General features: G+C 41.1%; 53 protein-coding genes, 2 tRNA genes and 1 other RNA gene. 18 read left to right on the top strand and 38 right to left on the bottom strand.

All coding sequences use genetic code 11. The features are described 5' to 3' along the window. Positions 1–6 precede the first annotated feature (6 nt). From BM375_RS16355 to BM375_RS16340, 4 genes are all read right to left on the bottom strand, one after another. Positions 7–1,395, bottom strand: a complete 1,389-nt coding sequence (locus BM375_RS16355; protein WP_093367622.1) for a sigma-54-dependent transcriptional regulator — start codon at positions 1,393–1,395, stop codon at positions 7–9. Between the two features lie 89 nt (positions 1,396–1,484). Further along, positions 1,485–1,876: RNase P RNA component class A (gene rnpB / locus BM375_RS16350), an RNA gene on the bottom strand. A gap of 46 nt (positions 1,877–1,922) precedes the next feature. After that, complete coding sequence (locus BM375_RS16345; protein ID WP_093367621.1) at positions 1,923–2,156, bottom strand: hypothetical protein; 234 nt, start codon at positions 2,154–2,156, stop codon at positions 1,923–1,925. Between the two features lie 223 nt (positions 2,157–2,379). Continuing rightward, positions 2,380–2,769, bottom strand: a complete 390-nt coding sequence (locus tag BM375_RS16340; protein WP_212611708.1) for a type 1 glutamine amidotransferase family protein — start codon at positions 2,767–2,769, stop codon at positions 2,380–2,382. Between the two features lie 184 nt (positions 2,770–2,953). Here BM375_RS16340 and BM375_RS16330 point away from each other — a divergent pair, with 184 nt between their 5' ends. After that, positions 2,954–3,232 (top strand): alpha/beta hydrolase, encoded by a 279-nt coding sequence (locus tag BM375_RS16330; RefSeq protein ID WP_212611707.1) that lies wholly within the window; start codon positions 2,954–2,956, stop codon positions 3,230–3,232. Between the two features lie 81 nt (positions 3,233–3,313). Here the strand turns inward: BM375_RS16330 and BM375_RS16325 are convergent, their stop codons facing one another. From BM375_RS16325 to argS, 3 genes are all read right to left on the bottom strand, one after another. Then, on the bottom strand, positions 3,314–4,510 hold the full coding sequence (locus tag BM375_RS16325; RefSeq protein WP_093367619.1) for a BaiN/RdsA family NAD(P)/FAD-dependent oxidoreductase: 1,197 nt from the start codon (positions 4,508–4,510) through the stop codon (positions 3,314–3,316). Positions 4,511–4,516: 6 nt separating this feature from the next. Beyond that, on the bottom strand, positions 4,517–5,596 hold the full coding sequence (locus BM375_RS16320; protein ID WP_093367618.1) for a Gfo/Idh/MocA family oxidoreductase: 1,080 nt from the start codon (positions 5,594–5,596) through the stop codon (positions 4,517–4,519). 94 nt (positions 5,597–5,690) lie between these two features. After that, entirely contained in the window at positions 5,691–7,475 is a 1,785-nt protein-coding gene (gene argS, locus BM375_RS16315) for an arginine--tRNA ligase (RefSeq protein ID WP_093367617.1), read from the bottom strand. 108 nt (positions 7,476–7,583) lie between these two features. Here argS and BM375_RS16310 point away from each other — a divergent pair, with 108 nt between their 5' ends. After that, the gene (locus BM375_RS16310) at positions 7,584–8,975 is read left to right on the top strand and encodes a type III PLP-dependent enzyme domain-containing protein (protein WP_093367615.1); all 1,392 of its coding nucleotides are present in this window, start codon (positions 7,584–7,586) and stop codon (positions 8,973–8,975) included. A gap of 41 nt (positions 8,976–9,016) precedes the next feature. On the opposite strand, the gene BM375_RS16305 is transcribed toward BM375_RS16310, so the two are convergent. Both BM375_RS16305 and BM375_RS16300 read right to left on the bottom strand, forming a co-directional pair. Beyond that, positions 9,017–10,519 (bottom strand): alpha-L-fucosidase, encoded by a 1,503-nt coding sequence (locus tag BM375_RS16305; protein WP_093367614.1) that lies wholly within the window; start codon positions 10,517–10,519, stop codon positions 9,017–9,019. A gap of 12 nt (positions 10,520–10,531) precedes the next feature. Next, positions 10,532–12,628, bottom strand: a complete 2,097-nt coding sequence (locus BM375_RS16300) for a glycoside hydrolase family 2 protein (protein WP_212611706.1) — start codon at positions 12,626–12,628, stop codon at positions 10,532–10,534. A 135-nt stretch (positions 12,629–12,763) separates the two neighbouring features. Here BM375_RS16300 and BM375_RS16295 point away from each other — a divergent pair, with 135 nt between their 5' ends. Continuing rightward, positions 12,764–13,258, top strand: coding sequence for a GNAT family N-acetyltransferase (locus BM375_RS16295; protein WP_093367611.1), 495 nt, complete (start codon positions 12,764–12,766; stop codon positions 13,256–13,258). Positions 13,259–13,328: 70 nt separating this feature from the next. Here BM375_RS16295 and BM375_RS16290 read toward each other — a convergent pair whose 3' ends face one another. Then, entirely contained in the window at positions 13,329–15,359 is a 2,031-nt protein-coding gene (locus tag BM375_RS16290) for a mechanosensitive ion channel family protein (RefSeq protein ID WP_170852696.1), read from the bottom strand. A 339-nt stretch (positions 15,360–15,698) separates the two neighbouring features. Continuing rightward, positions 15,699–15,783: transfer RNA gene (locus BM375_RS16285), tRNA-Ser, on the bottom strand. A 202-nt stretch (positions 15,784–15,985) separates the two neighbouring features. On the opposite strand from BM375_RS16285, the gene BM375_RS16280 reads away from it, so the two are divergent. Next, positions 15,986–16,059, top strand: a tRNA-Arg gene (locus BM375_RS16280). Between the two features lie 48 nt (positions 16,060–16,107). Here BM375_RS16280 and BM375_RS16275 read toward each other — a convergent pair. From BM375_RS16275 to BM375_RS16240, 8 genes are all read right to left on the bottom strand, one after another. Further along, on the bottom strand, positions 16,108–16,875 hold the full coding sequence (locus BM375_RS16275) for an MBL fold metallo-hydrolase (protein ID WP_093367609.1): 768 nt from the start codon (positions 16,873–16,875) through the stop codon (positions 16,108–16,110). Further along, positions 16,872–17,144, bottom strand: coding sequence for a hypothetical protein (locus BM375_RS16270; protein ID WP_093367607.1), 273 nt, complete (start codon positions 17,142–17,144; stop codon positions 16,872–16,874). Before BM375_RS16270 ends, BM375_RS16275 begins: the two co-directional genes overlap by 4 nt. A 59-nt stretch (positions 17,145–17,203) precedes the next feature. Beyond that, positions 17,204–18,199 carry a glycosyltransferase gene (locus tag BM375_RS16265; RefSeq protein WP_093367606.1) on the bottom strand — a complete coding sequence of 332 codons (996 nt, stop codon included), beginning with the start codon at positions 18,197–18,199 and terminating at the stop codon, positions 17,204–17,206. A gap of 1 nt (position 18,200) precedes the next feature. Next, positions 18,201–19,151, bottom strand: a complete 951-nt coding sequence (locus BM375_RS16260) for a glycosyltransferase family 2 protein (RefSeq protein ID WP_093367604.1) — start codon at positions 19,149–19,151, stop codon at positions 18,201–18,203. A 14-nt stretch (positions 19,152–19,165) separates the two neighbouring features. Next, on the bottom strand, positions 19,166–19,792 hold the full coding sequence (locus BM375_RS16255; RefSeq protein WP_093367603.1) for a DUF4199 domain-containing protein: 627 nt from the start codon (positions 19,790–19,792) through the stop codon (positions 19,166–19,168). 4 nt (positions 19,793–19,796) lie between these two features. Beyond that, positions 19,797–20,465 carry a hypothetical protein gene (locus BM375_RS16250; protein ID WP_093367602.1) on the bottom strand — a complete coding sequence of 223 codons (669 nt, stop codon included), beginning with the start codon at positions 20,463–20,465 and terminating at the stop codon, positions 19,797–19,799. Between the two features lie 6 nt (positions 20,466–20,471). Beyond that, complete coding sequence (locus tag BM375_RS16245; RefSeq protein WP_093367600.1) at positions 20,472–21,737, bottom strand: dihydroorotase; 1,266 nt, start codon at positions 21,735–21,737, stop codon at positions 20,472–20,474. A 197-nt stretch (positions 21,738–21,934) separates the two neighbouring features. Continuing rightward, positions 21,935–22,516, bottom strand: coding sequence for a UbiX family flavin prenyltransferase (locus BM375_RS16240; RefSeq protein ID WP_093367599.1), 582 nt, complete (start codon positions 22,514–22,516; stop codon positions 21,935–21,937). 316 nt (positions 22,517–22,832) lie between these two features. On the opposite strand from BM375_RS16240, the gene BM375_RS16235 reads away from it, so the two are divergent. After that, positions 22,833–23,486 carry an ankyrin repeat domain-containing protein gene (locus BM375_RS16235; protein ID WP_093367597.1) on the top strand — a complete coding sequence of 218 codons (654 nt, stop codon included), beginning with the start codon at positions 22,833–22,835 and terminating at the stop codon, positions 23,484–23,486. Here BM375_RS16235 and BM375_RS16230 read toward each other — a convergent pair. After that, positions 23,483–24,763, bottom strand: a complete 1,281-nt coding sequence (locus tag BM375_RS16230; protein ID WP_093367596.1) for a DUF2851 family protein — start codon at positions 24,761–24,763, stop codon at positions 23,483–23,485. The genes BM375_RS16235 and BM375_RS16230 overlap by 4 nt on opposite strands. Positions 24,764–24,863: 100 nt before the next feature. Between BM375_RS16230 and BM375_RS16225 the strand changes: the two genes are divergently transcribed. Then, on the top strand, positions 24,864–25,244 hold the full coding sequence (locus BM375_RS16225) for a hypothetical protein (RefSeq protein ID WP_093367594.1): 381 nt from the start codon (positions 24,864–24,866) through the stop codon (positions 25,242–25,244). 22 nt (positions 25,245–25,266) lie between these two features. On the opposite strand, the gene BM375_RS16220 is transcribed toward BM375_RS16225, so the two are convergent. The 7 genes from BM375_RS16220 to BM375_RS16190 all read right to left on the bottom strand — a co-directional run bounded on the left by BM375_RS16220 (position 25,267) and on the right by BM375_RS16190 (position 34,469). Further along, positions 25,267–25,965 carry a 2-C-methyl-D-erythritol 4-phosphate cytidylyltransferase gene (locus BM375_RS16220; protein WP_093367593.1) on the bottom strand — a complete coding sequence of 233 codons (699 nt, stop codon included), beginning with the start codon at positions 25,963–25,965 and terminating at the stop codon, positions 25,267–25,269. A 21-nt stretch (positions 25,966–25,986) separates the two neighbouring features. After that, a complete protein-coding gene (gene putP, locus BM375_RS16215) occupies positions 25,987–27,492 on the bottom strand; it encodes a sodium/proline symporter PutP (protein ID WP_093367591.1) in 1,506 nt (501 codons plus the stop codon). Between the two features lie 64 nt (positions 27,493–27,556). Continuing rightward, positions 27,557–30,592, bottom strand: coding sequence for an SbcC/MukB-like Walker B domain-containing protein (locus BM375_RS16210; RefSeq protein WP_093367590.1), 3,036 nt, complete (start codon positions 30,590–30,592; stop codon positions 27,557–27,559). Positions 30,593–30,594: 2 nt separating this feature from the next. After that, positions 30,595–31,824, bottom strand: coding sequence for a metallophosphoesterase family protein (locus tag BM375_RS16205; RefSeq protein WP_093367589.1), 1,230 nt, complete (start codon positions 31,822–31,824; stop codon positions 30,595–30,597). 21 nt (positions 31,825–31,845) lie between these two features. Further along, entirely contained in the window at positions 31,846–32,124 is a 279-nt protein-coding gene (locus tag BM375_RS16200; protein WP_093367587.1) for an Rdx family protein, read from the bottom strand. A 208-nt stretch (positions 32,125–32,332) separates the two neighbouring features. Further along, positions 32,333–33,298 (bottom strand): alpha/beta fold hydrolase, encoded by a 966-nt coding sequence (locus BM375_RS16195; RefSeq protein WP_093367586.1) that lies wholly within the window; start codon positions 33,296–33,298, stop codon positions 32,333–32,335. A 772-nt stretch (positions 33,299–34,070) separates the two neighbouring features. Next, positions 34,071–34,469 (bottom strand): c-type cytochrome, encoded by a 399-nt coding sequence (locus BM375_RS16190; protein WP_093367638.1) that lies wholly within the window; start codon positions 34,467–34,469, stop codon positions 34,071–34,073. 563 nt (positions 34,470–35,032) lie between these two features. Here BM375_RS16190 and BM375_RS16180 point away from each other — a divergent pair. Both BM375_RS16180 and BM375_RS16175 read left to right on the top strand, forming a co-directional pair. Then, complete coding sequence (locus BM375_RS16180; RefSeq protein ID WP_093367583.1) at positions 35,033–35,776, top strand: dienelactone hydrolase family protein; 744 nt, start codon at positions 35,033–35,035, stop codon at positions 35,774–35,776. 62 nt (positions 35,777–35,838) lie between these two features. Beyond that, positions 35,839–37,008 (top strand): MFS transporter, encoded by a 1,170-nt coding sequence (locus BM375_RS16175; protein ID WP_093367582.1) that lies wholly within the window; start codon positions 35,839–35,841, stop codon positions 37,006–37,008. A gap of 63 nt (positions 37,009–37,071) precedes the next feature. On the opposite strand, the gene ggpS is transcribed toward BM375_RS16175, so the two are convergent. The 7 genes from ggpS to BM375_RS16145 all read right to left on the bottom strand — a co-directional run bounded on the left by ggpS (position 37,072) and on the right by BM375_RS16145 (position 45,503). After that, on the bottom strand, positions 37,072–39,312 hold the full coding sequence (gene ggpS, locus BM375_RS16170; protein WP_093367580.1) for a glucosylglycerol-phosphate synthase: 2,241 nt from the start codon (positions 39,310–39,312) through the stop codon (positions 37,072–37,074). Next, on the bottom strand, positions 39,312–40,301 hold the full coding sequence (locus BM375_RS16165; protein WP_093367579.1) for an NAD(P)H-dependent glycerol-3-phosphate dehydrogenase: 990 nt from the start codon (positions 40,299–40,301) through the stop codon (positions 39,312–39,314). The genes ggpS and BM375_RS16165 overlap by 1 nt, the downstream gene beginning before the upstream one ends. Positions 40,302–40,625: 324 nt before the next feature. After that, positions 40,626–40,808, bottom strand: a complete 183-nt coding sequence (locus BM375_RS17065; protein WP_139227629.1) for a hypothetical protein — start codon at positions 40,806–40,808, stop codon at positions 40,626–40,628. Between the two features lie 241 nt (positions 40,809–41,049). Beyond that, positions 41,050–42,327, bottom strand: coding sequence for a M16 family metallopeptidase (locus tag BM375_RS16160; protein WP_093367577.1), 1,278 nt, complete (start codon positions 42,325–42,327; stop codon positions 41,050–41,052). Then, positions 42,317–43,570, bottom strand: a complete 1,254-nt coding sequence (locus tag BM375_RS16155) for a M16 family metallopeptidase (RefSeq protein ID WP_093367576.1) — start codon at positions 43,568–43,570, stop codon at positions 42,317–42,319. The genes BM375_RS16160 and BM375_RS16155 overlap by 11 nt, the downstream gene beginning before the upstream one ends. A gap of 22 nt (positions 43,571–43,592) precedes the next feature. Beyond that, positions 43,593–44,489: an oxygen-dependent coproporphyrinogen oxidase gene (gene hemF / locus BM375_RS16150; RefSeq protein ID WP_093367574.1), complete on the bottom strand. Its 897-nt coding sequence runs from the start codon at positions 44,487–44,489 to the stop codon at positions 43,593–43,595. Between the two features lie 3 nt (positions 44,490–44,492). Beyond that, positions 44,493–45,503, bottom strand: a complete 1,011-nt coding sequence (locus BM375_RS16145; protein WP_093367573.1) for an NAD(P)H-dependent glycerol-3-phosphate dehydrogenase — start codon at positions 45,501–45,503, stop codon at positions 44,493–44,495. 746 nt (positions 45,504–46,249) lie between these two features. Here BM375_RS16145 and BM375_RS16140 point away from each other — a divergent pair. After that, the gene (locus tag BM375_RS16140; RefSeq protein WP_317614822.1) at positions 46,250–47,872 is read left to right on the top strand and encodes an ABC-F family ATP-binding cassette domain-containing protein; all 1,623 of its coding nucleotides are present in this window, start codon (positions 46,250–46,252) and stop codon (positions 47,870–47,872) included. Positions 47,873–47,893: 21 nt separating this feature from the next. On the opposite strand, the gene BM375_RS16135 is transcribed toward BM375_RS16140, so the two are convergent. Then, on the bottom strand, positions 47,894–48,763 hold the full coding sequence (locus BM375_RS16135) for a helix-turn-helix domain-containing protein (protein WP_093367572.1): 870 nt from the start codon (positions 48,761–48,763) through the stop codon (positions 47,894–47,896). Between the two features lie 261 nt (positions 48,764–49,024). On the opposite strand from BM375_RS16135, the gene BM375_RS16130 reads away from it, so the two are divergent. Genes BM375_RS16130 through BM375_RS16110 form a run of 5 tightly spaced genes read left to right on the top strand, consistent with a single transcriptional unit; the run spans position 49,025 to position 51,204 of the window. After that, complete coding sequence (locus BM375_RS16130; RefSeq protein WP_093367570.1) at positions 49,025–49,402, top strand: DoxX family protein; 378 nt, start codon at positions 49,025–49,027, stop codon at positions 49,400–49,402. 4 nt (positions 49,403–49,406) lie between these two features. Next, entirely contained in the window at positions 49,407–49,880 is a 474-nt protein-coding gene (locus BM375_RS16125) for a VOC family protein (RefSeq protein WP_093367569.1), read from the top strand. A gap of 29 nt (positions 49,881–49,909) precedes the next feature. After that, positions 49,910–50,347: an SRPBCC domain-containing protein gene (locus BM375_RS16120; RefSeq protein WP_093367568.1), complete on the top strand. Its 438-nt coding sequence runs from the start codon at positions 49,910–49,912 to the stop codon at positions 50,345–50,347. Positions 50,348–50,359: 12 nt separating this feature from the next. Next, positions 50,360–50,734 (top strand): iron chaperone, encoded by a 375-nt coding sequence (locus BM375_RS16115; protein ID WP_093367566.1) that lies wholly within the window; start codon positions 50,360–50,362, stop codon positions 50,732–50,734. A gap of 11 nt (positions 50,735–50,745) precedes the next feature. Beyond that, the gene (locus tag BM375_RS16110) at positions 50,746–51,204 is read left to right on the top strand and encodes an SRPBCC family protein (RefSeq protein ID WP_093367635.1); all 459 of its coding nucleotides are present in this window, start codon (positions 50,746–50,748) and stop codon (positions 51,202–51,204) included. Between the two features lie 35 nt (positions 51,205–51,239). On the opposite strand, the gene dinB is transcribed toward BM375_RS16110, so the two are convergent. After that, positions 51,240–52,322, bottom strand: coding sequence for a DNA polymerase IV (gene dinB / locus BM375_RS16105; protein WP_093367565.1), 1,083 nt, complete (start codon positions 52,320–52,322; stop codon positions 51,240–51,242). After that, positions 52,312–52,905 carry a DUF3267 domain-containing protein gene (locus BM375_RS16100; protein WP_093367563.1) on the bottom strand — a complete coding sequence of 198 codons (594 nt, stop codon included), beginning with the start codon at positions 52,903–52,905 and terminating at the stop codon, positions 52,312–52,314. The genes dinB and BM375_RS16100 overlap by 11 nt, the downstream gene beginning before the upstream one ends. Before the next feature lie 289 nt (positions 52,906–53,194). Here BM375_RS16100 and BM375_RS16095 point away from each other — a divergent pair, with 289 nt between their 5' ends. From BM375_RS16095 to BM375_RS16080, 4 genes are all read left to right on the top strand, one after another. Continuing rightward, positions 53,195–54,358, top strand: a complete 1,164-nt coding sequence (locus tag BM375_RS16095) for a porin (RefSeq protein WP_244525935.1) — start codon at positions 53,195–53,197, stop codon at positions 54,356–54,358. Positions 54,359–54,368: 10 nt separating this feature from the next. After that, positions 54,369–55,478, top strand: coding sequence for a lipid-A-disaccharide synthase (gene lpxB, locus BM375_RS16090; RefSeq protein ID WP_093367560.1), 1,110 nt, complete (start codon positions 54,369–54,371; stop codon positions 55,476–55,478). A gap of 175 nt (positions 55,479–55,653) precedes the next feature. Then, positions 55,654–56,307, top strand: coding sequence for a hypothetical protein (locus BM375_RS16085; RefSeq protein WP_244525934.1), 654 nt, complete (start codon positions 55,654–55,656; stop codon positions 56,305–56,307). A gap of 15 nt (positions 56,308–56,322) precedes the next feature. Further along, complete coding sequence (locus tag BM375_RS16080) at positions 56,323–57,342, top strand: WD40/YVTN/BNR-like repeat-containing protein (protein WP_093367559.1); 1,020 nt, start codon at positions 56,323–56,325, stop codon at positions 57,340–57,342. Positions 57,343–57,404: 62 nt separating this feature from the next. Here the strand turns inward: BM375_RS16080 and BM375_RS16075 are convergent. Continuing rightward, the coding region (locus BM375_RS16075; RefSeq protein ID WP_139227495.1) for a transposase at positions 57,405–57,671 on the bottom strand (267 nt) is incomplete at its 5' end.

Here is a 57,671-nt window from a genome sequence, read left to right as displayed (position 1 = left end):
ACTATTTTATTCTACTCTTTTCAACCCGAATTTCTCAATTTTATGGTATAAGTGGCTTCTCTGAATACCGATTTCATCGGCAGTTTTAGAAACGTTCCAACCGTTTTTATCTAGTTTGAAGTTGATGTATTCTTTTTCAGCATAATCTTTGTAATCCTGAAAAGATTCAAACTGTTCAAAATCAATTTTAGTGGCAGTATCGCTACTGTTCGCTGTAGTAGATACACCAGAATTAGCCGATGTTGGGTTAGCATATAAATAGACTTCCTTGTCCGTTATTTTCTTATCGCTCAAGATAATCAAGCGCTCGATCATGTTGCGTAACTCCCGAATATTACCGGTCCAAGGAAAGCTTTGCATGGCTTTCATTGCGTCTGTAGTGATTTCTTTAGTCGGGATATTGTACTCCCCACAGATTTCGTCACAGAAACTGGAAGCAATTACAGGAATATCATCTGCACGTTCCTTTAATGATGGGACATGGATAAGAATCACGCTCAAGCGATGGTACAGGTCCATACGGAAGTTGCCGGCTTCTATTTCCTTTAACAAATCCTTATTCGTCGCAGCAATAACACGTACATTGACTTCAATTTCCTTTTCTCCACCTACGCGGGTAATCTTATTTTCCTGTAAAGCACGCAACACTTTCGCTTGAGCAGAAAGGCTCATATCACCAATCTCATCCAAAAAGAGCGTACCACCGTTGGCTTGCTCAAATTTCCCTATACGCTGTTTAACAGCTGAAGTAAACGACCCTTTTTCATGGCCGAAAAGTTCAGATTCGATAAGCTCAGAAGGAATAGCAGCACAGTTTACCTCAATCAATGGAGAAGAAGAGCGGTTGGATTTTTCATGTAGCCATCTGGCCACAAGCTCTTTACCGGAGCCATTCTCTCCAGTCACCAAAACCCTTGCATCTGTAGGTGCCACACGCTCGATAGTCTCCTTAATAAGTGAGATGCCAGCAGATTGTCCTAAGATTTCTTTCGTTCTGGAAACCTTTTTCTTCAAGACTTTCGTCTCCTTTACCAAAGTGCCTTTTTCCAAAGCATTGCGAACCGTAATCAGTAAGCGGTTCAAATCCAATGGTTTCTCTAAAAAATCAAAAGCTCCCCTACGAGCAGCTTCAACTGCGGTTTCGATGGTACCATGTCCTGAAATCATGATGAATGGGGTTTCGGCAATCTCCTGCGCGGCAGTCAGCACTTCCATCCCATCCATTTTATTCATCTTGATATCACACAACACCAAGTCGATCTTTTCTTTCTTCAGAATCTCCAGCCCATCCGGACCATTGTCTACGTCGAGTACTTTATAATCTTCGTATTCCAATATATCCCTTAAAGAACTTCTAATAGGACGCTCGTCATCGATAATCAGTATTGTAGTCATATATCTTTTGTTGATAAAGAGGCAAAATAGTAAAATATGGTATAAAACACAACAAGCACAGCAAATTCAAACAGGTCTAAGAGAAGTAAAAAGAAGCAAACCTTGTAAGCCGGGTTCTGTACCCTCCTGTTAAACAAGTGGATTTCTATCATTTATCTACGCTTGTATTCGCACACAAGCTGTATCAACCTACCCATTGCGAACCCCGACAAGTCGGGAGAAAACGAGCAGCTTTCGAATTTCGCAACCTATTTGGTCTTTCAACACACGAGGTTTACCGTAATGCATGTCACCATACAAGACCGTGAGCTCTTACCTCACGTTTTCACCCTTACCCTTCGACAAGCGCAAGGCGGTATATTTTCTGTGGCACTTTCTGTCTACCCGAAGGTATCCTTCCCGTTAGGAAGCGTGTTGCTCTATGTTGCCCGGACTTTCCTCTTTCCTGCCAAGGCAGAACAGCGATAGAACCGGTTTGCTTCGTTGCAAAAGTACGCAATCCAATGCAGATTCCGATAAAAGAAATATTAGTCTTTCTCGTAAAACCCGATACTTCCACCTACCCAGTCCATATCCTTGTTATAGTCTACCCCTATCATTTTCCCCCTGCTCAGACGAGATAGGTTGGTGACAATCTCCGGATTTTCTGCTCCTTCCGGACAGATAGCCAGAAGACAAATCTCGCATTTAATCAATTCACCTCGTGTGTCTTGGATACAAGGGTGATAAGCAGGTAGAACCAATTGGAATGGGAAATCCAATGTACATCAGCTTCTTTTTTATCTGGCGGACAATATCATCAAAAGCCGTGAGTACTTTGTTTTTCAGATCGCGGTCTATAAATACGGGCGACTCAGCAACCCTGAAATCAAGCGTATTCGGATAATCCCGATTTATATCCTGTAACATATTGTCGTATCTAGCTTCGCTAAACGAAGCATTGAACCGCTCTCTGGTGTCTTTTATCACAGCTTTTTTAGTTTTTTAATCACATACTAACTCCAGCTTATGCTGAAAAACCTTTTCCAAGAAATTTGGCAAAATAACCGATTCTGTAAGCATAATTTTATCTGGGTCTTCCAAGTGCTCCAACATGCTGTTGAATTTCTCTTCACCAAAATTTTCAATCACCATTTTACTTTTTTCCTCTTTTTGGAAATGTCGGAACATGCCCTCTGCATCGGCTTCGGGATGAAATTGTGTTCCAAAGAACTCATTGTTAAACCTTATTGTCATTACTACCCGTTCTAGATCAATATGCGGACGCTCTTTTTCCAGGCATACAATCTTAGCCTCTAAAAGATCCATACGCTGCAAATTAGGCTGAATCACCTGGCTGTAAGGCACCTCGGCTTCGATACCGAAATCGATCAAGTTAGCATGTATCCCATATCGCCCGGCGCGTCATTTATTTTCGTTGATAAGGTATTTCGGATATTTCCGATAACTCAGATTTTTTTCATTCAGCGCATACAATTTTGCAACCAACGCCTGCATAACTGCTGCCAGACAAATCGTTTCATCGACGCGCATAGGCACGTCACAAATGCGGAATTCGATGGTTGGGAAAAAAGGATGCAAACGCAAATCGAGGGCATTGAAAAAAGATTTGTCTTTTTGGTTTGAATGTGGCACAAACGATGAAACAACGGATAGAAATAATAATAATGGTGTTATCGATTCCATAGAGGATACATTAGAATTAATCGATGAGCTACACCTTATTGGTTATTCAAAGGAAAGTACAGCTTATGTGGAAGTAGAAAACGGAGAACATAATTTTGATACTTGGAAGAATGTGTTTTCAGATTTTTTGGATTGGACATTAAAGCTATAAAGAAAAGTGACCAAAGTGCACGAAGTTACGGTGGTGATGGAAGTATTATCATCCATCACTATCTTCACTACCATCACCTGTTTACAAATCCTGCGCAATTAAATAACCGGATGCCCAAGCCCATTGGAAATTATATCCACCGAGCCAACCCGTAATATCCACAGCTTCGCCGCCGAAATACAATCCTGCATGTTTTTTGGATTCTAAGGTACGTGGATTCAATTCCTCGGTCGAGATTCCACCACGCATCACCTCAGCCTTATCATAACCTTTATCCCCTGCTGGTTTTACTGTAAACTTATGAATGGTATCGCTGACTAATTTAGCATCTTGCTTACTCAATGAGGCAATTTTAAGATCAATAGGGAGATATTTCCCTAAAGCATCTACCATTTTACGCGTAAAGTAATCGCTCAGTAGCTGCCCTATTGTTCGTTTTCCACCAGACTGCCGTTCTTGCTTTATACACTCGTCTAAACGAAACTTAGGCAATAAGTCTATCGTAAAACTTTCGCCTGCCTTCCAATACGAAGAAATCTGGAGGATAGCCGGACCACTAAGTCCCCAATGCGTAAAGAGGATATTTTCCTCAAAGCTTATCTGTTCATTGTAGACTCTTGCGAAAACCGAATTTCCAGCTAAGGAAGCATACCATTCGGCATCTTTTCCAGTGATAGTCAACGGAACCAATGCTGGTGCGGTTGTTATAACTTGTAAACCGAACTGTCTTGCCGTGCGAAGCGCAAAATCCGAAGCTCCCAATTTAGCAACAGGCAATCCTCCTGATGCAAATACAACCTTCGGTGTAACGATGCGGCCTTCTTTACCATCTCGCTCGTAGGTAAGTGCATAAGCCCCGTTCTCTTGCTTCTGGACGGTCTTTACAAACGTATTCAACCAAATATCTTGAGCAGTATCATACATCAATTTTGTAAAAACAGCGACAATGTCTTTGGCCTTATTGGTTGTCGGGAAAAGCTGACCAAGCGTCTTTTCCTGCCCTTGTATATTCCCAAAGTTCTCAAAGAAAGAAATGGTGTCTTCTACTGTCCATTGCGAGAAGGCTGTATGCAGAAAATGAGGGTTTTGGGTGACAAAATTGTCTATGGATGTATAAAGGTTGGTGAAATTACATCTACCCCCACCAGATATAAGAATCTTCGCACCGGGTTTTTCATTCCTTTCCATGATTAAGGTGCGTTTTCCCAATAGACCAGCTTGGACGGCACACATGAGTCCACAAGCGCCTCCACCTATGATTATTGCATCGTAGTCCATTTTATATTAATATCCTATCAGCAACCCTTCTAAAGAAATTACCCTTTGTTCTTTCCAGGATTGCTCTGCGGCTTCCAGAATACGGATAACATCACGTCCTTGCTCTGGCTTTACAATAAGCTCAGCTTCGCCATGCAGCACATCAACTATATTCTGGTAAAAATCTTGTCCAGTTCCTATCGCACTAACGACTGTCTCTTCCACATCTTTTCCATCTTCCAACAGGTTTAAAGTACCGTAAATATTCGGGTTTTCCTGTCCCCAATCGGTATGCTCATGAGGTAAGGCTCCTGCACGCAATAAATTCTCTTGAGGATCGACTCCCGGCTTCACAAAAGAACCATTCCAACCATATATGGCAAAACGTGGTGTAGGAGCTTTTGCTAACATCTGTCCAAAGAGGGAAACTTTTAAGTTTGGATAGCTCAAAATAAATTCAAAATCATCCACAGCTCGTGCACCTTCCCGTGATCTGCGCAAGTCAGCAAAAACAGCACCCGGTTTTCCAAAGAGCTGTAAAGCTTGATCGATTAAGTGTGCACCTAAATCATAGTGCGTACCTGAACCGGGTAAATCTTCTTCACGCCATTGCCCAACCCGTCTATAATTACGGAAGCGGTCAAAACGTGCTTGGTAATTGACCACCGGTCCTAATCTCCCCTCTCTGATAACCTCTTTCACCGTCTTGAAATCCGAGTGAAAGCGTGCGTTATGGTGTACCGTAAGCAGAAGACCTTTAGCTTCTGCCAAAGCGATCAATTCATCGGCTTCGGCTGTAGTTATGGTGAAAGGCTTTTCCACTACAACATGTTTTCCGGCTTCAAGAGTACGTTTTGCCAAAGAGAAATGCACATCATTCGATGTAGCAACCACGACTATATCTACAGCGGCGTCATCAATGATATCCTCTACAGTAGATACCGCTATTGCTTCAGGATATCTTGATGCCAACAGTTCTTGTTGCTCTGCCTTACGTGCAGTGACTTTATAAAGTTCTAAAAAAGGATTCCCTGCAATAAAAGGTGCATGGAAAACCTGCCCGCCAATAGAAAAACCAATTAATCCTATTTTGTATGTTTTGTTCATCGAATAATCTTATAAAAAACTATCATTATTTTGATTTGGTTAGGAGGGAAACTAAAACTCCTTACTCAATACTCACTACGCAATACTACAAAACCTACATCCTCTCCGGTACTCGAATGCCTAATAGGCGCATACTCTCAGCTATAACCTTAGCGGAAATTGCTGATAAATGCAGGCGGAAAATTTTTGCGGTTTCGTCTTCTGCTTTCAAGATGCTTTCTTCGTGGTAAAACTTGTTGTATATCTTTGCTATTTCATACACATAGTTTGCCAAATGAGCAGGAGAAAATTCCTTAGCAGCTGTTTCCAATATCGCTGGATAATTACTTAAAGCATTTATCAAATCCCGTTCATATACAGATAATTGTTCCGGGTTAACAACAGCGACAGATGAACTGTAATCGGCTCTACGCAATACCGATTTGATACGCGCATGTGTGTATTGAATAAATGGTCCGGTATGTCCTTGGAAGTCTACCGATTCATTCGGATCGAACAATAGTCGTTTCTTAGGGTCGACCTTTAAAAGGAAATATTTCAAAGCACCCATACCTATGGTATCGTATAAATCTGCTTTTTCTTCCTCCGAGAAATCGTCCGTTTTTCCTAATTCTTCCGTCCGTGTTTTTGCAGTTTCTAACATCTCCTGCATTAGGTCGTCTGCATCAACTACGGTACCTTCGCGCGATTTCATCTTACCTGAAGGCAAATCAACCATCCCGTAAGAAAGATGGAACAATCCTTCTGCCCAAGATTTGCCTATTTTCTTTAATATCAAGAAAAGCACCTTAAAGTGGTAATCCTGTTCATTACCAACAACATAAATAGACTCATCCATCTGGAATTCATCGTATTTCAATTGTGCAGTACCCAAATCTTGTGTAATATACACGGAGGTACCGTCACCACGCAACACCAATTTCTGATCTAACCCTTCATCAGTCAAGTCAATCCAAACCGAGTTGTCCTCTTTTTTGAAGAAAACTCCTTTATCCAAGCCTTCTTGAATAATGTCTTTTCCCAATAAGTAAGTATTGGATTCGTAGTAGAATTTATCAAAATCTACCCCAAGTTGCTTATAAGTTTTTTCAAAACCCGCATACACCCAACCATTCATCGTTTTCCATAATTGGATAACTTCCTCATCGTTGGCTTCCCATTTTTGCAGCATCAATTGCGCTTCCTTCATTAAAGGTGCATTTTTCTTTGCCTCTTCTTCCAATTGACCTTCTGCTTTTAAAGCATCGATTTCTTTTTTGTACTCTTTATCGAAGATGACATAGTACTTACCTACTAAATGGTCACCTTTAAGGCCGGATGATTCTGGAGTTTCTCCATTACCATATTTCTGCCATGCCAACATGGATTTACAGATATGTATTCCACGGTCATTAACCAAATTTGCTTTGATAACATCATAACCATAGGCTTTTAGAATCTCAGCAACCGAATAACCTAAAAGATTGTTACGAATATGCCCTAAGTGCAATGGTTTATTGGTATTCGGGGAGCTATATTCCACCATTAATTTCCTACCATTCGCAGGGAATTTTCCATAGTTATCTTCCAGCATTGACGTATTGGCCAATCCAATCCAATAAGCATCCGATAAACTAATGTTCAGGAATCCCTTAATGACATTGAAATCTGCGATACTTGAAATCCGCTCTTTCAGAAAGGTTCCAATCTCGGTACCTGTCTGTTCCGGCGATTTTTTGGAAAAGCGGGTAACGGGAAAGGTGACAATGGTAATCTGCCCTTCAAATTCCTTACGGGTTTCCTGTAAGGTAATCTGTGCAGCAGGAATATCGGCAGCATAAAGCTCCTTAACAGCTTGTACTGTTTGCTCAATTAATGTCTGTTGAATAGAAGTAGCCATGTAATTATTTCGTAAATTTTATAACTTTCTGATAATGAGATTGAAAAATATCACAGATTATGATTGTTATTCATTATGAAAGTATATCTTTGCCAAAAATAATAAAAAATGCAGAGCTATCAGGAATTTCTTGACTTAAGTGTTGGTTTTCCACAAGACGGATTCGAGATTATCGATGACGAATTGTACTTCCACGATTTGAATTTGATGGAGATGATAGAGACGTACGGTACTCCCTTGCGTTTTACCTATTTGCCCATTGTCAGCAAAAAAATTCAACAGGCTAAAATCCTTTTTCAGACGGCCATCTTGAAAAATGATTACCGAGGTTCGTATAAATACTGCTATTGTACGAAATCTTCCCATTTTAAGCATATTGTTGAAGAAGCGCTTAAAAACGATATCCACTTGGAGACCTCGTCGGCATTCGATATGCCTATGATTGACTCACTCGAAAGAGCAGGTACAGTCACCAAAGATATTACAGTCATTTGTAATGGCTTTAAGACATATCAATACAAACAGTATATCATCGACATGATCCATGATGGGTATACGAATATTATCCCTGTTTTGGACAACAAAGAAGAATTCAACCTCTATGACGATGAAATCGAATTGGATGAACCTTGCGCTTTGGGTATTCGTATTGCATCGGAAGAGCAACCAGACTCACAATTTTATACGTCGAGATTGGGTATCCGTATGGAGGATGTTATCGATTTTTACAACAACAAGGTCGCAGACAATCCTAATTTCAAGGTAAAATTGCTTCACTTTTTCATTAATTCCGGTATTTCGGATACGCCTTATTACTGGAACGAATTAGAAAAATATGTTACCTTATATTGTAAGTTCAAGAAGGTAAACCCAGATTTAGACACCTTAGACATTGGTGGTGGTATGCCATTCAAGGACTCGTTGGTGCATGATTTTGACTACGAATATATGGTCAACGAAATCGTCAACCGCATTAAGCAGATCTGTGCTCACCATGATGTTATGGAACCAGATATCATCACTGAATTTGGAAAATATACTGTAGCCGAAGCATCGGGTATCTTGTACAAAGTATTGGGCCGCAAACAACAGAATGACCGTGAGAAATGGTTCATGATAGATGGCTCATTTATTACTAATCTTCCTGATGTTTGGGCTTTGAACCAAAAGTACATCCTCTTACCTATCAACAATTGGGATTCCGAGTATGAACGGGTGAACTTAGGGGGGATTACTTGCGACGGACAGGATTATTACAATCAAGAAGCCCACATGAACTCGGTGTTCATGCCAAAAACTAGAAAAGTACAATATTTAGGCTTCTTCCATACTGGTGCTTATCAGGATGTATTGAGTGGCTATGGCGGTATACATCACTGTCTGCTACCTTCACCTAAGCATGTCTTGGTTAGAAGAAATCGGGACGAGACGTTCAACTATGAAGTGTTCGGAGAGGAACAAAACTCCAAACAAGTTATGAAACTGTTAGGATATCAATAAAAAAAGCGCCTTATGGCGCTTTTTTTATTGCTTATATTTCTCTACATCTTAGCATCCATCAGCTTCTCTGATTGCGCTTTCGGAGCACCCAATTGCATTTTGATAACAAAAGCACGTTCCGATTTAAAATCCGCCGGCAGTTGAATATCATAGTAGGTGTTCTTATCCAAATCCAAACCAATATCCGAGTGTTTCACTTCAAGAGCCTTTTTATTCACCAACAGCTGTGCTGTAACGGGTACCTCCTCCGCTTTCTTAGGAACGGCTATGCGAACAATATTGTTGACAGGTTTGTTGAAAACCGTAAGGTAAAGGGTTTGGTCCTTTTTGGTATAATACCCCAACTTAGAAGTTGGTAAGCCTGCGTGACGCACCCCATACACAGCCTCACCGTTCACCTGCATCCACTCGCCAATTTCTTTGGCCAATACATCTTCCCCAGGATGCATGTTTCCTTGCCCATCCGGCCCAAAATTCAGTACGAAATTACCATTCATAGATACAGAATGCATCAACATATCCAATAAATCATCAGTAGTTTTCGTGTAGAGACCAGACCAGTCTTTCATATACCCCCAACCGTTAGGCGGAATAGTCATCACCGCATCCCAGTCATTGCCATCCAGCCATTCGAAATCCTGCGGCATTTTACGCTCCCAACCTTGTTCATAATCGCCTAATAACCTACCGTTACTATCAAAATGTCGCTTTCCATACTCATCATTACGGAAGCGCGAACCAATAATTAATCCCGGATGTTTCGCTCGCAACTCTTTTTCCAGATTATAGGTGAATTCATAAGCTTGAATCCAAGCTTGATCCCATGTACCATCAAACCAAAAACCTTTAATCTGTGGATAATTATCAAGCAGCTCCAAAAGCTGATTTCGGGTGTACTGTAAGAACTGGTTATACTTTTCCTTTTCTTCTGTTGTCTGCGGAGCTTTGTAGAAATAATCTGGGTTATTCCATTCCAACACCGAAAAATAGAGATATACATCAATCCCTTCAGCTGTATAGGCATCTACAACCTCCTTAACAATATCCTTTTTGTAAGGAGATTTGGTGATGTTATAATCCGTATATTTCGTTGGCCATAGCGCAAAACCATCATGGTGCTTAGTCGTAAAAATCATGTACTTTGCGCCCATATCTTTGGCCTGCTTAGCCCATCGCTTCGCATCAAAAGACTTAGGGTTAAATTGCTTATACAAATTATCGTATATGGACGTCCAGTCATTAGGAGCATTCGGACCGCGCCAAGAACGTATCCATTCTGAAGCCGCAGCTCCTCCCCGTGCGCTCACACCTTCCCATTCATTCCCCGGGATTGCATAGACACCCCAATGAATAAATTGTCCGAGTCCGTAGTTTCGGAATGCTTCCATATTCTCATCTGTACGGTTCGCTGCCACCAACGGACCATATTTGATTTCTTTCTGTTCTGTGATTTTAGGCTTTGGCCCCGTCCACTGTGCTTGAGCCTGTAGCGCACAAAGTCCTACAGTTCCCGCCACTAACGCATATTTCAATAATGTCCTCATTTTTCGCTTTTTTTAATCTAATATCCAAGTCATCTCATCTGTCAACCCCTTATCTTCTCCATAAGCTTTGATGAGGTTCTCACCTTTATTCAAGCTTACCTGATCAACGACCCAATGCTTCGCATTGACACCTTGTTTCGCTGGATAAGCTTTACCATTTACCTCGATAGTGACAGCAGGCAGATTGGAAAATACCTGGATTTTGCTTGTTCCCTGTGTCCGTTTATTATCCCTTCTATTCGCAAGATAGATCATCGGTTCCGGGTTCCAATTAGCTTTATACCAGTAGAAAGAATCCTTTTTGCGTTTCCGGTCAAACGTAATCAGACCTTTCAGGTTACGGGCATTGACGCCACCCCGATTCCATGCAGGCACGGCAAATTCAAACATATTCCACACGTAAGAAGCGACAATAATAGGATTCTGTTCAATCATCGCCCATTGTTGGATATGGGTTTCTGTCTGGTAATTTTCCTGAAATGATTTTCCGGTTACCACATTTTCAGGTTTTTCAATAGATTCTTGTCCGATATCGATATTCCCATCCGCTCCATATTCTGTAAGCATCACCTTATATTCCGGAAAATCTTGTTGTACCTTTTTTGCCCAAGGGCCTAAATCCTCGATTTTGCCACCATACCAGCCAAAGTAATGATTGATACCCTGCACATCGGTAGAAAGGTTTTCCTGACGGTCGATGACATTATATCCGCTAACTGCACCGGTATATCGATCGGGGTCCAATGTTTTGGCAATATCATTCAGCTCTCTTGACAGGACAGGAACCTGTTCATCGGCCGTTTTCGAGTAGACCTCATTATGTACTCCCCAAATATAGATGGACGGATGGTTAAAATTTTGTTTAACCAATTCAGTCATCTGGGATTTGGCATTATCATTTTCGTAATGAGACACCCGGTTTACAAAAGGTATTTCTGCCCAAATAAGAAATCCAAGCGTATCGGCTAATGCATAAGCTTCCGGCGACTGTTGGTAGTGTGCTAACCGAACCGTAGTCACTCCCATTTCCTTCATCAGCAAGAAATCTTCTTTGTGCTGTTCAAAACTTAGTGCAGAACCAAAGCCTTCACGGTCTTGATGACGACAGACACCATACATTGGATATTGCTTCCCATTCAGAAGCACACCTTTTCCAGCTACAATCTCTACAGTACGCACACCTAAAGGTTGCTTTACGGCATCCTGTTCTTTTCCATTCACGACAAGCTTTGCATGTACGGCATAAAGGTAAGGATCCCTTATACCATCCCATAAATGCGGGTTTTTAAGGGACAGACTTTGTGTGGCATAGGTAACACCTTGCGGACTGATGCGCACAGGTTGTTTTTCACTGACAACCAGCTTGCCTTCATGATCACGTATTTCGGTAATCAGCTCTCCTTGTTGTACCGTTTTTTCTTTGGTTTCAAGTTTGGTTTCTATTTGAATATCCGCTCCTTTTGCCGATACATTCTTCTGCCGTATGTAAATTCCGGGAGAAGCCTGGTCAGTGACCAAAAAATTGGTTTTGTTGGTCGTGATGATATGAACCGGTCTGTAGATACCGCCATACACAGGAAATAGAAACTGATTGATAGGCAATACATCCCTCCGTGATTTGTTATCGGTAACCACCGTTATCGTATTTTCCTTATCGTACTCCACCGAATTGGTGATTTCAAAGACAAACATGGAATAACCACCTTTATGCTCACCTATATAATTATCGTTAATATAAATCTGCGCCACAGCGCCGACACCTTCAAACTTGATAAAAGTCCGTTTATCCTTATCGGAAGGATTCACCTCAAACTTCTTTCTATAGACGGCTTTGCCTTCAAAGAAGTTTCGATCCGTTTGCATGTCGACCTTGTTGTAGGTATGAGGCAATTGAACATCTTCCCATATCTCTAGGCGCGTCCATTGCCCTTGGCTTTCAACGTATTTTTGTCCGTTATCAAAATCCGTAAAAATGGTCGAGTTATTGGCTTTATAATATTGCCAGTTGTCATTAAAGGGTTTCACTTCCCTTGACTGTCCAAAAAGAGAGGTTGCACCAAGTAGGCCAATGGCCAAGAGAAAGGAGTTCTTATGTTTAAATATCATCATGCGTTAATAGGATTATAACAATAACCGAATATAGTTGTATTTAAGCACATTTACCCCACACAATCGTTTGCATGAAACACGAAAACGTTTAAGTAACAGGATTGTTTTGTTCTCCTTTTATGCTAAATTTAAACCATGCTATACGTCGAAGAAAACAATTTCATTATCCGTCCCTACGATCCACAGGATCTCTCCTTCTTTCTGGAAATGTACAACGATAAGGAAGTAATGACCTTCATACCTGGAGGGCTAAAAGAATGGAATGCCCATGATGTTGAGGAGAAAATGGTAAAATACAACACACAGCCCGGCATTGGCATACACACCGTTGAAACCAAGGAACATGAGTTTATGGGTGAAGCGGGAATTTTCAACTATCCGGAAACAGATGCTTATGAGATTGGTTTTATCTTACGACGCAACTTTTGGAATCAAGGGTATGGAACAAAAGTGTGCAAAACACTTCTGAGTTATTGCCGTACGAACTTGCATGCTAAACGGGTATATGCACGCTTATATAAGCAGAATTCAGGTTCGGCGAAAGTGTGTATTAAATCAGGTATGAAACTCGTACAAGAAGACATTCTTCCCGATGGAAGTGTCAGATTGACCTTTTCTATTGATCTTTAAAATTCAATCAATTGTTATCTCGTTGAAAACGAGGACGAGGTTGAAAAAAAGACTTCCGAAGTCTTTACTATTAACTTGAGGTCACCTTAACCTGCTTGGCATCCATTTCCTTCTTGACCGTTTCCAAAAATCGGCTGCGAAATCTTTCAATCAACCGCATGTGTTTTATTCCCACCTGCAAAGCAATCTGATAATTATCCGCAGTCACGTCTTTCGTCCAGATTTTCAATGGCACTTTGCTATCAACTTCGTCAAAGGAATATATAGTCTGTTTCAACCATTCTTTCCATTCCTTTAAGTCAACAGTATTTTGCACCGTAAGCTGCATATTTAGCCGAATATCCGAATCGGAGAATGTCCAGTTCACTAACCGGCCAGATAACAAATCCCCGTTAGGAATAATGATCCGGGCGCCTTGGTCCGTGAGCAAGGTGCTGGAACGAATGCCAATTTGCATCACCTGCCCTTTCTTATCTCCAATTTCCACAAAATCACCAATTTTAAAAGGCTTCTCAAAAACCAGTATGATACCAGAGACAAAATTGTTGATAATGTTTTGCAAACCCAATCCTATACCAACACTCAATGCGCCTATGATGACGGTCAATTTATCTAAGCCAAGGCCTAGGATACTGATGCCAAAGAGAAAGCCTACGACCATAATAAGAAGTCTGAATAAAGGAAACAGTGCCATTTTTTGGCGGTGAAGATCTGTAGTCGATGGATTAGTCAACAGATTGGCCAGATTCTTTTGAAACCAGTTTGCTGTCCAGATCACAGCAATGGCTAGAACAAGATTACCATAAGTAAATTGCACACCGCCGATTTGACGTGGAGTCGAGAATATTTTATCCCATATGCCAGCTGCCTCCCGGGTCGAATGTAAATTATTCAGCAAAGCGAGAATCACCAACAACACAGCGCAGAAACGCAACAAACGCCCAAAGCTGTTCAACAGGCGATCAAGGTCAAATCGCTTTATCATCGATTCTTTATCGGCCCGATTATAATGGTTTTCCATATCCCGTAACAACATCTCTCGGAAAGATCGTAGGGAAATTGCCTGCAAAAGCCCTATTCCCGCGGCAAGGCTCCACATGCGCGAGGAATCCAAATGCCCGATTAAAGTCGATATAATGGCCAGCACATTGCCCAGTATTAATGCCCAACGCGCATATTTATGCATATAACCCATCGGATTATCCGCCGTGGCCTTTTTCCCGATACCCCATATCAGACCTATCGCTAATAAGTTGGTCAAGACTGCTACAGATCGGCTCCACCAAAGTTCAGAGAGAAAAAGATTGACACCAAGGAGAATAAGGTAATAAATAAAAATGCTATTCAGCACCTTGTGCTTAAACGGGGAAAGCTCCCTATAGACCAATATATATAGCATCAAAAAAATCAGGAAATAGCTAACCTCTAACACCACGACCGGAATCGTAAAAGACGTAAACGGCAACAGAACCAAAAAGAAAATACAGGCTTTCAATGCCGGCACCCAAATCTGTGTACTCTTTTGTAAGGATGGAGTATCTGTACCTTGCTCTGATTTTCGTTCAATACGCAGTAACCAATAAAAGTATAGAAAACTACATAAAACCAAAAGAATACGACCTCCCCAGGCCGACAAGGCAAAGTAATCTGGTGAAAGTCCATCTTTTGCTAAATTTTTCTGCATGGTTTTGGATAAACGACGTGGTGTTATAGGTTTATCTACCATGGTCTTGGCTTCTTCCAATTGCTTTGATACCGTAGATTGTAAATAATCTATATCTGTCAACAAACGTCCAAGATTACTTTCAATACGTCGTAAAGTATCTGTTAACCCAACAAATTGTACTGTTGTCGAATCGCTAACCAAATGTTCAGCAATACCTGAACTATCTATCAATCCTTCAAAAATTCGCTTTTGCTGTTTTGCTTGCAATATTACTTGACTTAGGTTATTAACTTCGGTTTTAGTCCCTCCCAAATACACCAAAACACTGTCCATAAACAGTGTGTCTTTGGTATATTTTCCCCAAGACAATTTATGCTTCAAACTATCCAGCTCTTTATCCCATAACTTCACCCTGGTTTGCCAATGGTGTACCATTTGTCTCGTCTGGTTTTCTCTAACCTCTATCTTCTTAGTTAAAGAATCTGATTCTTGTGCCTCCGAAAGCCCAGCAACAAAAAGAGTTATTATAATAATCTGGAAGATTTTTGCGCACTCTAGAAGAGTTTTCCTGATGTATCCTAAATTATTCATATATTAATGTGAATAGATTGACGTGCTGTTTGTTGTATGGAACGACACAAAGCTACCAAAAATGCATATTATCCATCTAGTATATATAGAAGTAATATTAATGATTTTTTCTGATTAGGCAAACCTTTTGGACTGTTGATAAAAAACAAAAAATCCCTCATCTTTCGATGAAGGATTTCTCAGCGGAGAGTGAGGGATTCGAACCCCCGAACCTGTGACAGTTAACGGTTTTCAAGACCGCCGCATTCGACCACTCTGCCAACTCTCCGCGACAAAAGTACGAATTTTATCATTCTACCCAAATTTTATTTCACTTTTTTATACCCAAAGAGTTCCTTTAGCATTCCTCACTCTATTGGATAAAAAATATGTATTTGGTATGCAATAACTTAATTGCTAAAAAAGAAAAAATAGTGTTTTTATTTTGCAAAATTGCAGTAATTGGCTACTTTTGTTCCACCGAAAGGAAGGCGCCAATAGCTCAGCTGGATAGAGCAACGGTTTTCTAAACCGTCGGTCAGGGGTTCGAATCCCTTTTGGCGTACTTAAAAGCTCTTTATCGATTGATAAAGAGCTTTTTTGTTTAATAGACCTAATTCGCTTCAATCACTAACCCATCATAAGCAACAAATACATCTCCGGGAAGGCGTGATTGTATATCCTCATGTTTGCCAAAACGGTGGCTGACATGGGTAAAATAAGTGCGTTTAGGAGCAATATCTTGTACAAATTCCAAAGCTTCTTTTTTTGTGAAATGCGAAAGGTGCGCTTCCTCTTGCAGGGCATTGACCACCAAGGTCTCTACACCTTGTAAAAGCTCCCGTGAATGCTCGGAAACTGTCTTCGCATCTGTTATGTAGGCAAAATCACCTATACGAAATCCCATAACGGGCATTTTATAATGCATCACCTCAATGGGTATGATTTCCCTCTCCCCTATAATGAATGGCACGGATGGGCTAATCTCTTCCAGTTCCAGACGCGGCACGCCAGGATATTTAAATTCCGAAAAAGCATAATAGAACTCTCGTTTCAAAGCCTCATGCGATGCTCGGGTACCATAAATGGGTATAGAGGTCTTCTGTTGATAATTATATGCACGCACATCATCTAAACCTGCAATATGATCTTTATGTGAATGAGTAATCAATACAGCATCTAGTCTCTTGAGCCCCACACGAAGCATCTGATAGCGGAAATCGGGACCAGTGTCCACCACAATATGTTGGTCATCAAATTCTAAGAGAATAGAGGTCCTTAAGCGCTTGTCTCGACTATCACTGGATTGACACACCGCGCATGGGCAAGCGATAACAGGTACCCCCTGAGAAGTTCCAGTTCCTAAAAATGTTATCCTCAAATCGAAAGCTCCGCTTTTTTTATGGTTCTGTAAAATTCTTTCTTCTTATCATCCAACAGCGAGGTATCTACCTCCATTTCCTGAAGCAACTGTATAAGCGACTGTATACGTACTTCCATAGTAGAAAACTTATTGACGACTATTACTCGTGTATTTTGTAGGACACAAGCTGCTGTACGGAAAGATCCCTTCTCAAAACGGAGTCTATACCCCAATTCGTTTAAAAGGTCTTCCAATTTACCTAAGTTATGTTGTGTATATGAAATCACTCGCTTCTAATTTTTAAACAAAATAAACAACTTTACTGAAAAATCACAGACAGCACCGATTATTTTTTCAACAATACTTCAGTCGAATAATTTTTTAAAAAACCCATACCATACGCTATCAATTGGGTATAGGCTGCAATGACAGAGAGAAAGGCCACTTTAATATCTTTGGTAGATAAGCAGGCATGCAGAAACAGAAACAAGGTATAAAGCGCTATAGCGACATTTCCAACATTAGCCAAGATAGCTACCATGGCGACCTGTCCTGCCGTAAACAAATTCAACAGATTGAGGAAAATCAGCGAAAATAAACCGATCACAAAAACAGCAGGTAATGCGTGGACAGGTTTTAGCTCGGATGGAAACAACTTGTATATATCAATCCTGCCCTGACCAAAGGAATGCGTTTGCTTGAAAAACTGTTTGAAGTCAGCTCTTCTTTTATGGTAAACAAATGCTTCAGGAATCAATCCCACTTTAAACCCATTTTCGATGATACGCACACTGAATTCAATATCTTCAGATCGACGAGACAGTTTAAAGCCTCCAGTCTTATTATACACCTCTCTTGATATCCCCATATTGAAACTTCGGGGATGAAACTGCCCTACATGTTTTTTATTACCACGGATCCCTCCTGTCGTAAAAGGGCTGGTCATGGAATAGGAAATAGCCTTTTGTATCGGTGTAAATGAAGCATGTGCAGCATCTGGACCACCGAAAGCATCCCAAGTATCGCGTTTTAATCCTATAAGTACTTTTTGTAGATAGTCTTTAGGAACTAATATATCGGAGTCAAAGATGATGAAATAATCACCTTTGGCTTTAGCAAAACCATAATTCCTTGCAAAACCTTGACCTTCATTCGGCTTCACATAATACTGTACTGCCAATCGGTCTTGGAAAGATTCCACAATTTCCAGGGCAGGCAAGGTAGATCCATCCTCCACGATGATAACTTCAAAATCCTTATAGGTTTGCTTTGTCAAGGAATCCAATAGTTCCGCAATCTCTTGCGGGCGGTTGTACAAAGGGATTATAATGGAAAAGAACATATTAAATCACCTTTTCTATATGGTATTTGTTACGTTCTGTGGAATTGCGAGACACCAATTCCGCGATAAAGCCTGTCAAAAACAGTTGTGTCCCGATCAATATCGCTACAAGAGATAGATAGAATAATGGTTGATCAGTGATATTGCGATAAGGCGTATGATTAGCAATGCTCATCAACTTTTCAAAAATGAGGTAGCAAGTAATTACAAAACCAACCATGAAACTCAACACCCCGATTGGGCCAAAAAAGTGCATAGGACGCTTGGCGAACTTCCCTACAAAAAATATAGAGAGTAAGTCCAAAAAACCCTTGACAAATCTCCCTGGGCCAAACTTAGTCGTTCCGTATTTACGTGGATAATGCTGTACGATTTGTTCCTGTATATTCTTAAATCCTGCCCATTTGGCCAAAACAGGTATATAACGATGCATTTCACCGTAAACCTCTATACTTTTGACCACATCTTTACGATAGGCTTTCAGTCCACAGTTAAAATCATGCAAATTATGAATACCTGACATGTTACGAGTCACAGCGTTGAAAAGTTTGGTAGGAATAGTCTTCGTTATCGGGTCGTAGCGTTTCTGCTTCCACCCAGACACCAAATCAGCTCCCTGATTTGTGATTCTATCGTACAATTCAGGAATTTCATCCGGACTATCCTGCAAATCAGCATCCATGGTAATAACCACGTCTCCCTCCGCCGCATTGAATCCAATATTTAGAGCCGCGGACTTGCCATAATTTCTCCTAAACTTTATACCGATGATCTCCTCATGCTGTAGCTTCAAGTCTTGGATCACTTTCCAAGACTTATCATTACTACCATCATCCACCAGTATAATCTCGTAAGAGAAGTTATGCTGGTGCATCACACGACGAATCCAATCGGTTAACTCCGGTAAAGACTCCTCCTCGTTATATAAAGGAACTACAATTGAAATATCCACCCTGTTTTTCCTTATTAATTATTGTCTTGCCAAGGGTGTGCACTGTTATCCGTATTATCTACAGCACTCATGAATGCAGGTCTTTCTCTTTTGAAGATAGCTGCCAAAATCAAGGAGAATACAAAATACATAATCAACGTGATACCAACACCTTTAAGGGTCTGTCCTAAAGAAAAACTGCGCAATTCTTCTCTTGTCTTTTCCAATTCAGCAACCTGTTTGTCAATCATCTCATCATCCGCACCAACACTTTCCAAGGTTTCAATCGTAAAGTTAATGGTTTTGTCGAATACAATCTGCTGTGGTTCTGGGTTAATGGCATTAAATACAGCAGAGCCAAATTGTGAAATCAATACAGAAATAGCCAACATTAGAAAAATATGCTTTAGCGCTTGGCTAAAAGACCAAAATCCTCCTGCGACTTTACGCAAAAGCGATGAAAAATAAACCGCTAAAGCGATTAAGATAACAAAGAATAACCCGCTTGAAACAATCGAAGCCATCTGGAAATTAGCCACATTGACTAACATATACACTGATACAATGTTTAATATCAATACGATAACACCAATATAGATACCGTTTTTGATACTTTCTTTTCTTACTTCCGCTTCCGGAAAAGTGTTTGTCATTTCGTTCATAATTTTATTTATTAAAGTTTACAATAAGTTCGTATACAGCAATATCCAAAGATTTATTTGGAGCTGCTTCCGCATAATCATTCAAATGCTCTGCGGAAGGGTTTGCTTCATTGAAGAAACTCATTATCGGATAGAAAAGTTCTTTCAGTTCTTCTTGATGTCCTAACCCCTTGGCTACCTTTGCAATTTCACCATATGTGCTATCCACCAATATCTGGTTGGCTATCACCTTTTCATAGATGTTATACTCATCTTGAAATTCATCTTCCTCGACTAGTAAGAATTCTTTCAAATAATCGTCCAAAGATGGCTCTACATCTTCATCAGCACATTCATTTAAATAAAGGAAGATATTCAATAATTCCGTTCCTCTATCGATGGTTTGCTCTTCAATTTCCTCCCATTCCGGAGAATCCAGATAATCTTCTTCAAGCTTCTGCACATCGTCCACAAAGAAATTAATCATCAATAGGTCGAAGTAGATTTCGCGAAGTTCTTCAAAAGATTGATAATCATCAAAGACTTGATCTAAAGCTTCTACTTTATCCATAAATGCAGCTTCTTGTTCAAAAGCTGCCTGAAGCGCTTTCTCAAAATCAACCTGATCTATCTGTTCGGCTTTCGCATAAGCAGCAATTCCCGCTTGAAAAGCTTTTTTAATTTTTGAATCCATAATAATTTAATTTTTAATCAATTGCCCATTATTAATTACAGCAATTATTTTACCTTTTAATTCTTGCCCGAACAATGGGCTATTAGCCGCTTTAGAACGATTGGTATCAGCATTGAATACCCATTTGTCTTCTGTCGAGAAAATAGTCAGGTTAGCTTGTGTCCCTTCCAAAAGTGTAGGGACCTCCTTGTTAACGATTTGTCGGGGCTGTATAGCCAATTTATCAACAATAGTCTCTGCATCCAATCCCGCTCGTACCAAAAATGGCAATACAGTTTGCAAACCAATAATACCCGGCTTTGCAATATGGAATTCCACGTTTTTAAACTCGATTTCATGGGGTGTATGTTGTGAAACAACAGCATCCACCACTCCGTCCTTTAAGCCTTTCAACAGTGCTTTTATATCTTTCTTTGTACGCAAAGGAGGCGTCACTTTATAGTTGCTATCAAAGTCAGCCACTTCACTATCTGTTAATACCAGATGATGGGCCGCAACATCGCAGGTTACTTTCAAACCTTTGGCTTTCGCTTTCTTGATAAGGTCTACCGATTCTGCCGTAGAAATAGTTGTAAAATGTATTGGTGCCTCATTATATTCAGCAAGAAATAAATCACGAGCTACCATCAAGGATTCTGCAAGATTCGGATTACCTTTCATTCCCAGATAAGTACTCATTTCTCCCTCGTTCATCTGATTGCCTCCCGCGATAGATTCGTCTTCCGCAAAAGATATTATCAATCCATCAAACCCTTTACTATATAATAGCGCGCGTGCCATCAAGCCCGCTTGTTGCACACTATGGTTTCCATCACAAAAAGCAATAGCTCCCTTGGTTTGCATATCATATAATTCGGCTAATTCATTTCCTTCTCTTTTCTTGCTTACTGCCCCTATCGGATGTACATCGACCAAATTGCCCTTTGCACTATTCACGATGAGAGCCACTTCTGAACGGCTATGTACAGCAGGATTTGTATTTGGGTGTACAGCTACCCCTGTAAAACCTCCAGCAGCCGCAGCTGCAGTACCAGTGTTAATATCTTCCTTTGTCTCCAATCCCGGTTCGCCAAAATTGGCATTCAAATCAAAGAAACCCGGAGAGACGACAGCCCCCTTAGCATCGATGACCTGTATTTTGGTATTCTCTACGGCAATCTTTTTGGACACTTTGCTGATATTTCCCTTTTCGATCAAAATATCGACAATTTGCCCATTATTTGGATGACCAGGAGAAATAAGTGTAGCAGAAGAGATTAATATGTTATTCATGTGAATTATATAAACACGTTTAAAGTTAATATATTATATCTTTTTAAGAATGGGAAATAAATCAGCTTACGGATAGCAGAATTGGACGCTTTTTCTGGTGAAAAATCAATGAAAATACGGATAGAATCGACCAATATGAATAGCTGTTTCATTGAAAAACAAATGTACAAAATAAATCTATACCCCCGTTTTAAATTTTACAGGTTTTTTTGCTCACTACCCCAACTGTAACTATCGACATGGATATCACATAAAGACAATATACGATCAACAACCGTAGCCGCCAATTCCTCAAAAGTCTTAGGTACACTATAGAAAGACGGACTTGCCGGGCATATAATGCCTCCTGCTTGCGTAACCATATCCATATTCTTGATATGAATGCTGCTAAGTGGAGTCTCACGGGCCACAAGGACCAATCTACGGCGTTCTTTGAGAATAACGTCTGCTGCACGTGTCGTCAAGTCCGATGAAATCCCTTGGGCAATACGAGCCAACGTTCCCATCGAGCAAGGACATACGATCATCGTGTCAAATTTTGCCGAACCAGAGGCAAAAGGTGCCATAAAATCGTGCTTGCTGTAAAATGTAAAAGGATAATCTTTATAGGAGTCGTTCTGCAATTCAAAAGTCCATACATCTTTTGCATTATCAGACATAACAATGCCCACTTCGGCAATCTGATTCTCCAAAGTGGCAAGCTTATCTAACAGCACTTTGGCATAAATAGACCCACTGGCTCCAGTAATGGCTACAACTATTTTTCTTTTCTGCGTCATACGTGAACAAAGCTAATAAAAAAGGGTCGAATAGATTCTATTCGACCCTACATCTACCTATGAAAAACATGCCCCTGGGAAGGGCATTACAAAAATGCCAACTAAAATCTATTTTTTAAAACATTTTCTGTGACTTCCTTTGTATTTGTAGAAAAATTACTACAATTGACAGTGTTACTTCATTATATTCCATCTATTTTGCTCTTATAGGACTTGATATAATTTCAACTTATCGATTATTAACAAAGTAAATGTTATTAACAATTCCCTCAGTTTTCGTATTTTTTTACTTATTTCGTGACAAAGTATAATGTCGATGAGCTTACTGAAGTTAGAAGAGTATATTGAAACGGGAAACCACCACGATTTAGAGATCCTATTGACAAATCAACCGGAGTTGCTACGCGAAAAGACGAGCCATGAAATCTCTCCTTTGCTGTTAGCTTGTTATTATCATAAAGATCAGGTTATCAAAACCATACTCAATCATTTAACGACAATCACTATACATGAAGCCTGTGCTATCGGTTTGACAGAACATGTGGAAATGATGCTTAAACAACTCCCGGAGGTCGTGGACGAAATCTCAACACATGGTTTTACCCCTTTGGGAATCGGAACACACTTTGGCCAAGAAGACATCGTACGGATATTGTTGACCAAACATGCTGATCCGAATATCTGTTCGCAAAACGGCTACAGTGTCTATCCATTGCATACTGCGTTAAGTGGACAATACAACAACATAGCCAAGATGCTTTTAGAATCAGGAGCCGAAGTAAATGTGGTACAGAACTCACGCATCACACCATTGCACCTTGCCGCACAACAGGGAAATATAGACATGATTATTCTGTTGTTGGAAAACGGTGCAGATATCAGCATCAAGACCGATTATGGTATGACTGCTTCAGATTTAGCTTTAGAAAAAGGTCATAAAGAAATTGCTGAGATCCTACATGTAAATTAGATTTTCATCAATTTTAGGCCAATCATGCACTGCAAACAGCCTTTTGCATCACAATAGTGCTTTTTGAGATGGAGAGCGGCCTGTGATTCTGCAGCAGAAAAAGCCCGCAAGCCTATTTCTTTAAATTTTCGGAGGATTGCATTATCCTCCACAGCACAATTCTCTAACCAAGCTATAGCTCTTTCTTGGAAATCTGCCCTATCCACAGATTTACCATAGGAAAAAAGTATCGGAGCAAAAACATTGATAACAATGTGCTCAATAAAAACCTTAGTTAGCTGGGTATTATGGGCTGGAGAAGTTTTTCCAAAGCGAAAATGTGTTTCCCAAAAAGCCGATGCTTTAATACGCGAAAGGTTTTCTTTAAATACAGCAATATTTCCAACCTCCATAATCACAGAAAATAGAGAGGGATAGACCGTATACAATGCCGACAACTGTGCAAGCCTATAGGTTGGAAAATTGTAGGGCCGCATACGCATAAAACGCCAAGACACAAGCTCTATCTCCTCGAGTTGATGGAGCTGTTTCAAATAAGCATATTCCCTTTTTAACCTATCTTCATATTCGTCGGAGATATTCCCGGGCAGCAATCCACTCTGCCCAAACAATATTGCTTCTATCTTTTCCGGTTGTTCTCTATATTTTCGCAACAACATCGGGTTGACCATCTTACCTAAATTCACAAACACTTCGCTATTGACTTTCATCCCAAAACTCCGACAAAGTAAAATGAACAGAATGCGTTCCCAATCACCTTGAAATTCCAAATGCAATTTCTCTATAAGTAGACAACGCTCTTCCAAACGTTCGACCAGCATACGTTGCAAGGTATTTGTCTTAATCATTTCGGGAACCTCCGACATCATTTTTTCACACGGAATCCACGTTAGGTTTTCTATAATTTCGTGATACCGATAGAGAAGATTCATATCCACATAAGGTTGAATATTTAATGTCGGAATCGTGGTGCCATCCTGGCGGTTAGCGGTATATTCATTTTGCCATATAATATGCAAAACTACATTGTTATAGGCTGGATCCTGCCCATGGCCATGCCTTTCCCAATCCTTCGCATCTACATGTATCTCCACATGACCGACCCAATCGGTCTGTCCTATACGTATTTTGGCAAAAAGAAAATCTGGTCCGGCATCTCTATTGGGCATTCCAACTTCCAATACACGGATCGGCTCTCCGGATTGGCTCAACAGTTCGAATTGGTTAAATAGCCTAAACTGCCAGACGAAATGTAGAAATTCTTCTGGAATCTTCATGCTTTATTAAATTAGACAAACAGCCATAAAATTAATAAAACAATTTGTCTATTTGCCCACTTTTCAATATATTTAAACCTAAATTGTAAACACTATAATTATGCATACCACAACAGAATACCTCATTTGGGATAAGATTGTCAAGAGTGCAAGGCAAAGAGTGGATATTAAAGACTATGGCGAAAAGGCCGAGAGTATCGCACCGGAGATTTTAGATCAACTCATCTTGCATATCATTGTAGCCTTTGCATCGGGTGAGGATCATCAAACTATTTCCACCAATCTGCACAATGAACTTCAACATATCGGCATTGAGGTTTACGAAGAAACCATTGATAAAATCATTTCCGATAAGCATGTGGTTTTCAGTGCGGAAATTTATGCTACGTATCTCACTTTTTCTATGCTGGAAGATGGCTACACAGAACAGGAAGTTTTAGGCTATGTGACAGATCTATTAGACAGCCCAAAAATACATTAATGTTGAATTCTTTGAGAAGAGATTAACGCCTCTCCAATGTATCCATGTAAAGTTTAGCAAGCTCGATGTCCTCGGGATAGGTGATTTTTATGTTTCGATAATCGCCCTCAATGATATATATGCGTTGGCCTAATTGCTCAACGACAGAAGCATCGTCCGTAAAGACCGGGGATTCCCCTTGGAGAAAAGCCTGTTGCAAAAGATCAGCTGTAAAGGTCTGGGGAGTCTGTACCATCCATATCCGGGAGCGATCTTTGGCTATATTTTCCGTGCTGTCACCTTCCCGTACAGAGTTGATACTTGGAACGGCAACAATGCAGGCTTTCTTATCGGTTGTTTCACAAAAAGATTTTCGGATAATTTCGGTTGTCACCAAAGGACGTGCAGCATCATGTATGCTGATAAGGGTTTTCGCTATGTCGTCAGTCTGCTGCAAAACAAAATCCACACCCCGTTTCACACTTTGAAAACGAGTATCGCCACCGTACACCACATGATGCGGCACATCAAAGCCATACGTCCCGCACAGTTCCTTCCAGTATCCATTCATTTCCGGATGGATAACGACCACAATTTCCAACTCTTCACCACATACGGCGAATTGGCGAATAGTATGCATCAATACCGGTTTGCCAGCTAATAGGAGATATTGTTTAGGTAGAGTACTCCCCATCCTACTTCCAAAACCTCCTGCTACAATGATGGCATATTTCTTATACATATAGCGCAAAGGTAAAACAAATTACCTTGTTTTGTCTTTTATTAAGCGCTCTACTTCCGCAAATTCCTCCATAATTTCCGTATCCAGCTTATAGGTCATTAGAGACACAATAACGTTCGTCACTATAGCTAGTGTAAAGCCCGGTATCATCTCATAGACATCTTTGTAATTATGCGGCACATATACCCAAGCCAATACCGTGATTGCTCCGACCAACATTCCGGCCAAAGCTCCCCATTTGGTGGATTTTTTCCATAGTAGGCTCAGCAAAATCACAGGGCCAAAAGCCGCTCCAAATCCTGCCCAGGCATTCCCTACCAGATTCAGGATACTGTCTTTTGGGACAATGGATAATACATAGGCTATTACTGCCACAATTAATACGGACAAACGGCTAATCAACAACAGGCGCTTAGGAGAAGCTTCTTTATTGATAAACTCACGATAAATATCTTCCGTCAATGAACTGGAAGTCACCAATAGCTGAGAAGAAATCGTACTCATCACCGCTGCCAAAATAGCGGAAAGCAGAAAACCACCAATTAAGGGATGAAAGAGAACGCGCGATAAGTGAATAAAAATTGTTTCCGCATAGGCTTTGGATCCATCAAACTGCGCCATTGTTGCTTGGTCATATTTATATAGATACGCTATTCCCAAAAGCCCAACCAGCATGGCCCCACCAACAGTGAAAATCATCCAGGTAATACCGATACGGCGTGCTTTGGTTAGATCGCTTATTTTATCGATCGCCATAAAACGAACTAAGATATGCGGTTGACCAAAATACCCCAGTCCCCATGCTAAGAGTGAAATAATACCTATTGTGGTCGTTCCTTGAAAAAGCTGCAGATAGGTCGACCTCTTATTTTCTATAATATCAAATGTCTCCGATACTCCCCCTATCTCTGTAAATAGTACAATTGGTAGTACAATAAGAGCCAAGACCATAATTGCTCCCTGTACAAAATCGGTTAAACTCACCGCGAGGAAACCGCCCAAAAAGGTGTACAGTACAACCACGAGACTCGTAGTAAGTAATCCCATATGGTAATCCATACCAAAAGCCGATTCGAACAAACGTCCGCCTGCTACCATACCTGATGAGGTATACAGCGTAAAAAATATCAGGATCAGCAAACTGGAAGTTATCTTCAGAAGGCGGGATTTATCACGAAAACGGTTCTCGAAGAATACCGGAATAGTAATAGAATTGCTTGCTACCTCTGTATAAGCACGTAGCCGTGGTGCTACCAGGATGTAATTCAGAAATGCGCCAATGGTAAGGCCTATTGCAATCCAAGAAGCCGATAAACCCGAAATATACATCGCTCCGGGCAGTCCCATCAATAGCCATCCGCTCATATCTGCAGCTCCTGCTGAAAGTGCGGTGACAGCAGCCCCCATTTGTCGGCCACCAATTAAAAACTCATCGGAATTGTTATTGGATTTGCGATATGAGTACACACCTATGAGAATCATAAGCAACATGTACAATCCGATCGAGATTAGTTCGTATACATTCATAAATTAAGATTTACATAAGCAAGTTAAGCAATAACCTGTAAATATGATATAACCTATTTTATTTTTAGTTAAACCTAATTTGACTACCCTTTTCCATATCGTTCACAACGGTAATGGATTTCGGAATGCGTTCTTTCAACTCATCCACATGGGAGATAATACCAACAATACGATTTTCCTTGTGTAGGTACTGCAAGGTTTCAAATACGGTATTGATACTCTCCCGATCCTGCGTCCCGAAACCTTCATCAATAAAGAAGAAGTTCTTATCCGCCTTATTCAATACCTGTATGTTTTCCGCAAGAGCCAGTGCAAGGCATAAAGAAGCTTGAAAGCTTTGCCCTCCCGACAGTGTCTTAACCGAGCGTACATAACCATTGTTCAGGTAATCTATGACCTCAAACTCGTTGCTTTCATTGACCGTAAGGCTCAGACTATTTTTTGTCAATCGGTGGAAACGTTGATTCGCAATCGCACAGAGCTGGCGCAAGTGTATACTGGATACATAATTGACAAAACCAGCGCCACGAAACAGGTTCTCCAATGTAGTAAGATTACTCTTCCGCAGGTTCAGTTTCTCATATTCCTCCAATAGCGCTTCTTTCTGTGCAAACTCTGATTGCAGACGCACGCATTCTTTTTCCAATCCACCCGTTATCCTGATCTGCAACTCCAGTTCTTCCCTTTTTAGAGTAAGCAGTTCCGTCTTCTCCCGATGAATATCTTCGGTAAAACCATCATCCGCTATACGTTTATCCAACTCTTCGATTTTTGATAAGAGCACTTCATACTGCACATGAAATTCATGGATGTTTTTCCGTATGGCAGCAACATCCAAATTACGTCGCAGAACCTGTTGTACTTCGGTAATATCGTTAAAGCCGTACTCAACCAACAAGTTTGAAATCTCGGATTGGCATTGGTTCAGTTGTTGATAGAGCTGCTGAAACTGTTCCTTGGCTACAGCTCTTTCGGCATTCACCGCTGCAAAGCCTGTTTTCAGATCCTGCAATGTTTGCGATAACCTCAAGTAGCTTTCTTCCAAAAAAAGGACTTTGCTTTCCAATTGCTCTTTGAGCTGTTGCAAGGTTTCCTCATTATTTTCTGCTAAATCTTCTTCACGCAAAGTCCGCAACTGCCCCCTATTCTGCTGTACCAGACCATCTAAAACAGTAATCTTTTGTGCAAACTCAGCCAGAGTGGCTTTATACTTTTCTACTTTTCCCTGGTTTTGTAACAACTGTTGACGTAACGTCTTGATTGCCATTTCATTTTCACGGATTTTACTTTCAGAGTTTTGGCTCTGTTCCTTGTACGATAGAAATGCAGACCTATCTGAGGGGGAAAATCCTTCCCATACAAAAGCCTCTAGGTGAAGTTGTTTCTTCTGCTCTCCCTCTGACAAGGTGGCTTTCCATTGTTCTTGTTGTTTATACTTATCCTTCAAACGTGCGTAAGAACGATTCAGTTGATTGAAGTTACGTTTCACCGTCTCCAATTCCTGTTGCAGTTGTATCTTTCGATTATTCAATTCCTGCATTTTGTCCACTAGGTCATGTCCTTGACGGATATGGGGGTGCTCGGTAGCACCACATAAAGGACAAGGATCACCTTCATGGAGATTCTCTGCAAATTCAGAAAGTTTTACCTGCACCTGTACCTGCATAATGCTTTGCTGTAATTCGTTTAGTTCTTGTTGTAACCGGGTTTCTTCTGCCGAAAGATGGGTTTCCCAGGTGTCTGTATTCAAAGACAACGTAGTAAACTCCTGCTGAATACCCACAATCTCTTCTTCCAAAACGCGTAACTGTTTTTCCCCTTCGGCAGTCTGCGTCAAAAGGTTATCTTGCGTCTGGAACCAATTTTCCATTGCTAATAACAGCATCGTATCCACTTTGCTTTCCCGAAGGGAATCCATCAACTGTTCTTTTTCCACAATCTGTGCCTGGATTTCCTGTTCGTTCTTTAACTCCTGCTCTAAGAATGGCTTTCCATCTTCCAACCTTTTGAACAAAACAGCACGCTGTTGTTCGCTCTGTCTATTTAGGGTTAATAATTTAAGATCTTCTATTTCTGCACGAAACCTGCCTAACTGTTTATAATCATCGGCAATCGCATTCCATTCCTGTTCTTTTTGTTCCAACTGTTCAAGAGTATACTGCTTTTTGGCGGTCAGTTGTTCAATCTTATGGGTCAGTTGCTCCTTATCCTTATTCAATGTTTGTGCCTGATTGAGCAATTCACGAAAAACCTGCTGGGTCCGTTCATAGACCTGCACATCGGTCTCCATCTGCTGTACCTTCGGGCGTTGCTGCTGCAAAAGTTGTAACTCCCCTTTTTTCAAAGATAGTTCTTTTCTGTTTGACAGGCTTTCGTTCAGTTTTTTACAATGGTCCTCCAAAGACAGCACTTCCTCTCGTACCGTTTTCAATTGTACCTGTGCCGTTTCTAGCTCTGTCTTCTTACTTTCGATAACTTCTGCACTGACAGTTTCAAAACCCGATAGCACGCCCTTTAGATTATCCAATCGGCTGTTATTCTGTCGTTGCAGATACGACACTTTCCCTCCCAAGTCGAAACGTTGCAGATGAAAGATATCTTTCATCATTTCCGAACGGTCTTTTCCTTTCAGTTCCAGAAACTCCTTGAACTGTCCTTGTGGAATAATAATAGTCCGTCGGAAATTAGGGTAAGTGAGGTGGGTTACCAAAGCTCCATCCGCTGATTCCAAGGGCTTCCATTCCTCCTCCAGCCATTCGTAGGCATAGCGTTCCAAGGTCGTCGTATCTTCAAATTTCTTGCGTCGCTTCCATTGCGCAACAAAACGAAATTTGCAGTTTTCAAAATTCAGGAATTCAAACACAATACGCGCAGCATCCGATTTGAGGTTGAGCATATTGTACGTGCGCTTTTCCTGCTTATTCAACCGCTCAGTCTCGCCATAGAGAGCAAAGCTTATAGCTTCCAGAATGGATGATTTACCTGACCCTACATTACCAAAAATCCCGAATAATCCCGCTTCCGTCAGCTTTGTAAAATCGATCTCCTGCTTATCTTGGTAGGAATATAATCCTTCTATACTTAAATATAATGGTAACAAACTTAGTCCTCCTCTTCTGATTCGTGGTATATCACTTCATGCAACAAATCGATAATTTCCGTATTGGCTTCCTGTCCTGTCCTATATCGGAAATAATCCAGAAAAAGCTGTTGGATGTCCTGATCCAGGTTAATACTATTAGTTGCCATTGTGGAAGAAGCTGTATCCTGTTTCACTACAGGAATAATATGGATAATGCCATCATGTGCTTCATGTATCCGTTTTAAATCCATGGATGTCAGATAAGTATCACTGACCAAGGTCAACTCTACCAAAGCGTTGGGGTTATCATGCAACCAGCTTACCGCTTCATCTATCTGTACGAAGCGTTTGCGATGCAAGGGCCTTCCCGAGGTCAATGCCACCCTCTCGCAGCTCACCTGATGGTTAGGGACAGCATCTACCACCACCACATATTTTTGTTGTCCGGCTTCTGAGAAGGAATAGGCCAAAGGACTGCTTGCATAAATCACGGGAGCCGCATGCCCGGCTATGGGAATAAAGCGATGCAAGTGACCCAAAGCGGTATATTGTATCTGTCGGGGGATATTATCCGAATAAACTATATCCGCATTCCCGATTTTTAGAGGCTTCTCTCCTTCTGGCTCTTCCAGCACTTCTCCCCCTCGCTGTAGCATGTAAAGATGGGCTGTCAGCATATTGACGCCCTGCTCATCACAGTAGGTGTCGGTCAAGGCCTGCCAACGTTGCCGCAGCACTTCCTGCAACTGTTGTTCTTTATCCTCTATACCCAAAAACTGCTTAAGGCGCCATTCGTTGGCGAAAGGTGTGGTCAACACCCTTAATGGGTAATTGTATTGCGGTAATTGGATCTCTACAAAGCCGTGGTCTGTCTGGGTAATGGAGAAGCCGTTTTCTATCTGCAAGGTATTGAGTTTGGCGTTGGGATAACCGATAAATAGAATGCCACATTCCCTTGCTAATACATCAGGCGCATCAATACGATCCGCACTATCGTGGTTGCCTGCGATGGCGATGACAGGGCGTTTACCGCCATTTGTCAGCCGACGCAGTGTCTTATATAACAGTTCGATGGCTTCTACCGGAGGGTTATAAGCATCAAACAGATCGCCTGCTACGATAACAGCATCCACTTGCTCCTGATCTGCTATATGACAGATTTCGTCTAATACTTCTTTTTGTTCTTCTAATCGTGAAAAAAAATCCAGGCGTTTGCCCAAATGCCAATCGCCCGTATGCAATATTTTCATATACTATGTTTCGATTCTATCTTATTTTTTGTCTGAATGCCCTAAATCCTTTTGTGGATTCACCTGATCTCTAACCAATTGCTTTAACTCTTTGATCTCGGGAAAACGTCCCTCCCGTTTTCGGTCAAAAAGGACTTGCTGGTTGAGCATAATAGTATAACGACCGCTTATCTCGCTTGGTATAAGTTCTACACTATAAATATCACCGGTAAAGGTAGTCAACAGCTCCTGTGCCATATAGGCAGCCCGCAACATCCACCCGCATTTGGGACAGTATTCAATACGAATGCTTACTTTCATAAGATAAAGATACGAAAGGCTGAAAGTTCTTCCTGTATTTTATGCTTGTATTTTTTTTTGTTATTCTTCCGAAGAAAGTACGTTACCAGCTCGCCTGCCTGAAGATCATCTTCGTTATCGCTATGCTTAAACGAGAACGAGATAAGGTGGCGGAGCCATAAAATGAATAGCGTTTACTCTTGCACATGATTGTATAAACCAAAGCTGTTTACCTGCTTAGGGCATTATCCAGTACTTTTCTAAAAAGCTCTGGCTGATCTATCCAAATATTATGTCCTGCTGAATCGATCAATTCGAAATCAATTTTATTATAGTCCCTTATAAGTGCCTGGTGCAATTCACCATTAAAGTCAAGGAAATCATACGCCCCGAAGATAATAGTCGTTTTAGCATCGTCATTAAGAAACTTCCTATAATCATACTTCCAGTTCACTGTCTCCACCATTACAGAAGCATCTTCCTTATAATAATGGAACCCTCCGCGCATGAGCTTATATCTATCAATCCGATAGATGTTAGAAGCTGCAAACGCCATGCGATTAAAATCAGTCCGTTCTTTATCACTAATAAACTGACCGTTTAATTCTTTGTATCTTTTATAGATTGGTAATTCTTTGATTTCCGGTCTTGAACTCAGATATCTTACTTGTTCTTCACTACGCTTCGAAAAAACACTACCTATACTATCTGATTGCGCTGGAATAGCACCCACCAAAACGAGATTCGAAACTTTATCCGGATGCTGACTAAGATAGTCCATAGCAATTAAAGTCCCCATTGAATGAGCCATAATTTTGACTTTTGCATTGCCAAGTTGTTTTATAAGTAAATCCAGATCACCTACATTTTTCTGAAATGTCAGTTTTTCCTTTGGCGCAGGCGAAAGAAGAGAGCCTCTTTGATCATAAAGCACAAAGTGATATTTTTCTTCTAATCCTTCAATAGCATCCAACATATAGTCATGGTTAGCACCAAATCCCCCATGTATAATCACAACTGTATCCTTTCCTGTACCCAATTCCCGTACATAAATATCTTGATTATAAACATCAAGACTATCAGGTGTCCTTAAGTACCATTCGACATAATCTTTACTTTGACCAAAACATGGATTAAAAAATCCCAGAGAGCAAAAAAATGCGATACGCAGTAATGTCATTATTTTTTGTTTCATATCGTAGTTAAAAAATTTCCTTTCAGACAGAGAGCAGATCCATCCAAGGCGCAAAGATATTTAAAAGATAGTATAAGGCCTCATAGTTGATTCCTTTTAAAAACCATATTCTTTTCTTCTTTTGCTTTACCTGTTAAATCATTTCCCATGGGTATACTATATATTGTTTTTTTTGATATCAAGAGCTAAATTATCACTATAAAGAAGGTTCAGCAATTAAAGGTACAATACGAGATAAGGTGGAATATTGTTTGGGTACATTTCGAGTTTTGCATCTATCTTTCTTCGGATATGCTACCGACCTTCTCCCTACCATGTTCGACAATCCTTCGACAGCTCTTCGGGAACGCTTCGACAATCCTTCGAGTCATAGTCGAAGAATTGTCGAAGCACAGCCGAAGAAAACCCGAAGCTGTCCCAAAGTTGTCTCGAACGTGTCCCGAAGCACAGCCGAACATTACTCGAACAATTGTCGAACAGAAGTCGAAGAAGTCAGGAGTCTGTTCTACACTTGCCTTTTCCCGATATTTCCTCTTTTCTAGGATTAGATTGACATCTTCGCCGATAATAATGAGTTATTGTGGACCATAATCCAGAAAGCCACGATGAGATATTATTCGCCCTATTTATGCGGGGTCTAAAGATTATACTTAGTTACGTCGGTTTTGTATCTTCATTTCATTGCAGGCAATTATTAAAAGCCGTAATTTCTATAACCAAAAAATCCCGAAAAAATATTTTCGGGATTTTTGCTTACACTTACACGGAGCAACTATCTGCTTATCGTGTGCATCTGAGGTTCAGCCTGTCCATTATGGCAGGTTCCGCAACCGATTTGCAACAATACACCGTCTTTTTCGTGATTTTTAAAGTACTTCTTGTTGATTTTAGTGGTCATTTTCATCATTTCGCGTGCCACTTGTTTATTGGGGTTGGCATCGCTGGCAAAATCCAGTCCTTTCTCTCCCGGGGCATGGCAATGACCACATTTCACGCCCAAAGCTGCATTGAAAGCTTTCATCGTCCCTTCCAGCTCCTCGGAACTGATATTTTTAGGAAGTACTTTCAAGTTGGTCGGCCTTGGATCTTCCTGTTTCTCAAATGTGGTAAAAGCGCTGATGCTTACAATGGCAAGCACACAGCCCATTAGTGTTAATATTCTTCTTCTCATAATCGTATTTTTATCATTCTCTTTTCCATTCAATAATACTAAAAAAATATCAATTGTCATATTTTTGTCACCAAAATTCTGTGTTATTTTTTACTGTTTCTTTCAAAATGCTAAAACGGCTATTTTTAAGCAAATCTTTTGCAGAGAATTAAGCATACAGGGGCTGTCTAAAAACCGAAACATCATCTCATTGCGCTGTGTCACACCTCTGGCGGTGGAGGCAACGAAGTCCCGTCTGAGAAGCTGTTTAAATTTCTGTTTTTGCTGCACTTCCTTCGCCATAGTCGAGGCACAGCGACAGAGCTAAGACAAAAACTGCTCATGTGTCATCCTGAGCTTGTCGAAGGATAGACAAACGAAGTTTTTTTAAGTTTTTAAACAGCCTACTGAATCGGGAATGATGTCAAAATGCAGATTGCTTCGTCGCTGCACTCCTCGTCCCGAAAGCTTTCGGGAACGCATTTTGCGGTTTGGAAACCGTTTTACACACTCTCTTTACTAGCTGAAATATAGGCCGGCTAAAGATTTGTAAAATCATGTACTTTTTTCTTTATCTTTAGGCTATGCGTAAATTATTGATCCTTTTGATAAGTATGAGTCTATTGCAGAGCAGCTTTGCACAAGGCCTTAAAGAAGTATCGTACAAAGACGGTACGCAAGAACTCCGTGGGATGGTCACAGCCAACACCGGACAAAACCTTCCTTCCGTGTTGATATTGCCGGCTTGGAAAGGCATAGATGAGGAAGCCAAACAAGCGGCCTTAGATCTGCAGAAAGAAGGATATATGGCTTTCATTGCGGATATCTATGGCGTAGGGAATACTCCAACAGACAACACTGCAGCAGGTAAAATAGCTTCGCATTATAAAAACGACTACAAAGCCTATCAGCAGCGTATCGCTATAGCTCTCGAAGAACTGGTACGACAAGGAGCCAACCCTAAAAAAATTGCGGTTATCGGCTACTGCTTCGGGGGAACTGGAGCCTTGGAGGTTGCCCGTGCGGGATTTGCTGTCCAGGGAGTGGTCTGTATACATGGGGGATTAGCAAAAGCCACAGACAGACCTAACAACGCCATACATACAAAAGTATTGGTCGAACACCCTGCTGAAGATAAGTCGGTCAGCCAAGCAGATTATGATCAATTAGTACGTGAACTGAATGAAGGCATGGCGGATTGGCAGATTATCACCTATGCACACTGTGGCCATACGTTCACCAACCCAAATTCGGCAGATTACAATGCTGTCATGGCCAATAGAGCCTGGAATCACACTTTACTATTCCTAAAAGAAGTATTGGACTAATATTTTTACGGAAAAGAAAGGATTTCTTATATTTAGCCTAACTACTAAACCTAAAACGATATATGAAAAAGGGATTGCTTCTGATTGTCATTTACCTGGCTTTTATCAGCCTTGGTCTTCCTGACTCTTTATTAGGCCCTGCTTGGCCCAAGATGTATATAGACCTGAATGTTCCGCTACATTTTGCAGGTATCATTTCGATGATTGTAGCAGGCGGAACGGTTGTTTCCAGTCTGTTCAGTGCCAAGATTATCGAACGCTTTGGTGTGGCATACGTCACCTTGTTCAGTGTATTGCTCACAGCGTTAGCCTTACTGGGCTTCTCCTATTCTCAGCATTTTATTTATTTATGTCTGCTGGCCATTCCGCTGGGTTTAGGTGCCGGTTGTGTGGATGCCGCCCTCAACAATTATGTGGCTTTGCACTATAAGGCAAAGCACATGAATTGGTTGCATTGTTTCTGGGGCGTGGGGGCTGCCTTAGGCCCTATCATTATGGCTCATTACTTAGCTAATGGAGAATCCTGGACAGCAGGCTATCGAACTGTAGGATGGATACAGATTTCCTTGGTACTTATTCTTCTGCTCTCTATTCCTTTTTGGGTGCGAACGTCATCCGGATCGGAAGAGGAAGGCAGCACTGCAGAAAAACAATCTTTTCTAACCTTGCTAAAGGTACCGGGACTGAAACAGGCTTTAATTGTTTTCTTCTGTTATTGTTCCATTGAAGCAACCTTCGGTCTTTGGGGAGCCAGCTATTTGGTCTTTTCGCGGGGATTTGCTCCAGAGAAAGCCGCAGGATTGGTATCGGTTTACTATGTGGGTATAACGTTTGGCCGTTTCGTTTCTGGTTTTATGACCGAAAAATTGACTAACCGCCAGTTGGTTTACGTTGGACAGGGTATCATTATTTTAGGCTTACTCACCCTGCTCCTACCTTTTGAGACAACTTTATTACCGGCATTTTTTATGGTCGGCTTAGGTTGTGCGCCGATATTCCCAAGTTTGTTGCATGAAACGCCACAGAACTTTGGAGAAAAGCAATCCCAATCCATTATGGGGATACAGATGGCCTGCGCCTATATCGGTATCACTTTAATGCCTTTGCTATTCGGCAAGCTGGCTTCAGAAATCGGACACGCTTCTTTACTGTGGTTTATCGGTGCGTTGTTGCTGATTAAGATTTATATGAATTACAGTCTGAATAAGGCTGTATCAGCGAGAAAGGTGTAAAATGTCGCCTTCATCTGTTATGCTTCGACAAGCTTAGCAGGACAGATGAAGGCAACTCTTTCATCACTTACCGCTCATTTCCAGTTCACGGACAAAGTCCCTGCCCCAGTAATGTATATCATAATGCTGTACCTGTTCGTACGAGCGGTTAATGCGTAATGCCGCATCCTCCTCATCCATGACCAAAGCCTTCAGCAGGCTTTCTTTCATGCTCTTTTTATCGTACGGGTTGGTCAGAATGGCATAAGGCAATTCCACCGAGGCACCCGCGAATTCAGATAGGATAAGCACGCCATTGCCTTCTCGGATACCTTGTGTGGCAACATACTCTTTGGCAACTAGGTTCAAGCCATCACGCAAGGGCGTAATCCAAGCGACATCACTTAAAGCATATTGCACCACCACTTCTTCAAAAGGCATACTTCGATAGAAATACTGTATCGGTGTCCAATCCATGGTGGAATAAGCACCGTTGATTTCACCTACTGCCCGATTCACTTCATCACGGATATCGTCATAAATCTTCATACCTTGAGAAGGAGGCGTACAGACATTAATTAGTTCTACCTTGCCTCTAAACTCGGGGTATTCCGCCAGAAATTCACCAAAAGCTTCTATCTTTTCCAATGGACCTTTCACATAATCGAGCCGTTCAATGGACACGATACGCTTGACCTCAGCCTGTTCCTTCCTCTCCATTTGCTGTTCTATCTTTTGCTTGATTTCCTTTTTGCTCAGTAAGCGTTGTATATGGTCGACATTCACGCCAACAGGCTGTGCCCCTAAGCGGATGCGTCGGCCATCGACTTCGATAATCTTGGTCATTTCATCCACACCTAAGGCACAGCTATAGGTCAGGAACTGATGGGCGACAGGGATGTTCTGTATTGTTTTAAATGGTGTATGGCTCCGCAATACGTCCACAAAATTTTCGACATAGCGCGGAATATGGAAACTGATAAAGTCGCAGAGCAACAGGCTTCCGATAATATCCTTGCGCCAAGGGATGATATTGAAAATATCGGCGGCAGGAAAAGCTGTATGGTGGAAAAATCCAATACGCAGATCCGGTCGAAGGGGTTTGAGGTATGCGGGCACCATCCACAGGTTATACTCGTGTATCCAAACGAGCGCCCCCTCATCCGCCTCTTTGGCTATGCGCTCTGCAAAAACACGGTTGATCTCCAGATAATGGTTCCAGTCATCGTGATTGAATTTGGCTCTGTCCACAAAGGAGAAAATAGTTGGCCAAAAGGCCTCTTTGGAAAAGACTCGATAGAACTGGTCAATATCCTCTTTAGGAAGTGAAATCGTTGCGGCCACCAAATTGGGGTATTTTTCTTCGTCAATCAGCTGGTTCTTAACAGGCTGACCATCCTGCTGCAGTACCTCTTCACCAATCCACATCCCGGCTCTTCCTTGCTCAAATAAGCCCAATAGCGATGGGATAATCCCGTTGGGACTTTTGGGAGCCACCCGAACAGCCTTCCCATTGACAACTTCCTTATCAAAAGGTAGTCTATGGTATACCATAACCAGCTGGGGATTGCTTTCCTTTTTGGCTCTCACCGCTGTAGCAGTCTTCTCGGGGATAAAATTGCTGAAAGGTTTATAGGCTTCCATGCATTCCAATATCCCTCCTGCACCGGGCAGTTCTGCATGATAAACGGCTTCATTTTCCTGGGTGCTATCCAACAGGCCTTGCTCCGATTTACCGACGGCTACCCCACGGAAACCTACATGATAAAGGGAAAGATCATTCAATGTATCGCCTGCAACAAGAACATCATCATCCGCAATATGCAAGAGATCAACCAAAGCACGAAGGGTGTTGCCTTTATTCACTGCCTTGGGCATAATGTCCAAGTATTTATCGACTGAAGTGATGACATCACAGTCAAAACTATCTGCAATACTGCGGACCGTATCCAGATCTACCTGTTCATCATAGTAGAAAGAACAACGGCGTTGTTGCGGCACCTCTTGATAAATTAGGTTGGGGATCTTGGAAAATTCCGCCCGTATATCGTATACCTTGGGCCATTTACTCTCTATTTCGTTCTGTAAAGGTTCTATAGATTCCAAGGTATAGCCGTTGACCACCGTAGCCCCTACATCGGCTATGATATAATTTGGGGTCGGGATAATTGGGTCATTCAGTAAGGGTATAACGGATTCTAAGCCACGACCGGTCACAAAAACCAGTTGTATATCTTTATTTTCTTTTATAATACGGTACAAACGCAGGCGATCTTCCATTTTTCCACCTAAGAACGTACCATCTAAATCTGTTGCTAATAACATTATTTTATATTCCTTTCTAACAATTTAAATTCACTTACTACGGGCATGTGGTTATACAATACACGATAAGCGGTATTCAGTAATGGCAGGTTCAAACCAAAGCGTGAAGCCGTCTCGAATAGCCCTTTTGTCGCGTAATAGCCTTCTGCCACCATGGACATGATCGTCTGACTTTGCACCACGGAGTAACCCTGCCCGATCAACTCTCCAAAAGTGCGGTTACGGCTATGTGCGGAATAGCCCGTGACTAACAAATCCCCCAGATACTGCGAACATCCCATCCGGTTGGTGGATGCACCGACACCACTAAGCAACACTTCCAATTCGTATATGGCATTGGATACCAACACGGCCATAAAGTTGTCGCCATAGTTCAATCCTTTGGCCATACCACATACAATACCAACTACATTTTTATAGATAGCGGCATATTCCACACCTAATAGATCTGCACTCAGTTGTACACGTACATAAGGCGTAGTGAACCAGTCTGCTATCCGACGCAAAAACGGCAGGTTTGCACTGCAAAGGGTCATATAGGTCTTTCTATTTCCCGCAATCTCTTCGGCATGACAAGGGCCACCTATCATAGCTTGATGCTGTTCGCCCAAATGAAAAGTCTGGCTGATAAACGCACTGGGCAAGTCATTGTTCTCACCTACCGTGCCTTTAATAGAGGTGATAACAAACTTTTCTTTCAGCAAGTCGGTATCTATATTTCTTACAATAGCGGGAAGCTGTGCACTCGGAACAAGAAAAAGCAATATTTCACTTTTGGAAATAACCGCTTCTAAATCAGTAGACGCTTCGATATACGTTGCATCCAATTTTGTCCCTTGCAAATAGTCGGGATTTACCCCCTTTTGGTTAAGGATGTCGGCCTGTTGATGACGCCTGACATACCAATGGACATGAACTTTGTTTTCCGTTAGAATCTTTACCAATGCAGTAGCCCAACTACCCCCGCCAATAACACTTATTTCCTTCAAAACGCAATGGGTTTTTAGATGGAAAGCGATGGCTTTCCATATCAGATTTACTTAATACAATACAAATATAGATAAAAATAAACTAATAAGCAAATTTAAGGGATGTGAAAATCGGATATACACATCATAAATTGTTTGTAATGGAATTTTTGTTGAGGTGAAATGGAGGTTTTATTTCTACTATGCTGATTTTTCCCATCGCACAACCTTTCCGTCCCTCGCCGGGACAGGGCATTCCTTTTTGTAGGGCAAAAAGGAATCAAAAACCCTTTGTCCCATCCGAGGTGGCCTGTCCCGCAGCCCAGCCCACACAAAGGAAATCCCTTACAAGGCTGAAACTACTGTCCGAAGCTCTTTGGATAGCTTCGGACAATAGTTTCCATGCCTTTCCCTTCCACACAATCCCTCGGTATTTCCTTTGTCTTTCCGCCACTTGGATGAGACGGAGAAGCGCTTAACCGTCACTCGGTAGAAGAGGCGATGGGAATCGCCTTCCTCTACTTGCACGAACCACTCCTTAATAGAAAAATGTCGCCTTAAAAGTTTTGACCATGTAGAAAGCTATTTTTAGCACTATCCCTCTGGTCAAAGCTTTTCAGCGACGAGGTTTTTGTCTACTTTTTGACGGCCAAAAAGTAGAAGCCAGTTGCGGCTCGAGCGACAAAAACTATCTAATAATTTAAACATAAAAATAAGATGCTTTTGCCCTGATAAAGATAAGGGGACTCGTTAACGAATCCCCCTATCTTTACACCTTCCCTACAACGACACGCAGGAGCTTGTCGTAATCAAAATATTGTTGGGCTACGGCCTGTACTCTTTCCGGGGTCATTTCCCGAATGGTCTGGTTATAGCGGGTATAATATGATAAATCAAGATTAGAAAAATACACGGCTTTGAATTTATCTGCGTGGGAGAAAATAGATTCCAAACTACCTAAGATAGCGCCTAACATATAATTCTTTACCAGTTCGACTTCTTCAAGCGGTGCAGGTTCTGTTCTCAACAGTTGAAATTCCTTTTGGATTTCGTCCAAAGTCGCTTGTGTAACATCTACCCCTACTTCTGATGCTATAGTAAGAAAACCGGTATGCCTGAGGCTGGCAATGGCTGAACCTATACTATAGGTATAGCCTTTGTCCTCCCGAATATTGCGCATTAATCGCGAACCGAAATAGCCTCCAAAAAGCGTATTGACAAACTGTACTGCAGGAAAATCAGGATTTTTGCGATTGATGAACGGCATCCCTAATCGAATTGCGGACTGCATAGCGTCGGTACGCTCTTCGATAAATTGCTGTGGCTGAAACTCGGGCAATAGTGGATTCAATCCCGAAGGGATTTCACCTTGATTTATCCAGTTCTTTCCAAAAAGCTGTTCGACCTGGGCCAAGACCTCATCCGTCACATCGCCGGAAAGAATAAGTGTACAATTTTGGGGTTGGATTTGCGCCCGATATAAAGCCTGTAAATCTTCTCTGCGGAGGTTATCGTAAGCTTCTTCCGTAGGTGTAATTCCATAGCGTGTCTCGCCAAAAAGATTACGGTAGAAAAACCTGCGTGCTACATATTCATTCTTACGCAAGGATACTTGCAGAGACTGTTTATTGTTACGGGTAAAGGTCTGCAACTCCGATTCTGGAATAATGGAATCGGTCAATACATCATGTACAATAGGCAAAACTGCCGGAAGATGCTTCGTCAAAATGTACATCGTTAATGCCGTTTGATCGTAGCTATATTCCGGGATGAGGTATCCTCCATAAAAATCGATTTCTTCGGCTATCTGTGCACTGGTACGCGTATTGGTCCCTTCCTTGAGCATACTGCTCAGACAGGTATTCAATAAAGGGTTTTCCGGTGAGGAAAAAACATTCTGAAATATAAATTCTGCTTTCAGCAATTCTTGTTCTTCGGCATAAAAGACAAAAATCTTAAGCCCATTCTCCAATTGCAAGGATTTAGGCTCCACCAAATGTATATCCGCCACCGGGTGTTTTAGGGGAGCTTCTTTTCTATTCAACATCTTGCTGTTCTTTAGCGTGATAGATTAAAGTGGACGAGTTCTCTTGACGGAATATCTCCTGAGCTATGCTTTGTATATGCGGAGCCGAAACCTGAAGATAACGGTCAACCTCTTGGTTATACAGGTCGGCATCTCCTAATGCTTCATAAAAGGCAAGATTCATCGCTTTGTCTAAATTTGAAAGTTCTGCAAACATCATGGTCGACTCGATTTTGTTTTTGACTTTTTGCAATTCCTTTTCAGCAACCAACTCTTTTTTCAGCAGTTCCAACTGTTGCCATAACGCTTTTTCTGCATCCGTCAAAGACACTTGTGGTAGAGGTTTTCCCTCAATGACAAAGAGATTATCATCTATAGAACCCATAACATAGGCATTGACTTCACTGAACAGGGGCTGCTCCTTCACCAAAGCCCGATACAGTCGTGAAGAGGATCCTCTGGATAGAATATCGGAAATCAAATCCACAACAGGATAATCCGTATGCAAGCGGTCGGGGCCATGAAACGCAATATAAATACTGTTTACAGGTACATCAGCCCATACTTCTTCCCTACGGGCTTCCGTTTGCTTAGGTTCCTTAGGCAGATTCCTGACGTAATCTTCACCCTTTGGAATATCGCCAAACCATTTCTGGCTAAGCTGTTTTACTTCTTCCAGATGCACATCCCCTGCTACTACCATGATGGCATGGTTTGGAGCGTAGTGCCTTTTGAAAAACGCTTTCACGTCTTCCATCGTCGCTTCTTCGATATGTTTTAGTTCCTTGCCAATGGTAGCCCAACGATAGGGATGCACTTTGTAGGCCAGCGGTCTTAACCGCAACCATACATCGCCGTAGGGTTGATTCAGGTAACGCTGCTTAAATTCCTCACACACAACCTGTCGCTGTATTTCTAAGCTCTGCTCGCTAAACGCCAAGTTCAGCATGCGGTCGCTCTCCAACCAAAAGGCTGTTTCCAAATTTGTAGAGGGCAGAGTAATATAATAATTCGTGATATCATTACTGGTGAAGGCATTATTTTCTCCTCCTACTTCTTGTAAAGGTGTATCATAGTTGGGGATATTGACAGATCCGCCAAACATCAGGTGCTCGAAGAGATGCGCAAACCCTGTTTTATCGGGTGACTCATCACGCGCTCCTACATCGTATAAGATGTTCAAGCAGGCCATGGCTGTGGTGTGGTCTTCATGCACAATCACCCGAAGGCCATTGTCCAGCGTAAACTTTTGGTAGTTAATCATGAATGTATAGTCAATAAATGCTTTAAACAGTCCACTGTATATCTTTCTTCAACAGCGAAAGGGTTTGTTCTTCCAGAGAACCTGCTTCGGGTTGAAAGTCATAAGCCCAATTGGCCTGTGTCGGCAAGCTCATCAGGATAGATTCAATACGCCCATTGGTTTCCAGACCGAATTTGGTCCCTGCATCATATACCAGGTTAAACTCCACGTACCGACCACGACGCAATAATTGCCAATCTTTCTCCCGTTGTGTAAAAGTCTTTTCACGGTTTCTATTGACCAGTTCGGTGTAAGTAGGTACAAAGGTTCGGCCCAAGTCACAGGAGAAATCAAAAATCTGTTCGTAACTTAATCCTGTTTTTTCGGGTGTTAGCCTGTCATAGAAGACCCCTCCGATACCTCTGGTTTCCTGACGATGCTTGATATAAAAATAGTTATCTGCCCAAGTTTTAAAATCGGTATAGAACGAGGAGTGATGCTTATCACAGACATTCTTCATCATGTGGTGAAAGAAACGTGCATCATCTTCTATGATATAATGTGGGGTTAAGTCTATACCGCCTCCGAACCATCGCATCTGCTCATTCAACTCAAAATAACGGATATTCATGTGGATGATGGGTACCCAAGGATTATTCGGATGGATGACAATGGATACTCCTGTCGCGAAAAAATCCTCTTCTTCCACTCCGAAAGCTTTCTTGATCGGTTCAGGTAGCTTACCATGTACTGCAGAAAAATTCACCCCTCCTTTTTCAAGGATGTTACCCTGCTGGATTATACGTGTGCGACCTCCACCACCGCCTTCTCGTTCCCAAAGTTCTTCTTGAAATGTTGCTTTGCCATCCAATGCTTCCAACCCTTGGGTTATCTCGTTCTGAATGGTTTTATAGGTTTCTGCTATATCGTGTCTTGTCATCGTTTATGATAATTTTTCGGCTAATTTTCTAACTTCCGTAGCTGCTGGTTGGCGATTGTATAATATCTGGTAGACCATATTGCAGATCGGCATATCCAAATCATAGCGTTGGATAATATTCTGGATACAGGCTGACGCATAATAACCTTCGGCTACCATGTTCATCTCCAACTGCGCCGACTGGACAGTATATCCCTTCCCTATCATATTACCAAAAGTACGGTTACGGCTAAATTGGGAATAGGCTGTTACCAGTAGATCACCTAAATAAGCTGAGGCGTTGATGTCCCTGTCTTCTTCAGGATCGATGGCCAGCACACAGGTTTCCATTTCACGGATAGCATTGGATACTAAAACCGCCTGAAAATTGTCTCCAAAACCCAAACCATGACATATCCCTCCAGCCAATGCATATATGTTCTTTAGCACTGCGCCATATTCCACCCCTAACACATCGGAGGATAGGATGGTCTTGATATAACGGTTCTGCAACAATTGGCTTACACTATCCGCCTGTTTACTATCTTTGGCCGCTAACGTCAGATACGAGAGCTTCTCAGAAGAGACTTCCTCGGCATGGCATGGCCCACCGATAACGACGATACGCTCTAAAGGGATTCCATAGGTCTTCATCAGATATTCCCCTACAATAAGATTATCTTCGGGAATGATTCCTTTGATGGCTGATACAATGGTTTTACCTTCGAAATCATTAGGCCCTATACCTTTTAGAGCATCTTTTAAATATGCGGAGGGTGTATTCAAAATAACAACATCCGATTGTTGCACGACTGTTTTGGTATCTGAAAATAGATTTTCGGGGTTTATTTTAAGCTCCACAGCACTGAGATAAGTCGGATTATGTCTATACGTTTTCACATATTCCAAATCTTCCTCTTTCCTAATCCACCACAAAATTTCCTTTTCAGAGGCATTGTCACCCAGCATCTTAATCATTGCCGTTGCCCAACTGCCACTACCAATCACTCCAACCTTTTGTTTGGAACTCACCATAAGTTTATATTTCACTAAGCGACAAATATAGCGATTTATTAGGGGTTTCTCATCTTCTGTTCTTTAGGGAGTAGGTCAAAAGCATCTTATTTTTATATTTAAAATAAATGGAGTTTTTTTTTGTACATTTTATGTCCTCCGAAGCCGGACAGGCTTTTTCCACTTTTGACCGCAAAAGTGGAGCAAAACTCGTCGCTGAAAAGCTTTGACCAGAGAGATAGTGCTAAAAATAGCCTTCTACATGGTCAAAACTTTTGATGCGACATTTTCCAGTTAAGGAGTGGTTCGTGCGAGTAGAGTTTAGACTTCCGAAGTTTCTGAAACTTCGGAAGTCTTGAGTAGACGCGAAAGCGCTTCTCCGTCTCATCCAAGTGGCGGAAAGGCAAAGGAAATACCGAAGGATTGTGAGGAAGGGAAAGGCATGGAAACTATTGTCCGAAGCTATCCAAAAAGCTTCGGACAGTGGTTTCAGCCTTGTGAGGGATTTTCTTTGTGTGCGTTAGGATCGTGTGACAAGCCACCTTGGATGGGACAAAGGGTTTTGGTCACTTTTGCCCTTCAAAAGTGACGCCCTGTCCCGGCGAGGGACGGAAAGATTGTGCGATTGGAAAAAATCAACATATTGTAGAAACAAAACTTCCATTTTTATCATCAACAAAAAAATTATTACCTTTGTAGCATATCTTAAAAAAATAAGTATGTAATACCATTTCTTTCTATATAACTAAACAGCTTCCCTTTTTAGGATGAAGTTATCAGTTTACCTTTCAACGAAAGAAATCATGCTTATTGTACAAAACATATCCTATATACATCTGGACAAAACTTCGTTGTTTAACAACCTTAATTTTACTTTGCCTACCCATTCTAAGACTGCATTGATTGGTCAAAATGGCTCGGGTAAGTCTACCTTATTAAAACTTATTGCAGGACTATACCCCGTGACAACAGGTCAAATACACACCGTGGAAAACCCTTATTACATACCACAACATTTTGGTCAATATAATACATTAACCGTTGCAGAGGCATTGGGAATCGCCGATAAGCTTCACGCCTTCGAATGTATTTTATCGGGCGAAATGACCGAAGCATATCTGGAATTATTGGATGACGATTGGACGATTGAGGAACGATGCCAAGAATCTTTGCAACATTGGCAACTAGAAGGCATTTCCTTATCTTCCCCAATGGCACTACTGAGTGGCGGACAGAAAACCAAAGTTTTCTTAGCCGGAATCGAGATCCATAAACCCAATTTCATCTTGTTGGATGAACCGAGCAATCACTTAGACCTCGCTGGTCGGGAACTCCTTTACGACTTCATCCTAACGACTTCTGCCACCCTATTTGTCGTGAGTCATGATCGTACGCTATTGAATCTATTAAACAATATTTATGAACTTACACCAACTGGTATAACGACCTATGGGGGTAATTATGATTTTTATTGTGAGCAAAAAGAAATTGCTGTGAATGCTCTGCAGCACCGTATCGAATCACAGGAAAAAGAACTACGCAAAGCAAAACAGAAAGAGCGCGAAACCATGGAGCGTCAACAAAAACTGGATGCTCGAGCTAAAAAGAATGTGGGTAAAGCTGGCCTTCCGAAAATCGTGGCAAACACATGGCGCAACAGTGCAGAACGAAGTACCGCCAAGATAGCAGGTGTTCATTTGGAAAAAACCACAAATATTTCCCAAGAACTGCGTGCGCTACGCACCCAGCAAACTGAGCTGGACAAGATGAAATTCGCCTTTGACACCAGTAATCTACATTTTGGTAAAACATTATTCCAAGGAGAAGACTTGAATTATATGCATAATACCAAATGCTTATGGACCCCAGACCTTAATTTTTCAATAAAAAGTGGAGAGCGCACGGCTATTCAAGGAAAGAACGGATCCGGCAAAACAACCTTCATCCGCTTGCTCTTGGGTGAGTTGTTACCAGCTAGGGGAAAACTGTATCGCGCGACTGAACAGATTGTTTATATCGATCAAGAATATTCCCTGATAAATGACCAACTGAATATATATGAACAGGCACAAACATTCAACCAAACAGCTTTACAGGAACATGAAGTTAAGATAAGACTAAATCGCTTTCTATTTGACAAAGACGAATGGGATAAACCTTGTCACGCATTAAGTGGTGGAGAAAGAATGCGCTTGGCACTCTGCTGTCTCAACATTGGTCAGATTGCTCCTGATATGATTATCTTAGATGAGCCGACAAATAACTTGGATATACAGAATATTGATATTTTGACTTCAGCAATACGGGATTATACAGGAACCTTACTCGTTGCGTCACACGACAATATTTTTTTGGAAGAAATCGGTATACAACGGCATATAAATTTTTAGCCCTATGTAACGAAAGGAGAATTACTTTACATTCTTCCGATAGTCGGATGGTGATATCCCCACAATCTTTTTAAAGATACGTGCAAAATACGATGGATCGGTAAATTCCAGTTCATAAGCGATACTGGCGACACTCTTATTAGTCTCCAGCAGCAGTAATTGGCTATGGATAATAACTACTTCCAAAATAAGTTCTTTAGAAGATTTTTTGAATACGGATGAGACGCAGCGATTGAGGTAATTAACCGAAACGGCAAGCCTGTCAGCATAGAAATCTACTGTCTTATGTTTATTAAAATGCAGGTGAACCAATTGCTTAAAAGCAATGGCAATCTCCTGTCGCCGTTCCAATGATCTGTTGGTCTCGGACAATTTGATGATCTTCAGCACAGCCGTCTTGAAGATGCTTTCATACAGTTCCTTATAGGGTGTTTTGTTATAAATCTCCCGATATAATAAATCCAGCAAACCATTCAACTCTTCACTATCCGATGGAGTAAGGTTAAGCATCGGCGAAATCGTAAAGATATTCAGGATTTCCTGTTCCCGAAAAAGGGAGGTCATCGCCTGTTCCTTAATCAACACGCAATATCCCTGAGCCGATTTATCAACCGAATGTATTGCAGATATATGTCCATAGTTACAGATTACTACGGCGGGAGCTTCTACCATAAATGTCGTCGATTCAATCTGTTGGGTGAAATAGCCTTCCGTAATATGGATCAGCAAGTTATAACCAAAAAAAATAGGTGGAATGGGGATCATTAAATAGGGTGCTATATCCCGAAGTGGAAAGATTTTAATCGGTGTAGGAATATAGGTCAGGTGATTAAGACTCCCGTCCATAAACTTGGAGACAAATTCATCCGCATTGATTTTATTCTTTTCCATTACCTTTTAATATTTCTTCAAATTTCATCATTCTCCTCGAATTTGCAAAAAGGGATTGTACTGAGATTGCTTTCAATTATAAAACATCATTAAAGGTCTTCTCCTATTCCTCATTCAACGTAAGAATAGCACAAGTTTTTTAAATTATGATTTCAAACTGTTTATTTCTTGTCTTATGCAAAGTTGATTAAAGCGAAACTCCTTTAAATTTGTTAAACAAATAATCGAACACGTACATACCCTACTAAAAATAAGCACCAAATGAAAAAGAATAAAATCATATTCTGGACGGCTACGATCATCATATTTTTGATGGAAGGTGTAATGCCGGCCTTTACCTCACAGACAGAGTTGGCAAAGGAAGGTATTAAACAGTTGGGCTATCCCGAGTATTTTGGTAATGCATTAGTTGTATTCAAAATATTGGGTTCTTTGACACTGATTATCCCTCAAATGCCAAAACAGCTTAAAGAATTGGCTTATGCAGGCTTTCTGTTTAACTTTATCTTTGCAAGTATAAGTCACTTTGCTATTGACGGAATGGATTTTCAATCATTTCTTCCCCTGATTTTTATTGGAATACTTGCATTATCCTACAATAGCTATCGCAAATTAAATTCAGTAGATTCAAAAAATTGAAACAATGGATAACAAGCAGAAAATAATTCCAAACCTATGGTTTGACGGAAATGCAGAAGAAGCAGCACTTTACTATCTTTCCATTTTTCGTGATGGAAAACTCATCAATACCACGTATTACCCTATGACGGAAGCAGAGGGTCTGGCTGATTTTCAGAAAGATTTAGCCGGTAAAATACTTACGGTTGAATTTGAGATATTGAACACACGATTTATTGGTATCAATGCCGATTCAGAATTTAAGTTCAATGAATCTGTTTCCTTCATGATCCCTTGCAAAGACCAGGCAGAGATTGATTATTACTGGGATTCGCTGATTGCTGAGGGAGGCGAAGAAAGCGTTTGTGGGTGGTTAAAAGATAAATATGGTTTGAGTTGGCAGGTCTGCCCTGCCAATTGGGACGATGTCTTAAGTAAAAAGCCTGACGCATTCCGAAAAATGATGGGTATGAAAAAATTCATTATTGCTGATTTTTAGGGCAAATTAGAAACAAAAAGACTCGAAATATGAAACTTACTGCAAAAGCAACTTTACAAATACAAAAAACGATCAACGAAGTTTTTGAAGCAATTGTGGATCATGAGAAAATGACGAAATATTTTATTTCAGAAAGTAGCGGACGCATGGAAGCGGGAAAAGAGCTCAGCTGGGAATTTGGGGATTTTCCCGGTAAATTTCCTGTGAAAGTCAAGGAAGTTCAGCCAGATAAATTTGTTTCCTTTGTTTGGGACGAAGACACGGTTGTGAACATTACTCTAGAAGAGCAACCCGACAAAAGCACCGTGGTAAAAGTGACCGAAGGTGAAAAAGAATTAAACGATAAAAACCTCGAATGGTGTATCGGGAATACTTTTGGCTGGGGAAATTTTCTGGATTGTATGAAAGCCTATTTGGAGTACGGCATCCACCTTCGTAAAGGGGCTTTTGATTATATGAAAAAGTAAAATTATTTAGTGATGACAACAAAAAAACCGAACAACGTCGATGAATACATCAATGCTGCACCCGATCAAGCAAAGGAAAAGCTGAATGAAATCCGTTCGTTACTGAAATCTGTTGTGCCCCATGCCTCAGAAGAATTAAAATGGGGCCAGCCTGTTTTTATAGAAAAGCGCATTTTATTTTCTTATTCTGCTTTCAAAAATCATTTGACGTTTATGCCTACAGGTCCGGCATTACAGCCCTTCAAAAATGAACTATCCTCGTTGAAAACAGGTAAGGACACGATACAGTTTCCCTATGATAAACCCTTGCCAAAAGAACTAATAAAAAAAATAGCATTATTCAGGTATAAAGACGTTATGGAGAATGATGCCAAATGGATGTATTAAAACAAATAACTATGAAAAAGCTACAATTCAAAACAAATATCCACGCGCCAGTTGCAAAAGTATATGATACGATGCTCGGATTAAAAGACAAAGCAACCTATGAAGCATGGGCAGCTGAATTTAACCCGACTTCCACTTTTGAGGGAAACTGGGAAAAGGGGACAAAAATCCTTTTTATCGGTACTGATGAAAACGGAGAAAAAGGCGGAATGGTTTCTGAAATCGCAGAGAATATCCCCCATAAATTTGTATCCATTCGTTCTTGCGGAATTTTAAAAGGAGACACCGAAATCACTGAAGGTGAAGAGGTCGAAGAATGGACAGGCGGGCTGGAAAATTATACATTTGAAGAACATGACGGACTGACTACTGTTACAGTGGACATGGACACGACAGAAGGTTATGCCGATTATTTTAATGAAACCTATCCAAAGGCATTAAGCAAATTAAAATCGATAATTGAAAGCTGAAAAATAAGGAAGCGCAAATTATATGTAACATCATTTTATTCAAACAGACTCAGTTGTCTGTTCTGCACTTTTTCCAAATCATTTTCATAAAAGTTGGACAGGGTGACGCCTAACAAGCGAACCTTTTTGTCCTGCATATCGACTTTGGACAACAGTTCCATAATCTGTGTTTTCATGTCTTCTGCAGTATTGGTATAAAAAGGAGACGTAAAACTGCGGGTAATCTGTGTAAAGTCTTCAAATTTTATTTTAAGGGTAATGGTTCTCCCTTGTTTGCTCTTAGTGAGCAGCCTTTTTTCCAATTTGTCGCATAAGGATTCCAATTCACGTTTCATGTCCTCTTCTTCTCTTAAATCCGTTTCAAAAGTATCCTCAATACCGATAGACTTACTGATACGATTAGGTTTAACCTCCCGATTATCTTCTCCCCGAACCATGTGATAGAAAAACTTGCCGGATTTGCCAAAGCGACGAATCAAGTCGACTTCCGATAATTGCTTTAAATCTGTGCCACAATGTATCCCCATGCTCTTCATTTTCTGGGCAGTAACCTTACCCACACCGAAAAACTTTTCGATGGGCAATTGTTCCAAGAAAGGAATAACCTTAGAAGGTCCTAAAAAGGTCAAACCGTCCGGTTTTTGATAATCAGAGGCAATCTTTGCAATAAATTTATTTACAGAAACCCCTGCCGATGCTGTAAGGTTCAATTCTTCTTTAATAGCGGATTTAATAGCTTTAGCGATCTCAATAGCCGAACCTACCCCCTGTTTATCTTCCGTTACGTCCAGATAGGCTTCGTCTAAGGACAGAGGTTCTATCAAATCCGTATATCGCCTGAAAATAGCCCGTATCTTATCCGATACCTCTTTATAAACATCAAAACGGGGACGTGTAAAAATCAAGTGCGGACAAAGTTGTAAGGCCTGACGCGATGGCATTGCTGAACGCACGCCATACTTACGTGCTTCGTAACTGGCCGTAGCAACCACACCTCGTCCATCCGGCGAACCGCCTACAGCAAGAGCCTTACCTCGCAATTCAGGAAAATCACGTTGCTCTACTGAAGCGTAAAACGCATCCATATCAATATGTATAATCTTCCGCTTAACTTCCATTATCCACCTTCTTGAATACAAAATAGCCAGCCTCAGATGGATGATCCTGTACAAGAGCCCCTTTATCTTCCTTAAGAATTAACCGTATAATCATGATATCTCCTATTGCTGCAACAGTAAAAAATATCCCAAAAGACAATAGAAACAGACTTCCTGTAAACCAAGACACTACACCCGGCAATATTCCCATCAGAATGCCCGGCATAGCTGCACCAATGGCATAAGCACGTACGGATAGCGGTTCTTTACAATGGCAATACGGCGCCATGTATTTCCACAGGACTCCAAATTTAATGGATTTCCATCCCTGTTTCGCATAGAGAGCCCATGTAACACCATGAATCAGCTCATGCAGAACAATACCAGCGACCAATACCAAAACAATAACAAAAGGTACAACGTAAAGAGGCAAATCGATAATAAAAAACTCATTCACTTTTGACCAAGAGAATTCTTCCCGCCAAATTATGTAATAAATGATGCCGAAAAAAGCAATCACCGGAAAATAAAAAAGACAGCCCGCGGCATTGGCCTTGGCTAAATCAATCGTCCGCTGTTCCTTTATGTATTGATTTTCTTCCATATCGTTTTAAAAATATTCAAAATCCTCCATTTACCCAAAAAGTCTTCGATTACAGTAGCGCTCCTGTATTTAAAATATTGAAAATAAACGGACCTTTTACCTCTCTCATAAACTCTTTAAAAAACATATTTAAGTGCATTTACCCTGAAATGCTTCGCAATTATATTGCATATAAAAGTGGATTTACGTAGGTTTGCTATCTATTTAGAAACATTTTTTTAAACACCGAATGAACATCAGGTTAGGATATTTAGCTGGCTTTTTAGGATGCCTCTGCTTCATTAACAGCGTGAACGCTCAAGAGCGGGACGATAGAGCGACCATTTTAAATTTCAAAGGCATTCAATACACCAGTAAGGATTCCTTATTCTATACAAACTTCAGGTTTCGGATGCAAAATCGCCTAAAATTCAACAATGTGTTGGACGGTGAAAGCAACAATTCCTTGGAAGCGCGAATTCGCCGATTGCGGATGCGGATGGATGGATATATCTATACGCCCAAAATATCATACTCTGTACAATTGGCTTTCACAAGGGGCGATCAGGATTTTGACGACTCAGGTGTGCCAAATATCATTCGTGATGCGGTCGTATTCTACAACTTTTCTGATGACTTCTATATCTCATTCGGGCAGAACAAATTACCCGGAAATAGACAACGTGTAACTTCATCTGGATCTCAACAGTTTGCGGAGCGTTCACTGGTCAATGCGAACTTTAATATTGATCGGGACTTCGGATTGACATTCCACCTGAACAAGAAAATTGCGCACATGCCCATACATGCTAAAGCAGCTATTTCTACAGGTGAAGGGCGTGCTGTTAACACGACCGATGATGGGTTGGCTTATACGGGACGACTTGAGTTTTTGCCTCTGGGTGAGTTTACCAATGATGGGGATTACTCCGAAGGCGATCTCGAGCGCGAAAAGAAACCAAAGCTTTCCTTAGGGCTAGGTTATAGCTACAACGACCGTACCACACGTGTAAATGGGCAGACTGGTAAATTTGTGGTCAATCCGTTTACTTTAAAGACTTCCTTTGCAGACGCCATGTTCAAATATGCTGGTTTTGCTTATCAAGCAGAATATATGCGTCGGGATGTGGACAACCCGTTTAACACCGTAGACGATCAGTTCAACCAGAATGACGGATCAGAACCCGAGGAGGTACATGCTTTTAAAGGTTGGGGAATAAACCAACAAGCATCCTATATCCTTCATGGCGGATATGAACTGGCGGGACGGTATACGTATGTTAAACCTCACGAGCAGATACGAAATGTAGAATCACAGATTGATGTCGTTGAACTTGGTTTTACCAAATATATCAAGGCTCACCGTCTAAAAGTACAGCTAAATGGTAATTATACCGTAAAAAATGGTGATTTTGGTAACAGTCACAGTAAGAATGCATGGGGTGGAACTTTTCAAATAGAATTAGGGATTTAAACAGGGGCTTATGAGATATTATCTTATTGCAGGAGAAACTTCGGGCGACCTTCATGGTGCTAATTTGATAAAAGCTTTAAGAAAGGAAGATGAGCAAGCGCAATTCTATATCGTAGGTGGCGACCTCATGAAAGAGGCCGCACAGGAGTTACCGCTTATCCACACTTCTGAAATGGCCTTTATGGGATTTGTAGAGGTTATTAAAAATCTCGGGAAAATACGGAAGAACCTGCAATTAGTCAAAGAAGATATCCGCAAACAACGTCCAGACACGGTGATACTTATCGACTTCCCGGGCTTTAACCTTAAAATCGCGGAGTTTGCTAAGAGCTTAGGTATAAAGGTTTGTTATTATATTTCTCCTAAAATATGGGCATGGAACCAAGGTCGCGTTCATAAAATCAAGAAGGTCGTAGACCACATGTTTTGTATCCTTCCCTTTGAAATTGATTTCTACAAACAGTTCCATTATTCGGTAGATTATGTCGGGAATCCCCTGTTGGACGCTATATCGGCTTATACCTTTAATCCTGATTTTAAGAAAACAAACCATCTTAACGAACGTCCTATTATTGCCTTATTGCCTGGGAGCCGCACGATGGAAATCGAAAAGTTGCTGCCTGAGATGGTTAATTTATATTATCTGTTTCCTGCCCATCAATTTGTGATTGCTGGTGCACCAAACTTTGACGAGACACATTATAAACGTTTCACCGGAGATCTTCCGATACCAGTTGTATTTAACCAAACATACGACTTGTTGAAAAATGCAGATGCAGCTGTTGTCACCAGTGGTACAGCAACACTGGAAACGGGTATCTTAAAAGTTCCACAAGTAGTCGTGTACAAGGCAAATAGCCTGACCGTTATGATTGCCCGCCTGTTGGTCAAAGTGAAATTTATTTCATTGGTAAACCTTATCAACAATTTCCTCTCCGTTCGCGAGCTGATCCAGAAAGACTGTACCACCCGCAATATAGCTGATGAACTGGACGAATTATTGAACAATAAGGAACACAGAGACAGTGTTTTGGAAAATTACGATATCCTAGAAGAAAAATTAGGAACACCGGGGGCTTCAGCCAAAGCAGCAAAATTGATTGTAGGTTATCTTTCTTAATTAAACTTTTTACTAAAAAGTTGGTTCTATAATAAATAAACAAGTAAAAAAAACGCAGATTGGTTTCCTTCGGAGCTGACTCGCGGTCGTCATACTTCCTCGTCCCGAATGCTTTCGGGAACGTGTTTTTATTATTTTATTGATTTTTGTCATGTAAGACTAAATATTAAAAAAGATGAGCAAGTACCTATTTATTATCACGATATTATTCTGTTATTGCGTAAGCATCGCTTATGGGCAATCAAACGAACAACATATTCCCAAACTAGAGCTCAAGAAAAAGCAGAAAAAAGTCTTTCATGAGAAAGACAGAGACTCTACTACCTTACTCTATATTGACACCTTGCTTATGAAGGATAGGTCTTCATTGCAGTTTTTCGGTAAGAAGTCTGTTAAGTTGGTCGTCAAATATGCAGAGATTGGTGACAGAGCCTTTATCAGCGGCATGGCGGGGCAAAACAATGCTTCGGACTTCGACATAGAAATGAATATACAAAAGCTGGGATCTTTATATATTATTGCACGTGGACAGGATGCCATGAATGGAACACGCACCCATCCCAATGGTGATGGTGGTCAGGTGAATTTCTTGTATTCAGCAGAAGGAGTCAATCCCCAGATGACGAACAAGAAAGAGAAAAACTACCTTTTTGCCGATGTGTCCGCAGGAGGACGTGCAATCAATCCGAATTCTGACCTCACCCAAATCTATTCCCGTATAGCCACATCAGCGCCAGGATTACGTGGAATACCGCAGGGACAAATCTATTCTGGTTCACCAGGCAACGAGGGTAAATTCACACTAAAACAAAACACGAACGAGAAATAATTGTATCTTTAAGTCATGATGACAAAAAGATTTTTCTTCGTATTGGCATTTCTACTACCTCTTCTTGGGCTTGCACAACAGCTTATCCCACTGACCCAAAAAGCAGGAATTAGTTTACGTGGATTAGACAGTTATCAGGATTATTGCCTTTGGGTCAGTGGAGCAAAAGGTACAGTAGGTGTGTCTACTGATGCGGGCAAAAATTGGAATTGGGTTTCTCCTAAAGGTTATGCTGAATATGATTTTCGGGATATCGAAGCATTTAGTGAACGTGAAGCGGTTATTGTCAGTGCAGGAACACCGGCTGTTATTCTCAAAACCACAGATGGCGGAGAGAATTGGGCAGAGGTTTATAGGGACGAAAGACCGGAAATTTTTCTGGATGGGGCGGATTTTCATGGAGATGAGGGCTATATCGTCGGTGATCCTATTAACGGTAAGTTCCAAATACTGTACAGTAAGGATCGTGGACAAAACTGGACAGATATTTCTGCAGATATTGATGTAAAGGCTACTGAAGGAGAAGCTGCTTTCGCTGCGAGTGGTAGTTCCTTACGCTACATCCCTCCTTTCCTCTGGTTGGGTACAGGAGGAACTATAGCCAACATGCATCGCTTCTGTTTAAACAGCCGAACACTTACAAAAGTTCCCCTCAGTGCAATGCAACAGGGTGAGGCCAGCAGAGGTGTATTTTCGATAGATTTTTATAACGTCACTACGGGTATTGTCGTTGGTGGAAATTATATGCAGGATAAAGATCGTCAACAAACTGTACTGCTTACCGAAGATGAAGGAAAAAGCTGGGAAGCACCCCAGACTTCTTTAGGCGGGTATCGCTCCTGTGTCAAATATATTACGGCAAACACCTTATTAGCGACAGGAACTTCTGGTACAGATATTTCTCATAATGGCGGGCAGCATTGGACAACAATTTCAACAGATAGCTATAACACGATAGTTAAAAATGCATCTGGCACAAAGGTATTCTTTGCTGGGAGTTCTGGCCAGATTTCTGTTATTGGTAGTGTAAACTGAACTGTGTCACATCACTCCTTTTAGGGTTCGTGCTCAGAGGCTGAAAGCCTCGAGTGCGAACCCTAAAAGGAGTTGCCGAAGGCCTTAATTCTATCCCCAAATTTAATATGTAGTTGTTGCATTGTCAATCCCCAATTTCGAATAGGCATGGTCCATTTTTTTGAAATCTCCTTAACCGTGAGATAAACCAACTTCAAGAGTGCCTGATCAGAAGTAAATGCACCTTTCGTTTTGGTCACTTTTCTGATCTGACGGTGCATAGCCTCAATAGCATTTGTGGTATAAATAGCTCTGCGGATATCAGGCGAATACTCGAAGTAAGTAGAGAG

The sequence above is a fragment of the Sphingobacterium wenxiniae genome, assembly GCF_900116225.1.
GTDB classification, from domain to species: Bacteria; Bacteroidota; Bacteroidia; order Sphingobacteriales; family Sphingobacteriaceae; genus Sphingobacterium; species Sphingobacterium wenxiniae.
The sequence above is the reverse complement of the archived record's forward strand: the minus strand, read 5'-3'. Positions and strand labels throughout refer to the sequence as shown.

What these genes read in the sequence shown, in the direction of transcription:
- BM375_RS16355 (WP_093367622.1), bottom strand. Translation starts at nt 1,395, where the DNA reads ATGACTACAATACTGATTATCGATGACGAGCGTCCTATTAGAAGTTCT.
- BM375_RS16330 (WP_212611707.1), top strand. Translation starts at nt 2,954, where the DNA reads ATGGTTGGGAAAAAAGGATGCAAACGCAAATCGAGGGCATTGAAAAAA.
- BM375_RS16325 (WP_093367619.1), bottom strand. Translation starts at nt 4,510, where the DNA reads ATGGACTACGATGCAATAATCATAGGTGGAGGCGCTTGTGGACTCATG.
- BM375_RS16320 (WP_093367618.1), bottom strand. Translation starts at nt 5,596, where the DNA reads ATGAACAAAACATACAAAATAGGATTAATTGGTTTTTCTATTGGCGGG.
- argS (WP_093367617.1), bottom strand. Translation starts at nt 7,475, where the DNA reads ATGGCTACTTCTATTCAACAGACATTAATTGAGCAAACAGTACAAGCT.
- BM375_RS16310 (WP_093367615.1), top strand. Translation starts at nt 7,584, where the DNA reads ATGCAGAGCTATCAGGAATTTCTTGACTTAAGTGTTGGTTTTCCACAA.
- BM375_RS16305 (WP_093367614.1), bottom strand. Translation starts at nt 10,519, where the DNA reads ATGAGGACATTATTGAAATATGCGTTAGTGGCGGGAACTGTAGGACTT.
- BM375_RS16300 (WP_212611706.1), bottom strand. Translation starts at nt 12,628, where the DNA reads ATGATGATATTTAAACATAAGAACTCCTTTCTCTTGGCCATTGGCCTA.
- BM375_RS16295 (WP_093367611.1), top strand. Translation starts at nt 12,764, where the DNA reads ATGCTATACGTCGAAGAAAACAATTTCATTATCCGTCCCTACGATCCA.
- BM375_RS16290 (WP_170852696.1), bottom strand. Translation starts at nt 15,359, where the DNA reads ATGGTACACCATTGGCAAACCAGGGTGAAGTTATGGGATAAAGAGCTG.
- BM375_RS16265 (WP_093367606.1), bottom strand. Translation starts at nt 18,199, where the DNA reads ATGTTCTTTTCCATTATAATCCCTTTGTACAACCGCCCGCAAGAGATT.
- BM375_RS16255 (WP_093367603.1), bottom strand. Translation starts at nt 19,792, where the DNA reads ATGAACGAAATGACAAACACTTTTCCGGAAGCGGAAGTAAGAAAAGAA.
- BM375_RS16250 (WP_093367602.1), bottom strand. Translation starts at nt 20,465, where the DNA reads ATGGATTCAAAAATTAAAAAAGCTTTTCAAGCGGGAATTGCTGCTTAT.
- BM375_RS16245 (WP_093367600.1), bottom strand. Translation starts at nt 21,737, where the DNA reads ATGAATAACATATTAATCTCTTCTGCTACACTTATTTCTCCTGGTCAT.
- BM375_RS16240 (WP_093367599.1), bottom strand. Translation starts at nt 22,516, where the DNA reads ATGACGCAGAAAAGAAAAATAGTTGTAGCCATTACTGGAGCCAGTGGG.
- BM375_RS16235 (WP_093367597.1), top strand. Translation starts at nt 22,833, where the DNA reads ATGAGCTTACTGAAGTTAGAAGAGTATATTGAAACGGGAAACCACCAC.
- BM375_RS16230 (WP_093367596.1), bottom strand. Translation starts at nt 24,763, where the DNA reads ATGAAGATTCCAGAAGAATTTCTACATTTCGTCTGGCAGTTTAGGCTA.
- BM375_RS16225 (WP_093367594.1), top strand. Translation starts at nt 24,864, where the DNA reads ATGCATACCACAACAGAATACCTCATTTGGGATAAGATTGTCAAGAGT.
- BM375_RS16220 (WP_093367593.1), bottom strand. Translation starts at nt 25,965, where the DNA reads ATGTATAAGAAATATGCCATCATTGTAGCAGGAGGTTTTGGAAGTAGG.
- putP (WP_093367591.1), bottom strand. Translation starts at nt 27,492, where the DNA reads ATGAATGTATACGAACTAATCTCGATCGGATTGTACATGTTGCTTATG.
- BM375_RS16205 (WP_093367589.1), bottom strand. Translation starts at nt 31,824, where the DNA reads ATGAAAATATTGCATACGGGCGATTGGCATTTGGGCAAACGCCTGGAT.
- BM375_RS16200 (WP_093367587.1), bottom strand. Translation starts at nt 32,124, where the DNA reads ATGAAAGTAAGCATTCGTATTGAATACTGTCCCAAATGCGGGTGGATG.
- BM375_RS16195 (WP_093367586.1), bottom strand. Translation starts at nt 33,298, where the DNA reads ATGAAACAAAAAATAATGACATTACTGCGTATCGCATTTTTTTGCTCT.
- BM375_RS16190 (WP_093367638.1), bottom strand. Translation starts at nt 34,469, where the DNA reads ATGAGAAGAAGAATATTAACACTAATGGGCTGTGTGCTTGCCATTGTA.
- BM375_RS16180 (WP_093367583.1), top strand. Translation starts at nt 35,033, where the DNA reads ATGCGTAAATTATTGATCCTTTTGATAAGTATGAGTCTATTGCAGAGC.
- BM375_RS16175 (WP_093367582.1), top strand. Translation starts at nt 35,839, where the DNA reads ATGAAAAAGGGATTGCTTCTGATTGTCATTTACCTGGCTTTTATCAGC.
- ggpS (WP_093367580.1), bottom strand. Translation starts at nt 39,312, where the DNA reads ATGTTATTAGCAACAGATTTAGATGGTACGTTCTTAGGTGGAAAAATG.
- BM375_RS16160 (WP_093367577.1), bottom strand. Translation starts at nt 42,327, where the DNA reads ATGTTGAATAGAAAAGAAGCTCCCCTAAAACACCCGGTGGCGGATATA.
- BM375_RS16155 (WP_093367576.1), bottom strand. Translation starts at nt 43,570, where the DNA reads ATGATTAACTACCAAAAGTTTACGCTGGACAATGGCCTTCGGGTGATT.
- hemF (WP_093367574.1), bottom strand. Translation starts at nt 44,489, where the DNA reads ATGACAAGACACGATATAGCAGAAACCTATAAAACCATTCAGAACGAG.
- BM375_RS16145 (WP_093367573.1), bottom strand. Translation starts at nt 45,503, where the DNA reads ATGGTGAGTTCCAAACAAAAGGTTGGAGTGATTGGTAGTGGCAGTTGG.
- BM375_RS16140 (WP_317614822.1), top strand. Translation starts at nt 46,250, where the DNA reads ATGAAGTTATCAGTTTACCTTTCAACGAAAGAAATCATGCTTATTGTA.
- BM375_RS16135 (WP_093367572.1), bottom strand. Translation starts at nt 48,763, where the DNA reads ATGGAAAAGAATAAAATCAATGCGGATGAATTTGTCTCCAAGTTTATG.
- BM375_RS16130 (WP_093367570.1), top strand. Translation starts at nt 49,025, where the DNA reads ATGAAAAAGAATAAAATCATATTCTGGACGGCTACGATCATCATATTT.
- BM375_RS16125 (WP_093367569.1), top strand. Translation starts at nt 49,407, where the DNA reads ATGGATAACAAGCAGAAAATAATTCCAAACCTATGGTTTGACGGAAAT.
- BM375_RS16120 (WP_093367568.1), top strand. Translation starts at nt 49,910, where the DNA reads ATGAAACTTACTGCAAAAGCAACTTTACAAATACAAAAAACGATCAAC.
- BM375_RS16115 (WP_093367566.1), top strand. Translation starts at nt 50,360, where the DNA reads ATGACAACAAAAAAACCGAACAACGTCGATGAATACATCAATGCTGCA.
- BM375_RS16110 (WP_093367635.1), top strand. Translation starts at nt 50,746, where the DNA reads ATGAAAAAGCTACAATTCAAAACAAATATCCACGCGCCAGTTGCAAAA.
- dinB (WP_093367565.1), bottom strand. Translation starts at nt 52,322, where the DNA reads ATGGAAGTTAAGCGGAAGATTATACATATTGATATGGATGCGTTTTAC.
- BM375_RS16100 (WP_093367563.1), bottom strand. Translation starts at nt 52,905, where the DNA reads ATGGAAGAAAATCAATACATAAAGGAACAGCGGACGATTGATTTAGCC.
- lpxB (WP_093367560.1), top strand. Translation starts at nt 54,369, where the DNA reads ATGAGATATTATCTTATTGCAGGAGAAACTTCGGGCGACCTTCATGGT.
- BM375_RS16085 (WP_244525934.1), top strand. Translation starts at nt 55,654, where the DNA reads ATGAGCAAGTACCTATTTATTATCACGATATTATTCTGTTATTGCGTA.
- BM375_RS16080 (WP_093367559.1), top strand. Translation starts at nt 56,323, where the DNA reads ATGATGACAAAAAGATTTTTCTTCGTATTGGCATTTCTACTACCTCTT.